The 57,671-nt window shown below is 70.7% G+C and carries 53 protein-coding genes (1 of these 53 running past the window's edge); 38 read left to right on the forward strand and 15 right to left on the reverse strand.

The window, feature by feature from the left end; translation table 11 throughout:
- The first annotated feature begins 228 nt into the window (after positions 1-228).
- From CSR00_RS05600 to CSR00_RS05630, 7 genes are all read left to right on the forward strand, one after another.
- The gene (locus tag CSR00_RS05600) at positions 229-1,383 is read left to right on the forward strand and encodes a virulence factor Mce family protein (protein ID WP_099021409.1); all 1,155 of its coding nucleotides are present in this window, start codon (positions 229-231) and stop codon (positions 1,381-1,383) included.
- Between the two features lie 2 nt (positions 1,384-1,385).
- Positions 1,386-2,942 carry an MlaD family protein gene (locus tag CSR00_RS05605; protein WP_099021410.1) on the forward strand — a complete coding sequence of 519 codons (1,557 nt, stop codon included), beginning with the start codon at positions 1,386-1,388 and terminating at the stop codon, positions 2,940-2,942.
- Complete coding sequence (locus tag CSR00_RS05610; RefSeq protein ID WP_099021411.1) at positions 2,912-3,634, forward strand: hypothetical protein; 723 nt, start codon at positions 2,912-2,914, stop codon at positions 3,632-3,634. Before CSR00_RS05605 ends, CSR00_RS05610 begins: the two co-directional genes overlap by 31 nt.
- Positions 3,631-4,605: an RDD family protein gene (locus CSR00_RS05615; protein ID WP_099021412.1), complete on the forward strand. Its 975-nt coding sequence runs from the start codon at positions 3,631-3,633 to the stop codon at positions 4,603-4,605. Before CSR00_RS05610 ends, CSR00_RS05615 begins: the two co-directional genes overlap by 4 nt.
- On the forward strand, positions 4,602-5,147 hold the full coding sequence (locus tag CSR00_RS05620; protein WP_099021486.1) for an Rv1363c family protein: 546 nt from the start codon (positions 4,602-4,604) through the stop codon (positions 5,145-5,147). Before CSR00_RS05615 ends, CSR00_RS05620 begins: the two co-directional genes overlap by 4 nt.
- On the forward strand, positions 5,114-5,920 hold the full coding sequence (locus CSR00_RS05625) for a mammalian cell entry protein (RefSeq protein ID WP_099021413.1): 807 nt from the start codon (positions 5,114-5,116) through the stop codon (positions 5,918-5,920). Before CSR00_RS05620 ends, CSR00_RS05625 begins: the two co-directional genes overlap by 34 nt.
- A gap of 261 nt (positions 5,921-6,181) precedes the next feature.
- Complete coding sequence (locus CSR00_RS05630) at positions 6,182-6,961, forward strand: fructosamine kinase family protein (RefSeq protein WP_099021414.1); 780 nt, start codon at positions 6,182-6,184, stop codon at positions 6,959-6,961.
- 3 nt (positions 6,962-6,964) lie between these two features.
- On the opposite strand, the gene CSR00_RS05635 is transcribed toward CSR00_RS05630, so the two are convergent.
- The 4 genes from CSR00_RS05635 to CSR00_RS05650 form a co-directional block, all read right to left on the reverse strand.
- Entirely contained in the window at positions 6,965-8,083 is a 1,119-nt protein-coding gene (locus tag CSR00_RS05635) for a phosphodiester glycosidase family protein (RefSeq protein WP_099021415.1), read from the reverse strand.
- A gap of 129 nt (positions 8,084-8,212) precedes the next feature.
- Positions 8,213-9,556: a YhgE/Pip domain-containing protein gene (locus tag CSR00_RS05640; RefSeq protein ID WP_099021416.1), complete on the reverse strand. Its 1,344-nt coding sequence runs from the start codon at positions 9,554-9,556 to the stop codon at positions 8,213-8,215.
- Between the two features lie 160 nt (positions 9,557-9,716).
- Complete coding sequence (locus tag CSR00_RS05645; protein WP_099021417.1) at positions 9,717-11,015, reverse strand: PQQ-dependent sugar dehydrogenase; 1,299 nt, start codon at positions 11,013-11,015, stop codon at positions 9,717-9,719.
- Positions 11,016-11,190: 175 nt separating this feature from the next.
- Positions 11,191-11,961 (reverse strand): pirin family protein, encoded by a 771-nt coding sequence (locus CSR00_RS05650; protein ID WP_245905847.1) that lies wholly within the window; start codon positions 11,959-11,961, stop codon positions 11,191-11,193.
- Between the two features lie 69 nt (positions 11,962-12,030).
- Between CSR00_RS05650 and CSR00_RS05655 the strand changes: the two genes are divergently transcribed.
- The 4 genes from CSR00_RS05655 to CSR00_RS05670 all read left to right on the forward strand — a co-directional run bounded on the left by CSR00_RS05655 (position 12,031) and on the right by CSR00_RS05670 (position 15,386).
- Positions 12,031-12,474 carry a MarR family winged helix-turn-helix transcriptional regulator gene (locus tag CSR00_RS05655; protein WP_099021419.1) on the forward strand — a complete coding sequence of 148 codons (444 nt, stop codon included), beginning with the start codon at positions 12,031-12,033 and terminating at the stop codon, positions 12,472-12,474.
- A gap of 46 nt (positions 12,475-12,520) precedes the next feature.
- The gene (locus tag CSR00_RS05660; RefSeq protein ID WP_099021420.1) at positions 12,521-13,297 is read left to right on the forward strand and encodes an SDR family NAD(P)-dependent oxidoreductase; all 777 of its coding nucleotides are present in this window, start codon (positions 12,521-12,523) and stop codon (positions 13,295-13,297) included.
- 103 nt (positions 13,298-13,400) lie between these two features.
- The gene (locus CSR00_RS05665; RefSeq protein WP_099021421.1) at positions 13,401-14,357 is read left to right on the forward strand and encodes an L-lactate dehydrogenase; all 957 of its coding nucleotides are present in this window, start codon (positions 13,401-13,403) and stop codon (positions 14,355-14,357) included.
- Between the two features lie 126 nt (positions 14,358-14,483).
- The gene (locus tag CSR00_RS05670; RefSeq protein ID WP_099021422.1) at positions 14,484-15,386 is read left to right on the forward strand and encodes a type IV toxin-antitoxin system AbiEi family antitoxin; all 903 of its coding nucleotides are present in this window, start codon (positions 14,484-14,486) and stop codon (positions 15,384-15,386) included.
- A 38-nt stretch (positions 15,387-15,424) separates the two neighbouring features.
- Here the strand turns inward: CSR00_RS05670 and CSR00_RS05675 are convergent, their stop codons facing one another.
- The gene (locus CSR00_RS05675) at positions 15,425-16,414 is read right to left on the reverse strand and encodes a sigma-70 family RNA polymerase sigma factor (protein ID WP_099021423.1); all 990 of its coding nucleotides are present in this window, start codon (positions 16,412-16,414) and stop codon (positions 15,425-15,427) included.
- Positions 16,415-16,488: 74 nt separating this feature from the next.
- On the opposite strand from CSR00_RS05675, the gene CSR00_RS05680 reads away from it, so the two are divergent.
- The 7 genes from CSR00_RS05680 to CSR00_RS05710 all read left to right on the forward strand — a co-directional run bounded on the left by CSR00_RS05680 (position 16,489) and on the right by CSR00_RS05710 (position 21,850).
- Positions 16,489-17,370 (forward strand): alpha/beta hydrolase, encoded by an 882-nt coding sequence (locus CSR00_RS05680; RefSeq protein ID WP_099021424.1) that lies wholly within the window; start codon positions 16,489-16,491, stop codon positions 17,368-17,370.
- A 14-nt stretch (positions 17,371-17,384) separates the two neighbouring features.
- A complete protein-coding gene (locus tag CSR00_RS05685; protein ID WP_245905848.1) occupies positions 17,385-18,413 on the forward strand; it encodes an alpha/beta hydrolase in 1,029 nt (342 codons plus the stop codon).
- A 14-nt stretch (positions 18,414-18,427) separates the two neighbouring features.
- On the forward strand, positions 18,428-19,369 hold the full coding sequence (locus tag CSR00_RS05690; protein WP_099021426.1) for an NADP-dependent oxidoreductase: 942 nt from the start codon (positions 18,428-18,430) through the stop codon (positions 19,367-19,369).
- 77 nt (positions 19,370-19,446) lie between these two features.
- Positions 19,447-20,196: a DUF2786 domain-containing protein gene (locus tag CSR00_RS05695; protein ID WP_099021427.1), complete on the forward strand. Its 750-nt coding sequence runs from the start codon at positions 19,447-19,449 to the stop codon at positions 20,194-20,196.
- On the forward strand, positions 20,193-20,690 hold the full coding sequence (locus CSR00_RS05700; RefSeq protein ID WP_099021428.1) for a TIGR04338 family metallohydrolase: 498 nt from the start codon (positions 20,193-20,195) through the stop codon (positions 20,688-20,690). The genes CSR00_RS05695 and CSR00_RS05700 overlap by 4 nt, the downstream gene beginning before the upstream one ends.
- 5 nt (positions 20,691-20,695) lie before the next feature.
- Positions 20,696-21,349 carry an O-methyltransferase gene (locus CSR00_RS05705; protein WP_099021429.1) on the forward strand — a complete coding sequence of 218 codons (654 nt, stop codon included), beginning with the start codon at positions 20,696-20,698 and terminating at the stop codon, positions 21,347-21,349.
- 60 nt (positions 21,350-21,409) lie between these two features.
- Positions 21,410-21,850: a QcrA and Rieske domain-containing protein gene (locus CSR00_RS05710; RefSeq protein ID WP_099021430.1), complete on the forward strand. Its 441-nt coding sequence runs from the start codon at positions 21,410-21,412 to the stop codon at positions 21,848-21,850.
- Positions 21,851-21,866: 16 nt separating this feature from the next.
- On the opposite strand, the gene ilvD is transcribed toward CSR00_RS05710, so the two are convergent.
- Positions 21,867-23,600 (reverse strand): dihydroxy-acid dehydratase, encoded by a 1,734-nt coding sequence (gene ilvD / locus CSR00_RS05715; RefSeq protein WP_099021431.1) that lies wholly within the window; start codon positions 23,598-23,600, stop codon positions 21,867-21,869.
- Positions 23,601-23,691: 91 nt separating this feature from the next.
- Here ilvD and CSR00_RS05720 point away from each other — a divergent pair, with 91 nt between their 5' ends.
- From CSR00_RS05720 to CSR00_RS05735, 4 genes are all read left to right on the forward strand, one after another.
- Positions 23,692-24,345: a DUF305 domain-containing protein gene (locus CSR00_RS05720; RefSeq protein WP_099021432.1), complete on the forward strand. Its 654-nt coding sequence runs from the start codon at positions 23,692-23,694 to the stop codon at positions 24,343-24,345.
- On the forward strand, positions 24,342-24,674 hold the full coding sequence (gene ricR, locus CSR00_RS05725; RefSeq protein ID WP_176561919.1) for a copper-sensing transcriptional repressor RicR: 333 nt from the start codon (positions 24,342-24,344) through the stop codon (positions 24,672-24,674). Before CSR00_RS05720 ends, ricR begins: the two co-directional genes overlap by 4 nt.
- 130 nt (positions 24,675-24,804) lie before the next feature.
- The gene (locus tag CSR00_RS05730; protein ID WP_099021433.1) at positions 24,805-26,040 is read left to right on the forward strand and encodes an MFS transporter; all 1,236 of its coding nucleotides are present in this window, start codon (positions 24,805-24,807) and stop codon (positions 26,038-26,040) included.
- A 160-nt stretch (positions 26,041-26,200) separates the two neighbouring features.
- The gene (locus CSR00_RS05735; protein ID WP_099021434.1) at positions 26,201-27,223 is read left to right on the forward strand and encodes a L,D-transpeptidase; all 1,023 of its coding nucleotides are present in this window, start codon (positions 26,201-26,203) and stop codon (positions 27,221-27,223) included.
- A gap of 33 nt (positions 27,224-27,256) precedes the next feature.
- On the opposite strand, the gene CSR00_RS05740 is transcribed toward CSR00_RS05735, so the two are convergent.
- Positions 27,257-29,302, reverse strand: coding sequence for a M13 family metallopeptidase (locus CSR00_RS05740; protein WP_245905849.1), 2,046 nt, complete (start codon positions 29,300-29,302; stop codon positions 27,257-27,259).
- Positions 29,303-29,342: 40 nt separating this feature from the next.
- Between CSR00_RS05740 and CSR00_RS05745 the strand changes: the two genes are divergently transcribed.
- A complete protein-coding gene (locus CSR00_RS05745; protein WP_099021436.1) occupies positions 29,343-29,957 on the forward strand; it encodes a hypothetical protein in 615 nt (204 codons plus the stop codon).
- A complete protein-coding gene (locus CSR00_RS05750; RefSeq protein ID WP_099021437.1) occupies positions 29,954-30,655 on the forward strand; it encodes a hypothetical protein in 702 nt (233 codons plus the stop codon). The genes CSR00_RS05745 and CSR00_RS05750 overlap by 4 nt, the downstream gene beginning before the upstream one ends.
- Here the strand turns inward: CSR00_RS05750 and CSR00_RS05755 are convergent.
- Both CSR00_RS05755 and CSR00_RS05760 read right to left on the reverse strand, forming a co-directional pair.
- Positions 30,652-31,098, reverse strand: a complete 447-nt coding sequence (locus CSR00_RS05755) for a transcriptional regulator (protein ID WP_099021438.1) — start codon at positions 31,096-31,098, stop codon at positions 30,652-30,654. The two genes, CSR00_RS05750 and CSR00_RS05755, sit on opposite strands and share 4 nt — an antisense overlap.
- 62 nt (positions 31,099-31,160) lie before the next feature.
- Positions 31,161-34,157 (reverse strand): MMPL family transporter, encoded by a 2,997-nt coding sequence (locus tag CSR00_RS05760; protein ID WP_099021439.1) that lies wholly within the window; start codon positions 34,155-34,157, stop codon positions 31,161-31,163.
- A 266-nt stretch (positions 34,158-34,423) separates the two neighbouring features.
- Here CSR00_RS05760 and CSR00_RS05765 point away from each other — a divergent pair, with 266 nt between their 5' ends.
- The 5 genes from CSR00_RS05765 (at position 34,424) to CSR00_RS05785 (ending at position 38,345) form a co-directional block, all read left to right on the forward strand.
- On the forward strand, positions 34,424-35,035 hold the full coding sequence (locus tag CSR00_RS05765) for a hemophore (RefSeq protein WP_099021440.1): 612 nt from the start codon (positions 34,424-34,426) through the stop codon (positions 35,033-35,035).
- Between the two features lie 240 nt (positions 35,036-35,275).
- On the forward strand, positions 35,276-35,644 hold the full coding sequence (locus tag CSR00_RS05770) for a heme-binding protein (protein ID WP_099021441.1): 369 nt from the start codon (positions 35,276-35,278) through the stop codon (positions 35,642-35,644).
- A 254-nt stretch (positions 35,645-35,898) separates the two neighbouring features.
- On the forward strand, positions 35,899-36,267 hold the full coding sequence (locus CSR00_RS05775; protein WP_099021442.1) for a heme-binding protein: 369 nt from the start codon (positions 35,899-35,901) through the stop codon (positions 36,265-36,267).
- Between the two features lie 54 nt (positions 36,268-36,321).
- Positions 36,322-36,990: a response regulator transcription factor gene (locus CSR00_RS05780; protein WP_176561925.1), complete on the forward strand. Its 669-nt coding sequence runs from the start codon at positions 36,322-36,324 to the stop codon at positions 36,988-36,990.
- The gene (locus CSR00_RS05785) at positions 36,987-38,345 is read left to right on the forward strand and encodes a HAMP domain-containing sensor histidine kinase (RefSeq protein ID WP_245905850.1); all 1,359 of its coding nucleotides are present in this window, start codon (positions 36,987-36,989) and stop codon (positions 38,343-38,345) included. Before CSR00_RS05780 ends, CSR00_RS05785 begins: the two co-directional genes overlap by 4 nt.
- A gap of 89 nt (positions 38,346-38,434) precedes the next feature.
- Here the strand turns inward: CSR00_RS05785 and CSR00_RS05790 are convergent, their stop codons facing one another.
- From CSR00_RS05790 to CSR00_RS05800, 3 genes are all read right to left on the reverse strand, one after another.
- Complete coding sequence (locus CSR00_RS05790) at positions 38,435-38,839, reverse strand: DUF3054 domain-containing protein (RefSeq protein ID WP_099021444.1); 405 nt, start codon at positions 38,837-38,839, stop codon at positions 38,435-38,437.
- The gene (locus tag CSR00_RS05795; protein WP_099021445.1) at positions 38,836-40,074 is read right to left on the reverse strand and encodes a M23 family metallopeptidase; all 1,239 of its coding nucleotides are present in this window, start codon (positions 40,072-40,074) and stop codon (positions 38,836-38,838) included. The genes CSR00_RS05790 and CSR00_RS05795 overlap by 4 nt, the downstream gene beginning before the upstream one ends.
- 73 nt (positions 40,075-40,147) lie before the next feature.
- Positions 40,148-41,467: a lysylphosphatidylglycerol synthase transmembrane domain-containing protein gene (locus CSR00_RS05800; protein ID WP_099021446.1), complete on the reverse strand. Its 1,320-nt coding sequence runs from the start codon at positions 41,465-41,467 to the stop codon at positions 40,148-40,150.
- A gap of 105 nt (positions 41,468-41,572) precedes the next feature.
- On the opposite strand from CSR00_RS05800, the gene CSR00_RS05805 reads away from it, so the two are divergent.
- Entirely contained in the window at positions 41,573-42,745 is a 1,173-nt protein-coding gene (locus tag CSR00_RS05805; protein WP_099021447.1) for an AI-2E family transporter, read from the forward strand.
- Between the two features lie 27 nt (positions 42,746-42,772).
- On the opposite strand, the gene CSR00_RS05810 is transcribed toward CSR00_RS05805, so the two are convergent.
- The 3 genes from CSR00_RS05810 to trmB form a co-directional block, all read right to left on the reverse strand.
- Positions 42,773-45,709 carry a trehalose monomycolate exporter MmpL3 gene (locus tag CSR00_RS05810; RefSeq protein WP_099021448.1) on the reverse strand — a complete coding sequence of 979 codons (2,937 nt, stop codon included), beginning with the start codon at positions 45,707-45,709 and terminating at the stop codon, positions 42,773-42,775.
- 73 nt (positions 45,710-45,782) lie between these two features.
- Positions 45,783-46,502, reverse strand: coding sequence for an NYN domain-containing protein (locus tag CSR00_RS05815; RefSeq protein WP_407662398.1), 720 nt, complete (start codon positions 46,500-46,502; stop codon positions 45,783-45,785).
- Positions 46,499-47,308, reverse strand: coding sequence for a tRNA (guanosine(46)-N7)-methyltransferase TrmB (gene trmB / locus CSR00_RS05820; RefSeq protein WP_407662399.1), 810 nt, complete (start codon positions 47,306-47,308; stop codon positions 46,499-46,501). The genes CSR00_RS05815 and trmB overlap by 4 nt, the downstream gene beginning before the upstream one ends.
- Before the next feature lie 168 nt (positions 47,309-47,476).
- Here trmB and CSR00_RS05825 point away from each other — a divergent pair, with 168 nt between their 5' ends.
- The 8 genes from CSR00_RS05825 to CSR00_RS05860 form a co-directional block, all read left to right on the forward strand.
- Complete coding sequence (locus CSR00_RS05825) at positions 47,477-48,586, forward strand: hypothetical protein (RefSeq protein ID WP_099021451.1); 1,110 nt, start codon at positions 47,477-47,479, stop codon at positions 48,584-48,586.
- Complete coding sequence (locus CSR00_RS05830) at positions 48,583-50,325, forward strand: hypothetical protein (protein WP_176561920.1); 1,743 nt, start codon at positions 48,583-48,585, stop codon at positions 50,323-50,325. Before CSR00_RS05825 ends, CSR00_RS05830 begins: the two co-directional genes overlap by 4 nt.
- A gap of 336 nt (positions 50,326-50,661) precedes the next feature.
- A complete protein-coding gene (locus CSR00_RS05835) occupies positions 50,662-52,488 on the forward strand; it encodes a phosphoenolpyruvate carboxykinase (GTP) (RefSeq protein ID WP_099021452.1) in 1,827 nt (608 codons plus the stop codon).
- 200 nt (positions 52,489-52,688) lie between these two features.
- Entirely contained in the window at positions 52,689-54,218 is a 1,530-nt protein-coding gene (fadD4, locus tag CSR00_RS05840; RefSeq protein ID WP_099021453.1) for a fatty-acid--CoA ligase FadD4, read from the forward strand.
- Positions 54,218-55,261 (forward strand): enoyl-CoA hydratase/isomerase family protein, encoded by a 1,044-nt coding sequence (locus CSR00_RS05845; protein ID WP_407662400.1) that lies wholly within the window; start codon positions 54,218-54,220, stop codon positions 55,259-55,261. The genes fadD4 and CSR00_RS05845 overlap by 1 nt, the downstream gene beginning before the upstream one ends.
- Positions 55,262-55,332: 71 nt before the next feature.
- A complete protein-coding gene (locus tag CSR00_RS05850) occupies positions 55,333-56,241 on the forward strand; it encodes a hotdog family protein (RefSeq protein WP_099021490.1) in 909 nt (302 codons plus the stop codon).
- A gap of 5 nt (positions 56,242-56,246) precedes the next feature.
- Entirely contained in the window at positions 56,247-57,371 is a 1,125-nt protein-coding gene (locus CSR00_RS05855; protein WP_099021454.1) for a CoA transferase, read from the forward strand.
- A protein-coding gene (locus CSR00_RS05860; protein ID WP_099021455.1) for an amidohydrolase family protein crosses the window boundary here: on the forward strand, positions 57,365-57,671 show its beginning. Its footprint extends 1,028 nt past the window's final position; only the first 307 of its 1,335 coding nucleotides appear in the window; its start codon is at positions 57,365-57,367; the stop codon falls past the right edge of the window. The genes CSR00_RS05855 and CSR00_RS05860 overlap by 7 nt, the downstream gene beginning before the upstream one ends.

Below are 57,671 nucleotides of genomic sequence, written 5' to 3' on the forward strand. Positions count from 1 at the left end.
ACAGCCGCCGCCCCCGCCGCCGCCCGGGCCCAACGTGATCCCCGGCCCGCTGCCGGTGTCGCAGCAGACCCCGGGCAGCAACCCCGCACAGCAGGGGCCGGCCCCGGGACCCGCCCCGGCGCCCGCGGGCCCGCCGCTGCCGGCTGAGGTGGGTGGGCGGTGACTCCACAGATGACTCCACAGATGACTCCACGGATCAGTCCAGGGATGACTCGGCGGACGAGTTCGATGACGACCGGATTCCGGGCGACGCGACGAATTCTGGGCCGCGTGCTGGTTCTGCTGCTCGCGGCGACGGTGCTGGCCTCCTGCGGCTGGCGCGGTATCGCCAACGTCCCGGTGCCGGCCGGGGCGGTGTCGGGTGGCAAGAAGATGACGATCTATGTTCAGATGCCGGACACGTTGGCGCTCAACGTCAACAGCCGCGTGCGGGTGGCCGACGTCTTCGTCGGCACGGTGCGCGCCATCGAGCTGAAGAACTGGGTCGCGACCCTGACCCTGGACGTCGACTCCAACGTCGAGCTGCCGGAGAACGCCACGGCACGCATCGGCCAAACCAGCCTGCTGGGCAGCCAGCACGTGGAGCTGGCCGCGCCGCCGGACCCGTCGCCGCAGCGGCTGGGCAACGGTGACACCATCCCGCTGAAGAACTCCTCGGCGTATCCGACGACCGAGCGCACCCTGGCCAGCATCGCCACCGTGCTCAACGGGGGTGGGATCCCGAATCTCGAGGTGATCCAGACCGAGGTCTACAACATCCTCGACGGCAACGCCGGGCAGGTGCGGGCGTTCCTGGACAAGCTGGACACCTTCACCCGTGAACTCGACGACCAGCGTGCCGAGCTCACCCGCGCCATCGACTCCACCAACGAGTTGCTGACGATCGTCGCCGACCGCAACGACACGCTCGACCGGGTGCTGACCGAATTCCCGCCGTTGATCCAGCATTTCGCCGAGCAGCGGGAGTTGTTCGCCGACGCGGTGGCGGCGTTGGGCCGCTTCAGCAAGGTCACCGACGAGACGTTGTCGAGCGCCCGGGGCGACATCGAGCAGAACCTGCGCCTGCTGCAGCGTCCCCTGCGTGAGCTCGGCCGCGCCGCACCGTATCTGGTGGGCTCACTCAAGCTGCTGCTGACCGCACCGTTCAACATCGAGAACGTGCCGAAGGTGGTGCGCGGCGACTACATCAACACCTCGGCGACGTTCGACCTGACACTGTCGACCCTGGACAACGCCTTCCTGACCGGGACCGGCTTCTCCGGGGCGCTGCGGGCGCTGGAACAGTCGTGGGGGCGTGACCCCAACACCATGATTCCCGACATCCGGTTCACCCCGAACCCCAACTCGGTGCCGGGCGGGCCGCTGGTGGAGAGGGCGCCGTAGCCATGTTGACGAAATTCGTTCGCACACAGCTGGTGCTGTTCACGGTGTTGACGGTCGTCGCGCTGGTGGTGCTGGGCTGGTACTACCTACGGCTGCCCAGCGAGGCGGGCATCGGCCAGTACCAGCTCAAGGCCGACCTTCCGGCGTCCGGCGGCCTCTACCCGACCGCCAACGTCACCTACCGCGGCATCACCATCGGCAAGGTGACCGATGTGGAGCCCACCGAACGTGGTGCGCTGGCGATCATGCGGATCAACGACGACTACAGGATCCCGCGCGACGCGTCGGCCAACGTGCACTCGGTGTCGGCCATCGGCGAGCAGTACGTCGACCTGGTCTCCGAGGGGAACAGCACCGAGTACTTCTCACCCGGGGACACGATCACCAACAGCACGGTGCCCCGGGAGATCGGGCCCGCCCTCGACGCCGCCAACGCCGGCCTGGCGGTGCTGCCGAAGGACAAGATCAGCGGGCTGCTCGACGAAACGGCCATGGCCGTCGGCGGATTGGGCCCGGCACTGCAGCGCCTGGTCGACGGCACGCAGTCCGTCGTCGGCGACTTCAAGACCAACATCGGCGACATCAACGACATCGTCGACAACTCCGCGCCCATCATCGACAGCCAGGTCGACTCGGCCGACGCCATCCGGCGCTGGTCGGCGAACTTCAAGAGCCTGGCCGCGCAGGCCGCGCAGCAGGATCAGGCCGTGCGCAGTTCGTTGGACAAGGCCGCGCCGACGGCGGACGCGGTGACGGCGGTGTTCAGCGATGTCCGCGACGCGCTGCCGCAGACGCTGGCCAACCTCGAGATCGTGTTCGACATGCTCAAGCGCTACAACAAGGGTCTCGAACAGACACTGGTGATCCTGCCGCAGGGGGCGGCGGTGGCGCAGACGGTCGCCGCGCCGTTCAAGGACGCGGCGACGCTGAACTTCAGCCTGTCCATCAACCAGCCGCCGCCCTGCCTGACCGGCTTCCTGCCGGCCAGCGAGTGGCGTTCGCCGGCCGACACCAGCCCGCGCCCGCTGCCCAGCGGGACGTACTGCAAGATCCCCCAGGACACCCCGGCCAACGTGGTGCGGGGCGCGCGCAACTATCCGTGTGCCGACGTCCCGGGCAAGCGGGCGGCCACCCCCCGGGAGTGCCGCAGCGACAAGCCCTACGTGCCGCTGGGCACCAACCCCTGGTACGGCGACCCCGAGCAGATGCTCAACTGCCCGGCGCCCGGCGCACGCTGCGATCAGCCGGTCAACCCCGGGCAGGTGATCCCGGCGCCGTCGGTCAACAACGGGCTCAACCCGCTTCCCGCCGACGCCCTGCCGCCGGCCGCCTCGACGCCGGTGACCAGCGATCCGTTGAGTCCGCCGGGCTCGGGTACCGTACAGTGCAGTGGCCAGCAGCCCAATCCGTGTATCTACACTCCGGCGCAGGGCGCCTCGGCGATCTACAACCCGCAAAGCGGTGAAGTGGTCGGTCCCGATGGAGTCAAGTACTCGGTCAACAATTCGACGAGCACAGGAGACGAGGGATGGAAGGAGATGCTGGCGCCGGCCGGCTGACACCGACCCCCGCGACACCGGAGGCCGTGAATTCGGACACCGAGGATCCGGACACCGTGAGTTCGGACACCGTGGATCCGGACACCGTGGATCCGGACACCGTGGATCCGGACACCGTGAGTTCGGACACCGACGGTTCAGCGGCCGGGGATTCTGACACCCCGGCCGACGCCGCTGAACCCCGGTCCGGTTCGCGGTTGCGCAGCCGCGGCTGGCTGGTCGGGGTGAGCATGTCGCTGGTCCTGCTCAGCGCGGCGCTGATCGGCGGCGGGTATGCCCTGGTGCGGGCCAACCACGACAACCGGGCGCTGGTGCAGGCCGAGGCCGAGGCGGTGCGGGCCGCCAAGGACTGCGTGACCGCGACCCAGGCTCCGGACACCGCGGCGATGGCGGCCAGCCAGCAGAAGATCATCGACTGTGCCACCGGCGATTTCGAGGTGCAGGCGACGATCTACAGCGGTGTGCTGGTGGACGCCTACCAGGCGGCGAACGCGAAGGTGACGGTGTCGGACATGCGCGCGGCCGCCGAGCGTCACAATCCCGACGGTTCGATCGACGTCCTCGTCGCACTCCGGGTCACGACCTCGAACTCCGAGCTGCAGGACCAGGAAACCGGCTACCGGTTGCGGGTGCGAATGGCTCCCGACGACGGCACCTACAAGATCGCCAGACTCGACCAGGTGACGAAGTGACGGTGGTTGCCGACGACACCGAGCGAAGCGGCACCCCCGGCCGGGAGGCTGGCGTCGAGGCGTCGGGTCCGCCGGCCTCGTGGCCGTCACGCGCCGCCGCCTTCGGAATCGACGTGCTCGTCGGGACGGGCGTGATCGCGGCTCAGCTGCTGGTGGCATGGTCGGCGGCGCCGCGCACGTGGCTGTGGTGGGTGTGCGTGGCCGGCGCCGGAATCGTGCTCCTCGCGATGGCGGTGAACCGCCTGCTGCTGCCGGCGCTGACGGGGTGGACCCTGGGCCGGGCGCTGCTGGGTATCCGGGTGCAACGGTCCGTCGGCCGGTCCGTCGGCCCGTGGCGGTTGCTGGGCCGCGACGCCACCCACCTGCTGGACACCGCTCCGGTCTTGCTGGGATGGCTGTGGCCGCTGTGGGATTCACGTCGGCGCACCTTCGCGGACATGCTGACGCGTACCGAGGTCGTCCGGGCGCAGTCACCCGAGCGCGCCCGGCGCCTCGTCGGCGTCGCGGTCACGCTGGCCGCGCTGGTGGCGGTCACGGCCGCCGCCCTGGGCTATGCCGTGGTGTACCACCACGAACTGGCCGTCGAGCGGTCGCGGGAACAGATCGCCGTCCAGGGCCCCAAGATCGTCGAAGACATGCTCAGCTACGACCCCGCGAGCCTGCAGCGGGACTTCGACCGGGCACGGTCGCTGGTCACCGATTCATACCGGGACCAACTGGTCACCCAGCAGGACGCGATCCGTGCGGGAGGCGACGTCGTGCCCAACGAGTACTGGGTGACCAACAGCGCGGTGCTGACCGCCGGCCCCCGCGACGCCACCATGCTGTTGCTGCTGCAGGGGCAGCGCGGTACTCCACCGAACCAGCGCGGGATCAGCGCCACGGTCCGGGTCGGCTTCACCGAGAGCGACGACGGCCGTTGGCAGGTGACCGATCTGTCCGTGCTGACCAAGCCGCGGGGTGGGCAGTGAGCCCGCTGCGCAGGACCGGTGACGCGGTCCCGTTCGCCCAGCGTCCGCCCCATCGGCCGCGCCGCCGGGGGCTGGCGGTCCTGCTCACCGCGGCGGTCCTGCTGATCGCCGCGGCCGTCGCCGTCAGCGCCGTGGTGCTGATCACCCATGAGCAGCGCCGCCACGCCGCGGTCCGGGACGTCGCGGCGATCAGCTACGTGCGTTCGTTCATGACGAGCTACACCACCCTGGATCCGTTCAACGCCAATGCGTACACGGACCGGGTGCTGGCGGAGATGACGGGCCGGCTCAGGGACGATTACCAGTCCCGGATCAACGAGATCGCCGTGCAGGTCGCGCGCGCGGAACCCACCACCGGCACGGTGCTCGACGCGGGGGTCGAGCGCTGGAACGACGACGGCAGTGCCAGCGTGGTGGTCGCCACCAAGATCGTCACGAAGATGCCCGACGGCACGCAGGTCGAGAGTGGCAATCGGTGGGTCGCCGACGCGATACAGAAAGGGGACCAGTGGAAGATCAGCAATCTGGTGCAGGTGATCTGACCGACTCGGACTCCCGGCCGGCCGGCGAGGACCCGGTGGCGGACCGGCGCCGACGCCACCGGACGCCGGTGGGCAAGGCGCGTCGGGGCGGACCGGCCGGCGACCACGATCCGGTGCCCGCAGAGCCAAGCGACACCGCCGCAGAGCCCGGCGACACCGCCCCGGACACCCCCGGCAGTCCCGAGGCCGGGCCGGCGTCCGGCGACCCGGGGACGACCGAATCCGGTTCCCGCTCCGTCGTGTTCGCCGAACGCAAGGCCCCCGGACGGCTGGCTCCGCTGGTGGTCGCGGTGGCGGCGGCGCTGTTCGTCGGGGCCGGGGCGTTCGGCGCGGCGGCCCTGCAGCCCTACCTCTCGCACCGGGCCGAGGTCCAGACCAAGACCGACATCGCACGCACGGCGGCGAGCGCGATCACCACACTGTGGACCTACACCCCCGACGACATGGACTCCCTCGGTGACCGCGCCCAACGTTATCTGGGCGGGGATTTCGCGGCGCAATACCGGAAGTACGTCGACGCGATCGCGCCGACGAACAAGCAGGCCCAGGTGACAAACAGCACCGAGGTGGTGGGTGCGGCGGTCGAATCGCTGAACGGTTCGGAGGCCACGGCGATCGTCTACACCAACTCCACGGCTACCAGTCCGCTCACCAAGAACATCCCCTCGCTGCGGTACCTGTCCTACCGGCTGACGATGCACCGCGAGGACGCGAAGTGGCTGGTCACGCGGATGTCGAACATCACGTCCCTGGACCTGACGCCGCAGATCTGAGCTGCCCCGGCGATGCGGCGGCAATTTACTCGGCTCGTCAATAAATCTGGTCACAGTCGTGTACATTCCTAGACGCGTGCTCATACGCCGGCCGGGCCGGCCGTGACGACTTGGACCCCCGGGTCCGCATAGTCGGGGGCGGACATCGGGCAGGCGACACTCGTCGCCTGCCCGGTGTCCGGGCACCGTTGGCCCCGGCGCCCCGCGGGAGCGCCGACTACTCTGGTGACCGACCACGACAACCCCGACTCGTGACGCGCCATGCGAACGTTCACCAAGACACTCGGTAGGGCCCAAGCCGCCGCCCCCGCGGGCTTCTTCGGCTGCGAGGCCGCCGGATTGGCGTGGCTGGCCGCCGCCGGCGGGGCGCGGTGTGTGCGCGTCCTCGACTGCACCGATGTCGCGCTGGAGCTCGAGTACCTCGACGCCGCGCGCCCGTCCGAGCGAGCGGGACGGGAACTGGGCCGCGCCCTGGCGCGCACCCACGATGCCGGCGCGGCGGGGTTCGGGAGCCCGCCCGAGGGCTGGGACGGCCCGGGCTTCTTCGGTCCGCTGGCCCAGCCGCTGCCGATGAGCTACGCCCGCGACGAGCACTGGGGCGCGTTCTACGCCGAGCACCGGTTGGCTCCCATGCTCGAGCGGGCGTCGGACCGGCTGGACACCGGCACTCGTCGCGCTGTGAGTCAGGTGATGGATCGTTGCGGTGCAGGCGATTTCGAAGACGAGGACCGTCCCGCCCGCATTCACGGGGATCTGTGGAGCGGCAACATCGTGTGGTCGGGGGCCGACGCGGTGCTGATCGATCCCGCCGCCCACGGCGGGCACCGCGAGACCGACCTGGCGATGCTGCACCTGTTCGGGTGTCCGTATCTGGAGGCGGTCCTCGACGGCTACCAGGGCGCGCATCCGCTGCGGGCGGGCTGGCGGCAGCGCATCCCGCTACACCAGCTCTATCCGCTGCTGGCCCACGTCGCGCTGTTCGGCGCCGGCTACGCGGGCCCGACCGCCAGGGCCGCCGCCGACGCCTTGAGGATCAGTTGAGAATCAGTTGAACGCAAGCCAACTGGGCAGCGCCCGTTCCCGGGCGTCGCACAGAACCTGCGTGGTGTCGCAGGACCCCCGCGGCACCCCGGCGCCGGCCCACATGCCGCCGGTGTCGCGGCGCAGCACGATCGCCGACGACCCGCCGCCGTCGAGCAGGATCGCGGTGTCGCTGCCGAGGCCACGGAACAGGTCCTGGATCTGGTCGGGGGTGTAGCTGCCGCCCTGGAAGACGTACATCTCGTCGTTGTTCTTGTTGTAGGCGATGGCGGTGCGCGCCGCGGAGGGGCCCGGATCGTTGAGCTGGCCGGTGTCGTCGGGAGCCAGCAGTCCCAGCCCGCTGACCGCGACGAAGCGGGTGCCGCGGTCGAGGAGACCCTGGATCACCGGTGTGGCGGCGTCGAAGTCGTCGCGTGACTTCGGCGGCACCACGAACGGTGCCCCGGCCACCGGCAGGATCATCGTGGTCAGCGCCGACCACGTCTCGTCACCGCCGGACAGTCCCTGCTTGCCGGCATAGGCCACCGTCCCGGTGACGGCGGTGTTGGCCCGGCCCTGGCCCCGGGTGTTGTCGACGTAGGCCCCCAGCGGTGAGCTGCATCCGGTGCTCTTCCAGGATCCGGCCTGCTGCCCGCGGACGTCGAAGAAGTTCGCGTTGATCGCGATGGTGGGCCGGCCCAGCGCCTGCCAGGCCGCGATGGGGGTGTAGATCTCCGAGGCCTGCCACAGCCCCTCGCGGGTGCGCGCGCCGGGTGTGCGCTCGCAGCGGGACTGATAACCCGAGTGGGAGTCCACCAGCAGCCGCGGGGTGAGCCGCTGCGAGGCGGCTTTGATGGTCATCAGGTGTCCGCCGTTGGACATCTCGTAGTAGTTGCCGTCGGCGTTGACCATCGGCGCGGGAAAGCCGTTGCCGAAGTTGTAGACCAGATAGGAACCGCGGGTGCCGGCGATGGCGTTTGCCAACAGCTCGCGCGCGTCGGCCCGGGCGACCGGTGCGCCGGCGGTGGCGCCCAGCGCCGCGCACAGCACCACCGCGGCACAGCAGACGCTGAGACGCCTGACGGCAGCGGCGAGGGACGTCACGATCTCCCTTTCGGCGAGACAGGCCGATACGACAAACAAAACAATAATCACAGCTGCCACACTGTCAACTTTGATAACAAGCCCGTATCGACCGGGATTCGGACGAATCACGCTCTGTCCGAGGGGGTTTGCCCGCCGGGGTCGGCGGTGGGTGGCCGCTGGCCGCCGCTACTCCGCCGCGGTGGGCGGCCCGGGCCGCGCCTCCGCCACGCCGGCGTCCTCCCGCCGCGCCTCCGCCACGCCCGGGAGGCGATGGAACCCCTTGCGGTCATACATCCAGGTGACGACCCCGCCGAGCAGGAGGCCGATGACCATTCCCGCACCCGTCATCGCGAGCGCGTGGGACAGACCGGCGTCCGCACGCCCGTCGAGGTAGAGCAGCGCGCGGGTGCCCAGGAACACCTGATGCATCGGTTCGAACCGCGCGAGCCAGCCGAAGAACGGCGGTGCGGCCTGCAGCGGCACGGTGGCGCCCGCGGAGGGAAGCCCGAGGATCACGAACACCAGCAGGTTCACCAGCAGCCCGAGGGAGCCCAGCACGGCGATCACCGAGGTGGCGGTGACGCCGACGGCCGTGATGGCGAAGACCCCGTAGGCCCACAGTTGCCAGCCCCGCTCCAGCGGCATACCGAGGGCCCGGCCGATTGCCAGGTAGATGCCGGAGGTGATGAGCCCGAGAACCAGCATCATCGCCCATTTCACCGCCAGCGTGCGGAACCGTGAGATGGCGGTCTGCTCGGCGAACCGGTAGACCGGTCCGAGTTCGGCGGGCACGTAGCCCAGCATCGAATCCACCAGCGTGCTGATCACCAGGCTCCCGGTGAACCCGGCCAGGAGCAGCAGCAGCGAGTAGTAGAACGCCGACAGCCCGTTGCCGGTGCCGTTCGGCAGCGGGTTGTGGGCGCCGGTCTGGACGTCCACGGGACTGGCCAGCGCCAGCGCGGCCGCCCCGGACACCGGAGTCCCGGGAGCCCGCGCGGCCAGGTCGTTCGTGAGGCGTTCCCCGATCGTGGTATTGACGGTGCTCATCGCCTGACCGAGCGTCTGGCCGGCGATGCTCGCGCCGAGGGTGCCCGCCCTGGGGTTGGTCGACACGGTGATGACGGGGCGCTGCGCCGGTCCGGGCCGTGTGCCGGCTTCGCCGAACCCCTGCAGCTTCGCCGAGAAGTCGGCCGGGATCACCACCTCGCCGAAGACCTCGGCGGTGTCGAGCTGCCGGGTGGCCTCGGCGGCCGGGAGCACCCGCAGGTCGAACTTGTCGCGGTCCAGGTTGGCGAGCAACCCGTCGACGATCTGCTGGCCGGTGGGGCCCTGGTCCTCGTTGACCACCGCGATCGGGAAGTGCCGGATGTTGCTGGCCGGGTTGAGGATGCCGCCCAGGTACAGCGCCGCCAGTGCCGACAACAGGGCGATGGTGATGGCCAGCGGCCCGACCCAGAACCGGATCGTGTGAGTGGCACGCGGGATGGACAGCTGGGCCGGTGCGGCGTGGCGCGGCTGCGGACGGGTCATGGTGGAGCTCCTGTTCAGACCCTCAAACGATAGTCCGGAATTTGCTGTGCTCGGCCTCACCGATGCTCCACCGTGGTGAGGCCGCGAGCTGGTCAGCGGGCATGATGACCCAGGCCACAACGTGGTTGTGGCTGCTGTGGTTGCTGATCAGGCCCTCCGCTCAGCTCCCCGGCGGGCTCAGGCGATACACGGCGTCGGCGTAGTCGTCGGTGATGTAGATCGCACCGTCGGGACCGGGCACCGCCGCCACCGGCCGCCCCCACCGGCTTCCGTCGGGATTCTGAAATCCGCCGACGAGGGTCTGCTGGTCGAGCAGCCCGCCGTCCCGCCAGGGGAAGAAGGCCACCTCCGGGGGCTGCGGCGGGGTGCGGTTCCAGGAACCGTGGACGCCGACCAGAGCGCCCTGCCCGAAGGGCTCGGGCAGCTCGGCGAAGGTCATGCCCAGCGGGGCCGAATGCGCCGGCAGGCTCTGCTCGATGGGTTCCAGCGCCGCACAGTCCATCGCGTCGCCGTCGGCATTGGTCTGCACGTCACGGATCAACGGCAGGTCTGCGGGGCCGCCGTCGGGATTGCAGTAGGGCCAACCCAATTCACGCCCCGTCGTGAGGCGGGCCACGGACTCCGGCGGGTGCTCGTTGACGTAGCCGGTGGTGACCCGGCCGGTCGCCGGGTCGGCGACGTTGTCGCGGTTGTTGACCGCCGTCCACACCGACCCGTCCGGCGCGAGCGCCAGACCGGTGCCGTTGCGCACGCCGGTCGCGAAGGCGGTGGGCTCGCCACCGCCCGGGGGGACCCGCATGATCGTGGCGCGCGGCGGGTCCGCCTCACGGTCGGCGGCCGAGATGTTGCCCGTGGAGCCGATGGAGAAGTACACGGCGCCGTCGGGCCCGATCGCCACACTCTTGAGGGCGTGGGCGTACGCGCCGCGCAGGTCGGGGCTCTTCGCGTCCGGCAGTCCGGTGGCCACCGGGGTTGGTGGAGACACCTGTCCCTCTTGGTTAGTGGAGTCGTAGGTGTAGGAGTCGACCCGGTTGCTCTGGGCGACGAAGAGCTCGCTACCGTCGAACGCCAGTCCGTGCGGCTCGCGCAGCCCGTCGAGCAGTTCGGTCACCGTGCCGTCGGGCAGCACCCGCAACACGCGGCCGGCCGAGGGCACCGAGATCAGCAGCGTGTCGTCGGGAGCCCATGTCGCCAGCCGCGGTTTCGGTGTCCGCGCCCACACCGACATCGTCCAGCCCTGCGGGATCTGCACCCGCCGGGGCCGATCGAACGGCGCGGCCGCCAGGCCGTCGGGCACCTCGACGGTGACCCACTCGGTGGGTGTCCCCGTCGGGGCGGCCGGCCCCCGCCCGGACGGTGCCGCCGGGCCCGGGATGGTGCCGGGGGACCGGCCGGGGTCCGGCGGCGGTTCGGATCCGCAGCCCGCCACGAGGAAGGCCGCCAGGGCGGCCACCACCATGCCCCGCCGGGTGGCTCGTGGCCGTGCCCCCGGTGACCTGGCCTGCATGACCATCCTCGTCTCCTCCTCGCGCCGCTACGCGCCTGGACCTGTCTCGCCGCTACGCGCCTGGACCTGTCTCGCCGCTACGCGCCTGGACCTGTCTCGCCGCTACGCGCCTGGACCTGTCTCGCCGCTACGCGGCGGTCAGCCCGGCGTGCATCTCCCAGACCAGAATCTCCGCCGGCTCGAGGGCGGTCACCCGCTGCCCGCCCGAGGCGGTGAAGCGGACCGCGTCGCCGGTATGCAGCCGGCCGGCGGCCTCGAGGCTCACCTCGCCCCGCGGCACGAACAGGTGCAGGTAGGGGGCCTCCGGCAGCTCGACGGCCTGCCCGGGCTGCAGGCGCGCGCCCTTGAGGGCGGCGTATCTGTTGCGGATGCCGATCGCGGCCTGGTCCTTGTGTTCGGGCATGCCGGAGGCGATCGTCACCAGCCCACCGGTGAGAAGTTCGTCGTCGATCTCCAGCTGCTGGTAGCCCGGCTCGATGCCGGACTCGTCGGGGACCACCCACATCTGCACGAAATGCACCGGATCGCTGTGGGTTCGGTCGCCGGTGAGGGTCCAGCTGTCGTTCTTCTCGGAGTGCAGGATTCCGCGCCCGGCGGACATCCGCTGCGCCAGTCCCGGGTAGATCACCCCGGAGTGCCCGGTGGAGTCCTGGTGGACCAGGGAACCGCGCAGGACCCAGGTCACGATCTCCATGTCGCGGTGCGGATGGGTGTCGAACCCGGTCGCCGGGGCCACGACGTCGTCGTTGTTGACCAGCAACAGGCCGTGGTGGGTGTTGGCCGGGTCGTAGTGCTGGCCGAAGGAGAACGAGTGTTTGGAGTCCAGCCAGGAGATTCTGGTCTTCAACCGGTCTTCGGCGCGTCGGACGTCGATCACGGGTGCGGACTTGGACGTCACAGGGATCACTCCTTGAGCTTGATGTTCCAGCGTAGCTGCTGTCCCCGGGCTCAACATGGATGACGTATCATGTATTCCGTGTGGCTGAGCGAACCCCAACAGCGGCTCTGGCGCGACTATCTCGAGGTCACCACGCGGTTGAACGCGGCGATGAACCGGCAACTGCAGCAGGCCTGTGGCCTGACCCTGCCCGACTACGACGTGCTGGTGGCGCTGTCCGAACACGGCCGGATGCGCGTCAAGGACCTCGGCGAGACGTTGGGCTGGGAACAGAGCCGCCTGTCGCACCAGCTGCGCAGGATGCGGGAGCGGGGGCTGGTGGCGCGCTTCGACAGCACCGCCGACGGGCGCGGTGCCGAGATCGCGGTCACCGGGGAGGGCCGGGCCCAGCTGCGCGCCGCGGCCCCGGGACATGCCGAACTCGTTCGCGCCACCGTCTTCGAGGGGATGAGCGACCCACAGGCCCGCGCGGTCGGCGCGTGGCTGAACCGCGTGCGCGCGCGGCTCGGCTGAGACGGCGCACCGCGGCGCGCCCAATCGCCCCCATTAGGCTTGCCGCGTGGATATCAACGGAGCTAGCGCAATCGTCACCGGTGGTGCGTCGGGTATCGGTGCCGCCTCGGCCCGCCGGCTGGCCGCCCAGGGTGCCAAGGTGGTGGTCGCCGATCTGCAGGCCGAGCGCGGCGAGGCCCTCGCCAAGGAGATCGACGGCGTCTTCGCCAGCGTCGACGTCACCGACACCGAACAGATCGAGGCGGCCGTCACCAGGGCCGAGGAGCTCGGCCCGCTGCGGGTGCTGGTGAATTCGGCCGGCGTCGGCTGGGCCCAGCGCACCATCGGCAAGGACGGCGAGTTCGCCTCGGCGCACAACCTCGACGCCTACAAGAAGGTGCTGGCGATCAACCTGATCGGCACCTTCGACTGCATCCGCCTGGCGGCCACGGCGATGAGCCGGCACGAGCCGACCGCGACCGGCGAACGGGGCGCGATCGTGTCGATGGCCAGCGTGGCGGCCTTCGACGGCCAGATCGGGCAGGCGGCGTACTCGTCGTCGAAGGGCGGTGTGGTGGGCATGACGCTGCCCGTCGCCCGGGACCTCGCGGCCGTGGGCATCCGGGTCAACACGGTGGCGCCGGGCCTGATCGACACCCCCATCTACGGCGAGGGGGAGTCGTCGGAGGCGTTCAAGGCCAAGCTGGGTGAATCGGTGCTCTTCCCGCGCCGGCTCGGAACTCCCGACGAGCTCGCCTCGATGGTGCTGGAGCTGGTGACCAACTCCTATATGAACGCCGAGGTGGTCCGGGTCGACGGCGGTATCAGGATGCCCCCGAAGTGACACCGGCGCCGCGCACGGGCGAGTCCCGTGCGCGGCACCCGTTCACCCGGGCGTCACCCGTCTTGCGGTTTCGCATCGGCGCGGGCTCGGGAATGATGGGCCGGTGCCCATCGAACGAAACGGCAAGGTGTCCATCGTCGGTGTCGGCAGCGTCGGCACCGCCATCGCGTACGCGTGCCTGATCCGTGGCTCGGCCGCGTCGCTGGCGCTCTACGACATCTTCGCCAAGAAGGTCCGGGCCGAAGTGCTCGACCTCAACCACGGCAGCCAGTTCGTCCCGCACTGTCGCGTCGAGGGCGGCGACGACCTGGCCGTCACGGCCGGCTCCCAGATCGTGGTGGTCACCGCGGGTGCCAAGCAGAAGCCCGGGCAGACCCGGCTGGAGCTGGCGGCCACCAATGTCGCGATGGCCCAGGACCTCACACCCAAACTGCTGGAGCTGTCCCCGGGGGCGATCATCGTGTTCGTCACCAACCCGGTCGACGTGGTCACCTATGCCGCGGCGAAATCGGTCGACCTGCCGCCGGGGCGCATCTTCGGATCCGGAACGGTGCTGGACTCGAGTCGGTTCCGCTACCTGATCGCCGAGCGCGCCGACCTGGCGGTGGCCAATGTGCACGGCTTCATCGTGGGCGAGCATGGGGATTCGGAGATTTCGCTGTGGTCCAGCGTGTCCATCGGCGGTGTGCCGGCCGACCACTTCCGACTCGACGGCGAGCCGGTGTTCGACGAAGCGACCCAGGCGCAGATCTCCCACGACGTGGTGCACGCGGCCTACGAGATCATCGAGGGCAAGGGTGCCACCAACCTGGCCATCGGGTTGTCCACGGCGCGCATCATCGAGGCCATCCGGGGGCACCAGCACCGGGTCCTGCCGGTGTCGACACTGCAGACCGGGACCTACGGCATCTCCGATGTCTGCCTGTCCCTGCCCACGGTCGTCGCCGCAGAGGGCGCGGGCCAGGTGCTGGAGATCCCGCTCTCCGATCGTGAGCGGCAGGGACTGCTGGACTCGGCCACCACGCTGCACCAGGCCTGGGCGTCGGTGACCGGCGGCTGACCCCGGGCCCCACCCACACCCTCTACCTCCGCCGAACGTCCACTTATTACACGCTTTTCGGGTCGATCCCGTGCCTTAAGTGGACGTTCGCGGCCGCTGTCGGTGTCGTGTGCCACCGTCGGAGCCGTGACCGGTCCCTTTCTCGGCAGTGAAGCCCTGGCTTCCGGAGATCTCAGCAGGCGCGGACTGCGCGCGTGCCGCGCCGTGTACCGCGACGTCTATCTCGCCGCGGGTGTGCCGCTGACCGCCCTGGACCGGGCGCGGGCCGCGTGGTTGTGGTCGCAGCGCCGCGCGGTCCTCGCCGGCCTCTCCGCCGCGGCGGTACACCGCACCCGCTGGATCGACGCCGAGGAACCCGCCGAGCTCAACCGGGCCAGCGGGAAGGGAGTGGCGGGCATCGTCGTGCACCGCGACACCCTTTGCGACGACGAGATCAGCACGGTCGGCGGCATGCGTGTCACGACGCCGTCGCGCACCGCCTTCGATCTGGGACGCCGCCGGGGTTTCGTCGACGCGGTCCTGCGGCTCGACGCGCTGTGCAACGCCACCGGGATCACCCCCGGCGACGTCGCGACACTGCTCGAACGGCATCGTGGTGCGCGCGGGATCGTGCAGCTGCGGCGGGTGCTCACGCTGGTCGACGGCGGAGCGGAATCGCCGCAGGAGAGCCGTACCCGCCTGGCGCTGATGGGCGGCGGACTACCGCGCCCGCGCACCCAGATCCCGGTCTACGACGAGGGGGGCTATCCCTTCGCCCGGCTCGACATGGGCTACCAGGACTGCAAGGTCGGAGTCGAATACGACGGTGCCCAGCACTGGACCGACCCGAAACGACGGGCCCACGATCTGCAACGCCAGGTGGAACTCGCTGACCACGGCTGGACGATCGTGCGGGTGGACGCCGCCATGCTGCGGGAGCGTCGCTGGCTGATCGTGCGCCGGACGGTGGAGGCCCTGCGGCGCGCCGGGTGCACCTGGCTGGACGAATGTCCACTTGATGCACCGATTCCGCTGCGACGCGTGTCCTAACCGGACGTTCGGCACCGGACGTTGGGTGAGATGCCGGACTAAAGCCGTTCGGGCAGACCGAATTCGGCGAACACCGAGGTGTCCAGGAAGGCCACCACGTGTGACACCCCGCCGGGGCGGGCGTCGAGCACGTGCAGCTGGAACGGCAGGTGATGCCCGGACTCGCGGTCGATCATGTACATCGCCGCGGCGGGCTGGCCGTTGGCCGTCAGCGGCAGCAACCGCATGTCCCCGGCGCGCTCGGCGGGACAGTTGTGGTGGATCAGCTCGCCGATCGCGCTGCCGCCCCGGTACCAGCCGGTGAACGGCGGCATCTCCCAGATGGCGTCCTCGGTGAACATCGTCACCAGCTCCCCGATGTCATAGGCCTCGAATGCCGCGATGTAGCGGCTCAACAGCCGCCGAGCCTCGGGGGTGTCGGGGGCCAGCAGCGCATCGTCGCGGCTGGGCCCGACGGCATCGAGTTGGGCGCGCGCCCGCTGCAGCAGGCTGTTGACCGCGGCGGTCGAGGTGCCGACGGCCTCGGCGACCTCGGCGGCCTTCCACTGCAGTACGTCGCGCAAGACCAGAACCGCGCGCTGTCGCGGCGAGAGGTGCTGCAGCGCAGCGATGAAGGCCAGCCGCACCGATTCGCGGGCCCCGACGATCACCGACGGGTCACCGGGATCCTCGCTGTCGGGCAGCGGCTCCAGCCACGGGACCTCGGCGCGTTCGACCAGTTCGTCGGTGGGTCCGGAACTGGGCGCGCCCAGGCCGGTGGGCAGCGGGCGGCGTTGCCGGCCCTCCAGCGCCGTCAGGCAGACGTTGGTCGCGATCCGGTGCAACCACGTGCGCACCGACGACTTGCCCTCGAAGCGGTCGTAGGCCTTCCAGGCGCGCAGGTAGGTCTCCTGGACCAGGTCCTCGGCGTCATGCAGCGACCCGGTCATGCGGTAGCAGTGCGCCAGCAGTTCCCGCCGGTAGCGCTGCGCACCGGCCAGGAAGTCGTCGGGTGACGCGCCGTCGAAGTCACGGGTGAGCACGGTCACCGCACCGAGCTTACGCAGGGGACCGACAGGAGAGGCCGGAGGAGATACCGGCGGCCGGCGGCTACGCTGCCCGGGTGAGCACAACCCGCACGGAACGGGCTTTCGACGGTGTCGGCGGCGTCCGCATCGTCTATGACACCTGGACTCCCGAGCCCGGCCCCGAGGGGTCCCCGCGGCTGCGGGGGGTGGTGATCCTGTCCCACGGCTTCGGCGAGCACGCTGGCCGCTACCACCACGTGGCGCGGCGGTTCGGCGAGGCCGGCCTGGTCACCTACGCCCTCGACCACCGCGGCCACGGCCGCTCCGCGGGCAAGCGGGTCTACCTCAAGGACATTACCGAGTACACCGGGGACTTCGCGACCCTGGTCGGCATCGCTGCGCGCGAGCACCCCGGGCTGCCGCGGATCGTGCTCGGTCACAGCATGGGCGGGGCCATCGTCTTCGCCTATGCGGCCGACCATGCGGCCGACCATGCCCCCGACCAGACAGCCGCCTACGATCTGACGGTGCTGTCGGGGCCCGCCATCGCCGCCCAGGACGACGTGAAACCGGCGCTGGCGGTGGCGGGCAAGGTGCTGGGCCGGCTGGCCCCCGGGGTCGGCGTCCAGCAACTCGACGCCAACGCCGTCTCCAGGGATCCCGCCGTCGTGGACGCCTACAACGCCGACCCCATGGTGTGGCACGGCAAGGTGCCCGCCGGGATCGCGCGGGCACTGCTGGAGGTGGGCGAGACGATGCCGCAGCGGGCACAGCGGCTGACCAAGCCGCTGTTGATCGTGCACGGCTCCGAGGACCGTCTCATCCCCGCCCGCGGCAGCCGGCGCCTGGCCGACTGTGTCGGGGGCGAGGAGGTGCACCTCAAGGTTTACCCCGGCCTCTACCACGAGGTGTTCAACGAACCCGAGAAGGACCTTGTGCTCGACGACGTCGTCTCCTGGATCGAGGCCAGAATTTGAGTATCCGTGGGCCGTTGACCGGCGTCCTGTCTGCGCTGCTGCTGGCGGTGCTGGTCGGCTGCTCCTCGTCGCCGCCGGACACCGGCGACAGCTGGACCGACGACGAGGTGACGTTCGAGGCGGACGGCCTGACGATCCACGGCACCTACCGGCACCCGGGTGACCGGAAGGTGCCGGCGGTGCTGCTGATCTCCGAGAGCGGGGCCACCGACCGCAACGGTGACAACACCGTGGCGGGACCGGTGGGCAACATGCGCCAGCTTGCCGAGTACCTGTCCGGCCACGACGTGGCCACGCTGCGCTACGACAAGGTCGGCACCGGTGCCACCGGGCTGGGCCGCTACGCGGAGGACCCGCGGCAGGTCGGCAGCGCGATCTACACCGAGGGCGCGAAGTCGGCGATCCAGTTCCTGGCCGACCAGCCCGGCACGGACCGGTCACGGATCTCGGTCTACGCCCTCGGCGAGGGAACCACCCACGCGATGGCGCTGGCCACCAACACCGTGCCCGAGGCGCCGGCGGTGCATTCGCTGGCCCTGCTGCAGCCGCTGCCCGGGCGCTACCTGGACCTGATCACCGAACGGGTGCGCCGCGACGCGGCCGCGGCGGTGCAGACCGGCGCCAAGACCCAGGAGCAGGCCGACGGTGTCATCGCGGCGTGGAACAAGGCCGTCGAGCAGGCCCGCCACGACGGCACGGTGGCACCCGGTCCGCTGCCCGACGGGCTGAGCGCCATCCTGAACCCGGGCAACGTCAAGGCCGTCGTCGAGGCCGACGCGATCGACCCCGAGGCGTTGGCGGCGACCATCCCCGACGGCACCCCGGTGTTGTTGACCTGTTCGGATTCCGACGGCCAGGCCGACTGCGCGGCCATGCAGCCGTTGGCGAAGGCGCTCGATCACACCCGGTTGACACTGGTGGAGCTCAAGGGCGTCAACCACGTGCTGCGCGACGACCCCACCGACAACGTCGCCAACTACGCCAAACGGGATCCACTCTCCCCGCAACTCACCGCCGCACTCGATAAGTTCGTCACCGAGTAACTAGGCTTGTCACCATGACGAGAGCCGTGGTCGCCACCGCCTACGGAGACCCCGGGGACCCGGGCATTCTGGCGATCCGCGAGTTCGAACTGCCCCCGCGTGGCCCGGGACAGGTGCTGGTCGAGGTGCGCGCCGCGGGGACCAATCCGATCGACTTCAAGCTCTACAGCGGCCTGATGGGAGACGACCCGGCCGCGCTGCCGATGCGGCTGGGCATGGAGGTCGCGGGGGTGGTGCTGGAGGCCACGGCCCGCGCCGAGGGCTACACCGGCCCGCTGAAACCCGGCGACGAGGTCATCGTCACCAACATCACCGGTGGATACGCCGAGAAGGTGATCGCCGACGCCGCCGAGGTGGACCACAAACCGGCCACCCTCACCTTCGAGGAGGCCGCCGGGTTGCTGCTGACCGCCGAGACCGCCTGGCACCTGTTGGCGCACACGCGGGTGGGCAGCGGGGACACCGTGTTGATCAACGGCGCCTCGGGCGGGGTCGGGTTGATGGCGGTGCAACTGGCCACGGCGCGCGGGGCCACGGTGATCGGCACGGCCAGCGCCCCCCGCCACGACCTGCTACGCCACTACGGGGCGGTGCCGGTCGAGTACGGGCCGGGGCTGGCCGACCGGGTCGCCGCGCTGGGCTCCGTCGATGCGGCCCTGGACCTGGTCGGCACCGACGAGGCCCTCGACACCTCGGTGGCGCTGGTACCCGACCGCGAACGCATCGCGACCATCGTCGGGTTCGCGCGCGCCCCCGAGCTCGGCATCGCGGCGCTCACCGGTGACGACGGCGGTCAGGCGATCCGCGACGCCGCACGCCCGGAGCTGATCAACCTCGCCGCGGCCGGGCAGCTGAAGGTGCGGGTGGACAAGACGTTCAAGCTCGCCGACGCCGCCGAGGCCCACCGCTACCTGAAGGCCGGTCACGCCCACGGAAAAGTCGTACTGGTCCCTTAGCCTGTGCCCATGACGGTTCGGCGGCGACGCGGGGCGGGCCCGCGCGGCGTGATCACACCAGCACTGAGGACGAGGCGATGAGTGACGACAAGTTGCTGACCCGCATCGCGGCGCTGCTGCGCCAGGCGGAGGGCACCGACAACCCCCACGAGGCCGAGGCCTTCATGGCCGCGGCCCAACGGCTGGCCACGGCCACCTCCATCGACCTGGCGGTGGCCCGCTCGCACGCCACCAAACGCGAAGCCGCGCAACGCCCGATGCAGCGCACCATCACCATCGGTGAGGCCGGCTCGAAGGGGCTGCGCACCTACGTACAGTTGTTCGCGCTGATCGCGGCGGCCAACGACGTCAAATGCGATGTCGCCTCGAACTCGGCCTACGTCTACGCCTACGGGTTCGGCGAGGACATCGACGCCACCCACGCGCTCTACGCCAGCCTGGTGGTGCAGATGGTCCGGGCCTGCGACTCCTATCTGGCCACCGGTGCGCACCGTCCCACCCCCACGATCACCGCCCGGTTGAATTTCCAGCTGGCCTTCGGGGCGCGGATCGGTCAACGGCTCAGCGAGGCCCGCGAGGAGGCGCGCCGGGAGGCCCGGCGCGACCGTGAGCGCGCTCCCGGGACGGCGATCGCCTTGCGCGACAAGGATATCGAATTGCACGACTTCTACCGCAGTGCCTCCCGGGCGCGCGGCACCTGGCGGGCGGCCCGCGCATCGGCGGGCTACTCCTCGGCGGCGCGGCGGGCCGGTGACCGCGCGGGTCGGCGCGCGCGGCTGGGGGAGTCCACCGAGCTGCCGGGGGCACGGACCCGGCTGGAGCGGTGAGCACCCGGGACACCCAGCGCGCCAAGGTGTACGCCGCCGAGCAGTTCGTCCGGACGCTGTTCGACCGGGCCGCCGAGCACGGCCAGCAGACGGTGGATTTCTTCGGGACGTCGCTGACGTTGCCGCCGGAGGCCCGGTTCGGGTCGGTCGAGGCCGTCCGCCGCTACGTCGACCGGGTCCTGGCCATGCCGGCGGTCCGGCACGGATGGGCCCCCGCGCCGCTGGCGGTCCGCCCCCGGCGCGGGGTGGCCGCCGCGCACTACGAAAACACCGGCAGCACAGCCGTTGTCGCCGTACCCGACGACACCAGCCGGTGGGCATTGCGGGAGCTTGTCGTGCTCCACGAGATCGCGCACCACCTCTCACCGGCACCGCCGGCGCACGGACCGGCGTTCGTCTGCACACACTGCGAGCTGGCCGAGGTCGTGATGGGTCCCGAGGTGGGCCATGTGCTGCGGGTCGTGTACGCCAAGGAGGGGGTGCGGCTACGGTAGGCGCTGTGAGCGAGCCCTCTGCGCAGTCCGTGGACCATCTGCTCGACGAGCTTCTGCTCGGCGAGGACCCGCCGCTGGCCGCCGCACTCGCCGACAGCGCCGCCGCGGGCCTGCCGCCGATCGAGGTGTCGCCTCAGGCCGCGCACCTCCTGGGGCTGTTGGTGCGCATCTCCGGCGCCCGGCGGGTGCTCGAGATCGGCACGCTGGGCGGCTACAGCACCATCTGCCTGGCCCGCGCGGTCGGGCCGGAGGGCAGCGTCGTGACGCTGGAGTCCGAGTCCGCCCACGCCGAGGTGGCCGCGGCCAACCTGGCCCGCGCCGGGGTGGCCGACCGGGTGGAGATCGTCGTCGGGCTGGCCCTGGACAGCCTGGCGCGCCTGAGCGGCGAGTTCGATCTCGTCTTCATCGACGCCGACAAGGAGAACAACTCCGAGTACGTGCGTTGGGCCGTGGAGCTGGGCCACCCGGGCACGGTGATCGTCGTCGACAATGTGGTGCGCGGTGGCCGGGTCCTCGATCCCGCACCCTCGGACGAGCAGGCCCGCGCGGTGCGCGACATGCTGGAGATGATGGGTCGGCACCCCCGGCTGGACACCGCGGCGATCCAGACGGTCGGCGCCAAGGGCTGGGACGGTCTCGCGGTGGCGCTGCTGGACTGAGGTCCCCATGACGGCGCCAACGGGGTGTTGCCCGGGGATCGGGTCTGTCAGGATCGGAAGATGAGCCGACCCCCAATTCCACCGGTCACCCGGCGTGGTGTCCTGCTCGGCGCCGGCGCGCTGGGAGCCGCCGGTGCCGCCGGCGCGTTCGTGTCCGCCTGCTCCGGTGCCGACACCGCAGACTCCGGCGGCGATACCTCGTCGGCTGCCGCGGCCCCCGTCGAGGTGAGCACCGCCGACGTTCCGGTGGGCGGCGGGGTGGTCCTGCGAGACGCCAAGGTGGTGGTGACCCAGCCGCAGCCGGGCCAGTATCACGGCTTCAGCGCGGTGTGCACCCATCGGGGCTGCCTGGTCGCCGACGTCGCCGACGGTCTGATCCACTGCCCGTGCCACGGCAGCGAGTTCAGCGACGTCGACGGCGCCGTCGAGCACGGACCGGCCACCGAGCCGCTCCCGGCCAGGACGGTCACGGTCAACGGCGCGACCCTGACGGTCGACTGACCCGGGTGCCGGCCGCTCAGGTGCAGACGGCGCCGACCGCCGCCGAGCCGACCAGCTTGGTGTACTTGGCCAGCACGCCGGAGTTGTAGCGCGGCGGCAACGGCTCGAAACCGACCTTGCGGGATTCGAATTCGTCCTTGTCGACCAGCACGTCGAGGGTGCCGTTGGCCACGTCGAGGCGAATGCGGTCACCGTCGCGCAGGAACGCGATCGGCCCGCCGTCGACCGCCTCGGGCGCGATGTGGCCCACGCACAGGCCGGTGGTGCCGCCGGAGAAGCGGCCGTCGGTCATCAGCAGAACGTCCTTGCCGAGGCCGGCGCCCTTGATCGCACCGGTGATGGCCAGCATCTCGCGCATGCCCGGGCCGCCCTTGGGGCCCTCGTAACGGATGACGACGACGTCACCGTGGGTGATGGTGCCGTCCTCCAGTGCGTCCAGGGCCGCGCGTTCCCGCTCGAAAACGCGCGCGGTGCCCTCGAACACGTCGGAGTCGAAGCCGGCCGACTTGACCACCGCGCCCTCCGGTGCCAGCGAGCCGTGCAGGATCGTGATGCCGCCCGTGGGGTGGATCGGGTTGCCCAGCGCGCGAAGCACTTTCCCGTCGGGATCGGGCGGTGCGATGTGGGCCAGGTTCTGCGCCATGGTCTCGCCGGTCACGGTCATGACGTCGCCGTGCATCAGGCCCGCGTCCAGCAGGGCCTTCATCACCACGGGAACCCCGCCGATGTGGTCGACGTCGAACATGACGTGCTGGCCGAACGGTTTGACGTCGGCCAGGTGCGGCACCTTGGCCCCGATCCGCGTGAAGTCGTCGAGGGACAGTTTCACGTTCGCCTCGTAGGCGATGGCCAGCAGGTGCAGCACGGCGTTGGTCGAACCGCCGAACGCCATCACCACCGCGATGGCGTTCTCGAACGCCTCCTTGACCAGGATGTCGCGGGCGGTGATGCCGCGGCGCAGCAGTTCGACGACGGCCATCCCGCTGCGGCGGGCGAACCCGTCGCGGCGACGGTCGGTGGCCGGGGGAGCGGCACTGCCCGGCAACGACATCCCCAGGGCCTCGGCCGCCGAGGCCATCGTGTTCGCGGTGTACATCCCGCCGCAGGCGCCCTCGCCGGGGCAGATGGCGCGCTCGATGGCGTCGACGTCCTCGCGGGGCATCAGCCCCCGCGCGCAGGCGCCGACGGCCTCGAACGCGTCGATGATCGTGACGTCCTTCTCACTGCCGTCGGAGAGCTTGGCCCGCCCCGGCAGGATCGATCCGGCATAGAGGAAGACGCTGGCCAGATCGAGACGGGCCGCGGCCATCAGCATGCCCGGCAGTGACTTGTCGCAACCGGCGAGCAGCACGGAGCCGTCCAGTCGCTCGGCCTGCATCACGGTCTCGACGCTGTCGGCGATCACCTCGCGCGAGACCAGCGAGAAGTGCATGCCCTCGTGGCCCATCGAGATCCCGTCGGACACCGAGATGGTGCCGAACTCCATCGGGTAGCCGCCGGCCTCGAACACGCCCTCCTTGACGGCCTTGGCCAACCGGTCCAGGGACAGGTTGCACGGCGTGATCTCGTTCCACGAGGAGGCCACACCGATCTGCGGCTTGGCGAAGTCGTCGTCGCCCATGCCCACCGCGCGCAGCATCCCGCGGGCCGCGGCCTTCTCCAGACCGTCGGTGACGTCGCGACTGCGCGGCTTGATGTCGGGCGTGCTGTCGGGAGCGGTTTTTGGGTCGGCACCGTGCGCGGAAGGCATGACCAGAAGTATGCCCCTCCGTGGTAGGGCGCCAAAATCCGTTTCGCCGCCGTTCCAATACCCTACTGGGGTACTCGGTACGCTGACCGCCATGAAGCGCTTCACAGCCCGCGCCGCCGCGGCCGGCGGAGTCGCCGGAGCATCGGTGGCCTCGGTCGCCCTGGCCGCCGCGGTGCTGCTGGCCGGCTGCTCGGGTGACGCCGGCGGCGACGAGCAGGCCGGGCGCACCGATCAGGACCTCACCGAGCAGACCCCGGTGATCACCGGTCAGCCGGCGTCGTTCAACGACGACGACATCGCCTTCGCCTCGCACATGGTCGCCCACCACCAGCAGGCCGTCGAATTGGCCGGGCTGGTGCCCGGGCGCAGCTCCGACGCCGAGGTGCTCGCCCTGGCCCGGCAGATCCAGGCCGAACAGCAGCCCGAGATCGACACGCTCAAAGCCCTGCTGGTGCAGTGGAACGACGGGTCGGGCGCGCAGTCGGCGCCCGGGGACCACGGCGGCACCGGCATGCCGGGGATGGCCGACGATGCCACGATGGCCAAGCTGGCGTCACTGTCGGGCACGCAGTTCGACGCGCTGTGGCTGCAGACGATGATCGATCACCACCGCGGCGCCGTCGACATGGCCGGCACCGAGATCGCCGACGGGGTGAACACCGACGCAAAGCGGTTGGCCCAGGGAATCGTCACCGCGCAGCAGGCCGAGATCGACCGGATGACCTCGATGCTGAGCGCCGGATGACCACACAGGAGGAACCCGTGAACCAGCCCCACGCCGAGCCGCAGGGCGATCGCGGCTATTCGCCCCACAAGGAGAACTACGCCAAACGGTTGCGCCGCATCGAGGGTCAGGTGCGTGGCATCGCCAAGATGATCGACGAGGACAAGTACTGCATCGACGTCCTGACCCAGATCAGCGCCGTCAACAGCGCGCTGCAGTCGGTGGCCCTGGGGCTGCTCGACGAACACCTGGCGCACTGCGTCAGCCACGCCGTCGCCGAAGGGGGCGAGGAGGCGGACAAGAAGCTCGCCGAGGCGTCGGCGGCCATCGCGCGCCTGGTCCGCTCCTGAGCGCTGCGGGGTTCCCTGCCGAGCGCTGACCGCGGGGCGTGCCCGGGCACCGGCGGGTGGTGCCGCGCGTGGTGACGCGGCCACGGCGTCGGCAACCGCTACCGTGAGCCTCGATACCGAGGAGCAACTCATGACTGCGCGGCCCCGGACAGTGCCCCTCCGCCCGTGGTCCCCCCGCGCCGCGGCCCAGCTCGGCGTGTTGTCGGCCGCCGCGTTCGTCTACGTCACCGCCGAATTGCTGCCCGTCGGAGCGCTGCCCGACATCGCCGCGGACCTGAACGTCAGCGAGGCCCTGGTCGGGACGCTGCTGGCCGGTTATGCGCTGGTCGCGGCAGCGATGACGGTTCCGCTGGTGCGGGCGACAGCGCACTGGTCGCGGCGCCGGACGCTGTTGGTGACGCTGGTCTGTCTGACCCTGTCACAGGTGGTCTGTGCGCTGGCGCCGGACTTCACCGTGCTGGCCGCGGGCCGGATGACCACGGCGCTGACCCACGGGCTGATGTGGTCGGTGCTGGCACCGATCGGGGTGCGGCTGGTTCCGGCCGGCTACGCGGGACGCGCCACCACCGCGGTCTATCTGGGCACCGGCCTGGCGCTGGTCGTCGGAAGCCCGCTGACCGCGGCGCTGAGTCAGCTCGCCGGATGGCGGTCGGCGACGGCGGTGATCGCGCTGGCGGCGGCCGCGGTGACCGCGGCGGCGCGCTGGATGCTGCCGGAACTGCCCGCCGTCTCCGCGGGTCCCGGGCGCCGGCGGCAGCGATACCGCCGCAGCCTGGTCCTGCTGTGCGGCCTGACGCTGTTGGGCGTGGCCGGCCATTTCATGTCCTACACCTTCATCGTGGTGCTGTTGCGCGACGTGGTGGGGATCGGTGGCGCCGGCGCGGCCTGGGTGCTGGCAGCTTACGGGGTCGCGGGGCTGGTGGCGATGACGCTGCTGGCCCGGCCGTTGGACCGCGCCCCGAAAGCCACCCTGACGAGTGCCCTGGTGGGTATGACGGCCGCGTTCGCGGTTCTGGCGGTGCTCGCCACCGGTGTCGCGTCGGCCGTGACGGTCCCGGCGGTGACGACCGTGGCCGGAGTGGCGGTCGTGGTGTTGTGGGGCGCACTGGCGACCGCCGTGCCGCCGATGCTGCAGACCTCGGCGATCCGCACCTCCCCGGAGGACCCCGACGGCGCCTCCGGCCTGTACGTCGCGGCCTTCCAGGTCGGGATCATGGCGGGTTCGCTGCTGGGCGGGCTGGTCTACGAGACCGCGGGAATCGCGGTGATGGTCGCCGGATCGGGGTTGCTGGTGGCCACGGCGCTGGCCGGTGTGGTGGCCAGTCGTGGGCTCTTCGGTGCCCCGCCGGAGCGCGGCTCGGCGTAACGAACGCCGTGGTGGCGGCGATGAAACTCCCAGAAACCCCCAGGAAGTGTGTCCCGGCGTCGGCGGCTGCCCGCGGCGCCCCGGTGTGGCGCAACCCGGGATAGCTGGTCCGCCGGCTGTGCCACACTGGAAACGAAGAGATCGAAGTGGAGGTCGGGTTATGCGCAACCCATCACGTAGGTGGAGCACGGGTGCCCCCCTGGGTGCACTGGTGGGCGCCCTAGGCGTGGCCGCGTCGCTGGTGCTGGGAGCCGCACCGGCCGGGGCGGACCCCGAGGTGAACCCCGCCGATCCCGCCGCCCCGTCGGTGGCCGACCCGCTGGCCCCGCTGGACGCCACCCCCGAATCGGCCGCCGGGTCGACCGCCGGGTCGGCGGAATCCGGGTCGGTGCCGGTGGAGAACTACGGGGCTCCGGCGGTGATCCCCGAGGGCACCCCGGCCGGGCAGAACCCGCTGCCGTTCACCGGCAGCCCGCCGTTCCGGCCGCCGTCGTTCAACCCGGTCAACGGCGCGATGGTGGGCGTGGCCAAGCCGATCATCATCAACTTCGCCGTGCCGATCGCCAACCGCCAGATGGCCCAGGACGCCATCCACATCTCCTCCAACCCGCCCGTGCCGGGCCGGTTCTACTGGACGAGCGACTCCCAGGTGCGGTGGCGCCCGCAGGACTTCTGGCCGTCGAACACCGTGGTCACCATCGACGCCGCCGGCACCAAGTCGAGCTTCCGGACCGGCGACTACCTGGTGGCCACCGTCGACGACAGCACCCACGAGATGGAGATCATGCGCAACGGGAAGCTGGAGAAGACCTTCCCGGTGTCGATGGGCAAGCCCGACGGCAAGCACGAGACCAAGAACGGCACCTACTACGTGCTGGAGAAGTTCCCGGACATCATCATGGACTCCTCCACCTACGGGGTGCCGGTGGACTCCGCCGAGGGCTACAAGCTGAAGGTGCAGGACGCGGTGCGCATCGACAACAGCGGCATCTTCGTGCACAGCGCGCCGTGGTCGGTCGGCGACCAGGGCGAGCGCAACGTCAGCCACGGGTGCATCAACCTCAGCCCCGCGAACGCCCAGTGGTTCTTCGACAACTTCGGCAGCGGCGACCCGGTGGTCGTGAAGAACTCGGTCGGCCTGTACAACCAGAACGACGGCGCCCAGGACTGGCAGCTGTTCTGAGCGCGGCCGGCCGCCCCCCGCTCACCCGACGGTTCAGTTCCAGATGTGCACCCGCCGGGACGGCTCCAGATACAGCTCGTCGTCCTCCTCGACTCCGAACGCCCGGTAGAAGTCGTCGATGTTGCGGACCACACCGTTGCAGCGGAACTCCGGCGGCGAATGCGGATCGGTGGCCAGCCGGCGGATCGCCTCGGCATCGCGGGACTTGGTGCGCCACACCTGCGCCCAGCCGAAGAACACCCGCTGCACACCGGTGAGGCCGTCGATCACCGGTGCCTCGCGGCCGCCGAGTGACAGCTTGTAGGCCAGCAGCGCGATCGACAGGCCGCCGAGGTCGCCGATGTTCTCCCCGACGGTGAACGCGCCGTGGACGTGCGGCGGGCCCTGGGGATTGTCGTGGCCGCGCAGCTGGCGGGGCACGAAGTCGTCGTACTGGTCGATCAGCGCGGTGGTGCGGGTCCCGAATTCGGCCCGGTCGGTGTCGGTCCACCAGTCCACCAGGTTGCCGTCCCCGTCGTACTTGGCGCCCTGATCGTCGAAGCCGTGGCCGATCTCGTGGCCGATGACCGCACCGATACCGCCGTAGTTGGCGGCGTCGTCGGCGTCGGCGTCGAAGAACGGCGGCTGCAGGATCCCGGCCGGGAAGACGATCTCGTTCATCCCCGGGTTGTAGTAGGCGTTGACGGTCTGCGGCGTCATGAACCATTCGTCGCGGTCGACCGGGCCGCCCAGCTTCGCCAGCTCGCGCGCGAAACCCACCTCGTAGCCGCGGCGGGCGTTGCCGTACAGGTCGTCCCGGTCGATCACCAGCGTCGAGTAGTCGCGCCAGCGGTTCGGGTAGCCGATCTTGGCGGTGAACTTGTCCAGCTTGGCCAGCGCGCGCCGGCGGGTCTCCGGGGTCATCCAGTCCAGCTCGTCGATGCTGACCCGGTAGGCCTCGCGCAGGTTATCCACCAGCACGTCCATCCGCGCCTTGTGTTCGGGCGGGAAGTAGCGCTGCACGTACAGCCGGCCCAGGGCGTCGCCCATCAGGCTCTCGACCAGTGACACGCCCCGCTTCCAGCGTTCGCGGATCTGCTCGGTGCCGCTGAGCGTGCGGCCGTAGAACGAGAAGTCCTCGGCGACCAGCCCGTCGGTCAGCAGCCCGGCCCGGGCGTGGATCAGCCGCCAGCGCGCCCAGTCCTTCCACCGCTCCAGCTCGGTGTCCGACCACGCCGCGGCGAACCCCGTCAGGTAGTCGGGCTGGCGCACCACCAGCTCGCCGGCCGTCTCGGGCGAGCCGCCCAGGCCCCGCAGCCAGCCCGCCCAGTCGAACCCGGGCGCCTCGGCCACCAGGTCGGAGAAGCGGCGCAGGTTGTAGGTCAGGTCGGCGTCGCGGCGTTTCACCACGTCCCAGTGCGCATCGGCCAGGGTGGCCTCCAGCGCCACGATCCGCTCGGCGCGCTCCGCCTGGGCCGCGGCGTCGCCACCGTAGACCAGGGCGAACATCGCCGCGATGTGCGCCGGGTAGGCGGCCAGGATCTCGGCGTGCTGCGGGTCGCGGAAGTAGGACTCGTCGGGCAGCCCGATCCCGGACTGGGTGACGTGCAGCAGGTAGCGCGTCGAATCCTTGGAGTCGGTGTCGATGTAGACGCCGGCACCGCCGCCGACGCCGGTGCGCTGCATGGCGCCGAGGAGTTCGGCCAGAGCCCGCGCGTCCGGGGCGGCGTCGATCAGCGCCAACTCGTCGAGCAACGGCTGCACGCCCCGGCGCTGCACGGCCTGCTCGTCGAGGAAGCTGGCGTACAGATCGCCGATCCGCTGCGCGTCGGTGTCGGGCTTGACGGCTCCGCCGTCGGTGGCCGATGTAACGGCTCCGCCGTTGGTGGCCCCGGCGGCCACCTCGGTGATCAGATCCCGGACCTGCTCCTCGGCACGGTCGTACAGCGACCGGAAGGCGCCGTCGGTGGCGCGGTCCGGGGGGATCGAGTACTCCGCCAGCCAGCGGCCGTTGACATGGCCGAAGAGATCGTCCTGGGGTCGGGTCTGGTCGTCGACATGGCTCAGGTCGATTCCCGAGCGGATGGCTTCTACCGTCACCCCGCCATCCTTCCAGAACCCGCCGGGTACCCTCACGCCCATGCCCGAGGCCGAGCACGACGACGGTGCCGACGAAACCGCCGAGCAGTCCCCGTCGGGCGGCGTGCTTTCGGGCTACGGCGCCGCATCGGCGGTGTTGGGTGCGCTGTCGCTGGTGGCCGTCGTGCTGCTCGCGGTGATTTGGTCGCAGCATCGCGACCACGTCGACGAGCTGGCCTACCGCACCGATGTCATGCAGGCGGCCGCCGACTGGACCGGCGTGCTGATCAATATGAACGCCGACAACGTCGACGCCAGTCTGCAGAAGCTGCGCGACGGCAGCGTCGGGCAGCTCAACGCCGACTTCGACGCCACCATGGAGCCCTACCGCGACATCGTGCGGACCCTGCAGTCGCGGACCACCGGTCAGATCAGGTCGGTCGCGATCGAGACCGTGCACCACGATCTCGACGCCAAACCGGGTGCCGGCCCGGCCCCGTCCCCGGACGCGCTGCCCCCGGAAATGGCCAGCCGCACCGACTCCGTCATCGTCGTGGCCACGTCGGTCAGCCAGAACGCCACGGCCAAACCCCAGACCGTGCGCTGGAACCTGCGCCTGGGGGTCTCCGACGTCGACGGCGCGCTGTTGATCTCGCGGCTGGAGTCGCTGCGGTGAGGAACGCGTGGCGGGTGCTGGCCTTCGACGTCCTGGCGCCACTGGGAGCCATCGCCGGCGTCGTGATGATCGGCGTGTTCCTGGGCTGGCCGCTGTGGTGGGTGTCGGCGGCCTCGATCCTGTGCCTGCTGATCGTGCAGGCCGTCGTCGTCAACGTGGTGTTGTGGCGGCGCGACCGGGTCACCGTGGGCACCGACGACGAGGGACCACTGCTGCGGCTGGTCTCGGCGGGCCTGGTGACCACCGCACTGGTGGCCGCGGTCGCGGTGGGCTACACCCACTGGACGCAACCGGACCGTGCGATGAACCGCGACGCCGACGAGGTGGTCCGGCTGGCCACCGCGGTGTCCGAGGCCACGGCCACCTTCTCCCCGCAGGACCCGATGTCCTCGATCGACCGGGCCGCGGCGCTGATGGCTCCCGAGCAGGCGCAGGCCTTCAGGGCCAACTTCGGCGCGTCCACCAAGGATCTCGCGCGCAAGAACATCTCGGCGCACGCCCAGACCATCTCGGCGGGCGTGGAGGCGCTGGGGCCGGCCGCGGCCAGCGTCGCCGTCGTGCTGCGTGCCACCCAGAACGCGCCAGGCCAGCAGCCCAGTCGCGCGGTGCTGGCGCTGCGGGTGTCGCTGATCAACACCGACGGCCGGTGGCAGGTGGTCGACGTCGCGCCGATCGACGCGCCGCCGGCGGGCGGCTAGCGCCGGTCGCCGGGGCGCTGGGAGCGCATCTTGTAGAACCGGTCGGACAGCCGGCGCATCCTGATCATCAGGGAGGCCGGCGGGCTGACCCGGCCCTCCAGGTAGACGGCCAGGTCGGCGCTGGGCAGGCCGATGCGTGAGGCGAACTCCTGCTCGCTCAGGCCGGAGCGCTCGAGCAGGACCGCGATCTGGCGGGCCACCTCGGCGCGCTCGACGGCCTCCAGGTGGTGGCGACTGCGCACCAGGACCTCGGAGAGCGCCTTGGAGATGCCGAGCGGCTCGGAATGCTCCAGAACCTCCTCGACCTGGCGGGCGGTCCGGCCGTAGGGGTCCCGCTTGATCGCCACGACGATGCGTTGCCACACCGTGATGTCACCGGTCTCCAGGGCCGACCGGATCGCCGAGGTGGGCCAGAACTCGACCGGACGGTTGTGACCGGACATGCGCTCGGGCGGCTGGGGAGCACCGCCAGGGCGCGCGTTGCCGACGTCACCGGCAGCCAACGTCACCTCGCCTCCTCCAGCATCGCCACGGCTACGCCCAGGCAACGCTGCCTGGTCTGGGCCCAGTCCGAGTCACGATCCAAGTCCCGATCCAAGTCCCGATCCGAGGCCCGGTCCAAGTCCCGACCCAGGTCCCGGTACGAGCCGCCACCCGCGACGCTGTGGGAACCGGAAGGCGTCCCCGCGTACGCCTCCTCATCGAAGGGCTGCGGGTCCGACAGCCGACGGACCAGCTGGGTGGCCACCCACTGTGTTCTCGACGGTTGCCCACAGTAGTACGTGTCCATCCCGGCAAGCACCATACCCGCGGTCTCCTGTTGCATCGCGTCGGCGAGATCGGCCAGTTCGCGGTAGTCCTCGGCGGTGTTGCGGCACAGCACCAGGAAGCCCTTCAGCCGCAGGGTCTCCGCGCAGGTGGGGATCTGCAGGCGGTCGCCGGTGGGCAGCTGCACGGTGGTGGTCTCCAGCGGGCGCAGCCGTTGCAGCGCCGGGTGCTCGAGACCGAGCGCGTCGATCGCGACTGCCAGCCGGCCCCGCCACAGCGTCACCGGATGCACGGGGCGTGCCGACTTGGTCCCCGACCGTGCACTGCGGGTCAGCGTTGTCCCCGGTGCCCGGGGGTCCTCGCTGCCCCGCACCCCGCCGCGGAACCCCTTGAGCCCGCCCAGCCCCGCGCAGCCGGTGAAGGCCAGCGGGTCGGAGACGGTGACCGTGTCCGGGGCCAGGTCCTTGAACTTGGCCGCGGACTTGACCACCATCTTCAGATCGGAGCCCGGCGCCACCAGCGCCGAGATGTCGTCGGGAATGATGACCAGATCACCCAGATCGATCTTGGGCAGCGGCTTCTCGAAGTCCACCGAGGGCAGGATCCGGCTCAGCCAGCCCGGCAGCCACCAGTTCCACTGGTCGAACATGGCCATCAACGCCGGCACCAGTACCAGGCGGACCACCGTCGCGTCGACCGCGATGGCCACCGCGCAGGCCACCCCCAGCTCGGCGACCAGCGGCATGCCCGCGAAGGCGAACCCGATGAAGACCGCGATCATGATGAGCGCGGCGCTGGTGATGGTGCGCGCGCTGCTGCTGACCCCGTAGGCCACCGCGTCGCGGGTGTCCCCGGACTGCAGGAACCTCTCCCGGATGCGGGTCAGCAGGAAGATCTCGTAGTCCATCGACAACCCGAAGGTCAGCGCCAGCACCAGCGGCGGGATCGTGCTGTCGATCGAGTTGAGCGGCCTGAAGCCCAGCCCCTCCAGCCAGCCCCACTGGAAGATCACCACCAGGGAGCCGTAGGCGGCCGCCACCGACAGCACCGTCATCAGGACGCCCTTGAAGGCCAGGAACACCGAGCGGATCGACACCAGCAGCATCACGAAGGCGATCAGGGCCACCGCCACGAACACCAGCGGTTCGGTCTCGGCGACCCGGTCGTCGAAGTCCTTGATCAGTGCGGTGGGCCCGCCGACGTCGATCTGGACCCCCTCGGCGCCGGGCACCGTGGGCAGCCTGGCGCGCAGCCAGTCCACGGTGTTGCGGGCGGCCATGTCCTCGGGATCGACGGCCAGCACCGCGCTCAGCAGGGCGCTTCTGTTGTCCTCGCCGAACACCGGTGGGGCCACCGAGACCACGTTGACCGCGTGGCTGATCTGGTCGCTGATGGCCTGCAGGGTCGCGGCGTGGTCGGCGGAGTTGGCGTCGCCGTCGGGGAAGGTGACCAGCACCCGCACCGGCCCCAGGGCGCCGGGGCCCAGCGCCTCGGCGGCGGCCCCCACACCGCCGCGCATCTCGTGGGAGGCGGGGAACTGCCGCAGCATGCTGTTGCCCAGCACCATCGAGAACGCCGGGGCCGCCAGTACCAACAGGACCACCGTCGCCGCCAGCGCCGACACCCACGGCCGGCGCATCACCGCGCCCACCCAGCGGGTCCAGAACCGGGACTGGGTGGTTTCGCCCCGGCGTGACCAGTGCAGCAGCCGCGACCGTTTGGCCGCCGAACGCCCGATGGTGGCCAGCACCGCCGGTGTCAGCGTCGTCGAGGTCAGGACGGCGACGGCCACCGCCAGGATCGCGCCGGTGGCCATCGAGGTGAGCACCGGGGTGTCGATGAGATAGATGGCGGTCACCGAGGCGATGACCGTCAGGCCCGACAGCACCACCGCCAGCCCGGAGGTCGCCATGGCCCCGTCGATCGCCTGCTGCGGGTCGCGACCGCCGCGCAGTTCCTCGCGGAAACGCATCAGGATGAACAGCGAGTAGTCCACGGCCACCGCGATGCCGAACATCGACACCGTCGACGTGGCGAACACCGACATCGTCGTCACCATCGACAGCAGGTAGACCAGGCCCATCGTCACCGCGACCGTGCAGATGCCCAGCAGCAGGGGGACCGCCGCGGCCGCCAGCGAGCCGAACACCGCCAGCAGCACGATCAGCACCACCGGCAGGTTCCACTTCTCGGCCTCGGCGATGTCACGCTTGGTGGCTTCCGAGGCCGCCGCGCCCAGCGCGCCCTGACCGATCACGTACAGCCGCACCTTGCCGTCGGCAATCTCGCCGGGCTCGTCGCCGTGCACGCCCACCTTCGCGCGCAGCTGTTTGGCGACGTCGACCGCGCCGGTGTTGTCGAAGTCCAGCTGCAGCGAGACCACGTAGGGGCGGTCGGGCTGGGGCGGCGGCTGGGTCGGGTTGGGCACCGCGCGGACGCTGGGAACCTCGCCGGCGATATGCTCCAGGCGCGCCACCGCCGCGTTCATGTCGTCGTAGCTGGCGTCGGGCCGCGGCGCGGCGACCAGTGCCAGCGGGGAGGCCCCCTCGGTGGGGAAGTGGTCCTCGAGGCGGTACTGCACGTCGAGGGACTGGGAGCCCTCGACCTCGAACCCGCCGCCGGTGAGGTGGTCGGACTGGGTGATCGCGAGCCACACCGCGGGGATGAGGACCAGCAACCAGGCGGTGAAGACCAGCCAGCGGAACCTACGTAGGCCGCTGCTCAGGCGCATCATGAACTGCTGGATGTCGGTCTCCCCGCATTCTCCCCGGGTGGCGTGTCGTGAGCGTACCGCAGCGAGCTGTGTGGGGACGGTCGCGTGGCCGCGTGAACTGCGACGACTCCGACCGCACGTAACATCTACGCCAGCCGCACCGATGTACTGCCGATATCCGTACGCCAGGATGCGGAAGCACGCCCGACCGTGACACCGACAGTCACCAGGTATTCGTGCCCGCGACGCCGGCAGATTGTGTGCAAACGGTTAGGAGTCGACACCGAATGGTTTCTGCGATCCCCAGCACCGGACCTTCCCGGCCCTCCGGCCCCGCACGGCGGGCCCTTGCCGGCCTGTTGGCGGTCACCGCCTCCGGCGGCGCGGCGGCGCTGACTCTGCTGCCGGGGATGCCGGCGGCCTCCGCCGCGCCGAACCCGTGCGCGGCCAGCGAGATCGCCAAGACGATCGGATCGGTGGCCGACGACACCGGCGCTTACCTGGAAGCGCATCCGCGCACCAACCAGGCCCTGACGATCGTCGCGGGACGGCCCGCCGGGCCGCAGTCCATGGCGGCGCTGGCGACCTACTTCGACGCCAACCCGGAGGCGGCCGCCGACATGCAGGAGATCCAGGCCCCCCTGGCCACGCTGGCGAACCGGTGCAATCTGCCGATCAGCCTGTCGCAGGTGCTCGGGCTGGTGCAGGCCGCCCAGAAGAACGGGCTTCCGGATGCGGCGGCGGGTGCGGCGCCGGGGCTGACCGGGGCCGCGCAGGCCGTCTCGGGCACGGCCGGGACCGGCTCCGGGACCGGCACCGGGAGCGGCGCGGCACCGACGACCTCGGCGCCGGCGGGGCAGGGGCGGCTGCCCGGCCCGGCCGGCACCGCCTCGCGGTGACGGTCGGCAACCTCTGGCCAGACCTCCGGCCGGGCCCGCACCGGTTCGAGTGTGACAACCGCCACAGGCGGTAATGACCTGCATTTCTTCGAGTTCGGGCAATTGGTCGCGTCACGGCAGGAAACTCGGGTCGGAATCTGATTAGCTTTCTGTGGTCTGCACGCCGGTCAGAACATCGAGTCGGTGGTCCACGGGGTCCACGGAGGCTGGCCGCCCAATGTCCAACGAAGGAGCTTGACCATGATGCTCACAGCTCGTCGCGCGATTGTCGGTGCCCTGGGAGCGGGCGCGGTTGCCGGGGCGATGTTCGTCGCCGCACCCTCGGCGCTGGCCGCCCCGCCGCCCAACTGCAGTGCCGCCGATCTCGCCGGGGTGCTCTCCGGGGTGTCGGCTTCGACCTCGGCCTATCTGTTCACCCATCCGGACGTCAACGCGTTCTACAGCGGTCTCGAGGGGGCCGACCACCAGACGCGCCAGACCGAGATCACCAAGTACCTCGATGCCAACCCCCAGGTGAAGGCCGAGCTCACGGCCATCCGCCAGCCGCTGATCGACATCAAGAACAACTGCGGCGGCATCGATGTCGGCGCCGGGGATCTGACGAGCTAGGTTCGGCGACGGGGCCGGATCGCGGGGATCCGGCCCAGGCCCGTCCGACCAGGACTGGGCCGGTGTGGCATGCGCCACAAACCCCGTGACCTGCGGTTTCCCAACTCGCCGTGATTGCTTTGCGACAAGGCGGGAAACTCCGGTCGGAATCTGATTAGCTTTCTCTGGTTAGCACCCGGTCAGAAGACATGCGCCGGTGGTCCATCGGGGTCCACCCGAGCTGGCCGACCAACGTTCAACGAAGGAGCTTGACCATGATGCTCACAGCCCGTCGCGCGGTTGTCGGTGCCCTCGGGGCCGGCGCGGTTGCCGGGGCGATGCTGTTCGCCGCACCTTCGGCGCTGGCCGTCCCGCCGCCGAACTGCACCGCCGCCGACCTTGCAGGCGTGGCGTCGGGAGTGTCGGCATCGACGTCGGCCTACCTGTTCACCCATCCGGACGTCAACGTGTTCTTCACCAGCCTCAACGGCCTGGATCCGGAGACGACCAAGGCCAAGGTCGAGGACTACTTCAACGCCAACCCGCAGGTCAAGAACGAGATGACCGCCATCCGGCAGCCGTTGCTCGACACCAAGAACCGCTGCGCCGATCTCAACGGGGACGGCATCCCGGACATCCAGTAGGTGCCCGACGCGCAGGACCGGCCCGCGCCCGACAGCGCGGGCCATCTGGTCCTGATGGTCGATGACGACCCGGATGTGCGGACCTCGGTGGCCCGGGGACTCCGCCATTCGGGCTTCGACGTCCGGGTGGCGGCCAACGGGAAAGAGGCGCTGCGCCTGCTGGCCGGTGAGAGTCACGACGCTCTTGTGCTCGACGTGCAGATGCCCGAGCTGGACGGGGTCGCGGTGGTGACCGCGTTGCGCGCGCTGGGCAACGACATTCCGATCTGTGTGCTCTCGGCCCGTGACACGGTCAATGACCGCATCGCCGGGCTGGAGGCCGGCGCCGACGACTACCTGACCAAACCGTTCGACCTCGGTGAGCTGGTCGCCCGGCTGCATGCCCTGTTGCGGCGCTCCTCCCATCACGACGAGCGCTCCGACGCGATCGTCGTCGGCCCCCTGACCATCGACACCGCCCGGCGTGTGGTGCTGGCCGGCGGTGAGCGTGTGGACCTGACCAAGCGGGAGTTCGATCTGCTCGCCGCCCTGGCGGAGAACACCGGGGTGGTGCTGAGCCGCCAGCGTCTGCTGGAACTGGTGTGGGGCTACGACTTCGACGTGGAGACCAACGTCGCCGACGTCTTCATCAGCTACCTGCGCAAGAAGCTGGAGCGCGACGACGTGCCGCGGGTGATCCACACCGTCCGCGGGATCGGATACGTGCTCCGAGCGGATCAGTGACCCCGCCGTCCGACGTCCCGAAGCGGGCCAAGTGGCGGACCTCCCTGCGTTCGCGGGTGGCCATCGCCGCGGCCACCGCGGCCGCGGCCGTGGTCGCCGCGTTGGTGGTGCTGACCTCGATCGCACTGGCCAACAACGACGAGGCTCAGCTGGACCGTCGACTCGATGCGATCGTCGACGCCAGCGTGTACCCCAACCGGTCGGCCGACCCGAGCCGTGACGTGCTGACCACCGGGCGCTCGGCCGCGACGGGGGAGGTGGTCTTCCAGCGTGGACTGCAGCTGCCGCGGCTGCCCGAGGGGTCGACGACGGTGGCGGTCAACGGCGTCGAGTACCGGGTCCGCACCGTGGCGCTGGAGCAGAGTGGCGGCATCCTCGTCTCGATCGGCATCCGCGCCGACAGCATCCTGCTGAACTCCCGGCGCATCCCGCTCTACGTCACCATCGCGGTGCTGGCGCTGCTGATCGCCGCCGGGCTGGGCTGGCTGCTGGGCGGGGCGGCCAGCCGCCCGCTGCGCAGGCTCACCGAGCAGACCCGCCGGCTCGGTCAGGGTGGCCCCGAACAGATCGACCCGGTGCGCGGCGTCAAGGAGGCCGAGGATCTTTCCGACGCGATGATCGGAATGCTGTTGCGGCTGGCGGCCGCGCAGGCGTCGACCACCCGGTCACTGCAGGCGGCCCAGGATTTCGCGGCCAACGCCGCCCACGAGCTGCGGACCCCGCTGACCGCCATGCGCGCCGACCTGGACACCCTGCGTATCCACGACCTGCCGCCGGAGGAGCGCGACGAGGTGGTCGCCGACCTGGCCCGCGCCCAGCGCCGGATCGAGGCGACGATCACCGCCCTGGGCCAGCTCGCGTCCGGCCAGCTCGCGCAGGCCGAGGACCGCGAACCGATCGACGTCGAGGAGATGCTCTACCGCGTCGCGCGGGAGAACATGCGGCCCGGCGGGAACGTCGAGATCGTCGTCGACGCCGAGGGCTGCGGCATGGTGCTGGGCTGGCCGGGGGGACTGCGCCTGGCGGTGGACAACCTGGTGCGCAACGCCATCACCCACGGCCGTGCCCACCTGGTGCGGCTGACCGCGCGGCGCCACGACGACATGGTGCAGATCGTCGTCGACGACGACGGCACCGGTCTGCCCGCCGAGGAACACGACCTGGTGATGGGCCGGTTCGCGCGGGGCAGCACCGCCGTGCCGGGCGGCTCGGGACTGGGTCTGGCGCTGGTCGCACAGCAGGCCGAGCTGCACCGCGGACGTTTCGAGCTCTCCGACGGTCCGCTGGGTGGACTGCGGGCCACCCTGACGGTCGCGGTCACCGGGGACCGGGAGGGGCAGGGGATCCTCGGCTGACGCCGATCCCGGCGCCGCGGGGCGGATCCCCGTAGCTTCGCGGGACCGGGTGGTGGGGCTGGCCGCCCTATTGCCGGGAGTGCCCGCTCTCAGGCCCGGTTGCCGCGGCCGAAACGTCGCGCGGCGGCCCGCCAGCCGAGCAGCAGAAGCCCCGTCACCGTCGACGCCACCACGATGAAGCTCACCGCCACACCCTGGCCGGCCACCTTGCGTAGCAGCATCCCGACGGCCACGGTGCACACCCAGACCACCAGCCCGGTCGGCGTGAGTGCGGTGGGCCGGCGCCAGGCCCGGGTGAGCAGCCAACCGATCGCGGTGCCGGTGAGAAACGGCCAGGCGGTCTCGGCGACCCCGGCGATCGTGACTCCCTCGGCGTGGCTGCGGCGCCCCACCGCACAGAACACCAGCACACAGACGAGATCGATCAGTGCGGCCACGGCGGCGGGCCGCCATGACCGCCGCGACGGGGCCGACGGGGCGGGATGTGTAGTCACTGCCCGACAGCGTATGCCATCACGTCGAGGTCCAACGGCATGACCTCGGTGAGCTCCCGCGCGGCGAAGCCGGGCTGCAGCGGTGCGGGCTGTCCGGTCAGCAGGGTGTCGATCCCCTCACCGGAGGCCACCCGCTGATCGAGGCGGAAGGATGTGATGACGAACGGTAGGCCGTTGGCCGCCAACGGATTCGGCCCGTCCATCACATGGAAGTGCAGGTGCGGCGCATCGCTGTTGCCGGAGTTGCCCAGCGCGGCGATGCTCTGCCCCGCCGTGAGGTCGTCGCCCGGCTTGACCGAGATGCTTCCCGGCTTGAGGTGCGCGTAGAACGCATAGTTGCCGTCCCCGATGTCCTGGACGACGTAGTTGCCGCCGTACTGGTCCAGCGGCAGGCCGACCGGCGACGTGCCGGGCACCTGGTCGGGCAGGTTGTCGGTCACCGAGACCACCTTGCCGTCGGTCACGGCGTGCACGGGCGTCCCGTAGTAGGGGTAGCTCTGCAGCTTCGACGTGTCGCCGGTGAACAACCGGAAGTCGTCGGTGAGCTGCATGTAGTCGATCGCGAACCGCTGCGCGGACCACAACTTGCCGTCGATGGGACTCACGGCGCGGCGGTGGTCGCTCATCACGCAGCAACCGTTCGCGTCCAGCCAGTTCAACCCGTCCAGCGGCGGTGCGATCGACACCGGCTTGTGGTCGGAGACCTCCGTGCGTGCGATGTCCTGGGTCACCCTGGCCGGGATCAGCCCCGCCAACGGCTTGGCCACCGACACGTTGACGGAGTGGGTGATCTCGGTGGGCACCTCCTCGGTGCTGTCGACGACGATGTCGAGCCACACCAGCGCGGTTCCGCCCGCCGGCAGCACGTTGGTCGGGGTGCCGGCATTGCCGAGACCACGCACCCAGTACTTGAGGTTGTTGCCCGCCAGCATCAGCAGGTTGCGGTCGCCGGACCTGGCGGTCAGCGAGTTCAGGGTGACGTCCCCGCTCATCGCGTTGGTGATGACCAGCTCGTAGGCCAGGTGCACGCGGCCGTCGCTGGCCGGCACCGGGACGGGCGGCGCCAGCGGCGAGCCGATCAGCGGTGTGGCCATCGGCGGTGGGGTGGTGGTCGTCGTGGTGGTCGGCTGCTCCGGTTCGGAGGTGGTCGCCGACGAGCAGGAGACCGCGGCGAGGACCAGCGACAGTGCGCCGAGAACGGCCAGCACATGTCGGACGAACGGGCGCGGCGACATGCGCCGATCCAACCATGCCCCGGTCACCGTCGGGGCCGGACTCATCGCGGACATGCCGGGCGCCCACCCTCGTCTAGGACTCGTCGGCCCGGTCTTTCCACGCGGTGTCGGTGTCGGGGTCGGGGTCTGTGTCGGTGTGGCTGGCGCTGTCGGCCCGTCCCGCCGGTTCCGGTGGCAGGGGGCCCTGCAGCGCGCCGTCGGCGGGGTCGCGCCGAACAGGCGGCCCGGGCGGCCGGGCCCCGTTCTCCCCGGGGGTGCCCGGATCGCCGAGAGGGTCGCCGGGGTCGGCGGGGTCGGCGGGGTCGCCCCGCGCGGGGCCGCGCGCGCCGGCCCCGCCGTTCTGCTCGTCGGGATCGACGCGACTCTCGGTGCGGAACATGAAGAAGAACACCACCCACCCGATCGCGGCGATGAAGATCCAGCTGACCAGCCGGTAGATCAGCATCGCCGAGATCGCGGCGGGCAGGCTCATCCCGCTGGACACCAGGCCGGGCACCAGCACCGCCTCGACGACCAGCAGGCCGCCGGGCATCAGCGGTATCGAGCCGACGGCGCGGGCGGCCGCGTAGGCCACCGTGAGTCCCGCCAGCGACGGTGCGCCGCCGGCGGCATAGGCCGCGAACGCCAGGCAGGCCACGTCGGTGATCCAGTTGAACAACGACCACCCGAACGCGATCCCGAGCTGGCGCCGGGTCAGGCTGACCGATTCCAGCTGGGCCAGGATCTCGCGCCACTTGTCCAGCCAGGTGTCGGTGGGCTTGCCGCGCACCTGGTTGATCCAGGACAGCACCCGCACCCCGATGCCGTCGAGAAGGTCGGGCCGTGAGGCCACCGCCTGCGCGAGCAGCAGCAACAGCACGAACCCGCCCAAGGTGAACAGCAGCGAGAACGGGTTGTTCTTGGCGCCCAGCAGGAACGCGCCCCCCAGGCCGATCAGCGCCAGGCCGACCACCTGCAGGGCACCGGACATGACCAGCTGCCAGGACGCGACCACCGGCGAGGCACCCCAGATCCGCTGCTGGCGGTAGATGAACGTCGCCGAGAGGACCGGGCCGCCCGGCAACGTGGTGCTCAGCGCATTCCCGGCGTAGAAGGCGGCCTCGGATCGCCACTGCCTGACCCGGACACCGGCGGCCTTGAGCAGCTCACGCTGAATCTGGGCGAAGCTGTGCATCGACAACATGGCGGCCGCCACCGCGGCCAGCACCCACCACCAGTTCGCCGAGAGCAGGCTGCGCCACGCCTTGGCCAGCTGATCCCACACCAGGGTGGCCTCGACGGACAGCACCACCAGCACCACGCCGAGCACCACCCAGCGCAGCCACCAGTACTTGCCGCGCGAGGGTCCCGCTGGTGGGCTCATGGCGTCGCTGGCCGGCGCATCCTGGGACATCGTGCTTCAGGGTAACGGTGCAGCCCCGGGGAACCGACCCCCTCGGCTGCGGCGCGGCGCGGTTGGTCGGCGCGGAGCGGCGCGGTGGGTCGTACGCTGACCGCTATGTCGGCCCGCGAGTCCGTCGAGGACGCTTCGGTCACCCTGTTGGTCCGCAAGATGACGGCGTGGGCGTGGCGGTTGCTGGTGCTCGGGGCGGCGGTGGCCGGCCTGCTCTGGGTTTTCCGGCACCTGGAGGTGATCGTCGTTCCGCTGGCGATCGCCACCATGTTCACGGCGCTGCTGCTGCCCGCCGTCGACTGGCTGGACCGCCGGGGCGCTCCGCGCGCCGGGGCGGTGGCACTGGTGCTGCTGTCCGGGTTCGCCATCTTCAGCGGGGTGATGGCGTTCGTCGTCAGCCAGTTCGTCGTCGGGCTGCCCGGCCTGACCGAGCAGGTCACCCGCAGCATCGACAGCGTGCGCCACTGGCTCGTCGAGGGCCCGCTGCACATGAGCCGCGAGCAGATCGACAGCATCGGCAACCGGGCCATCGGCGCGTTGCGGGACAATCAGGAGTATCTGACCAGCGGCGCGATCTCCACCGCGGCCACCCTCACCGAGATCGTCACCGGCGCGCTGCTGGTGCTGTTCACCCTGATCTTCTTTCTGCACGGCGGCCGCAACATCTGGAGCTTCGTCACCAAGGCGTTCCCGCAGGGGGTTCGCGACCGGGTGACCGACGCGGGTCAGGCCGGTTTCCGCTCCCTGGTCGGCTACGTCCGCGCCACCTTCCTGGTCGCCCTCGTCGACGCCGTGGGCATCGGGACCGGCCTGGCCATCATGGGCATCCCGCTCGCGCTGCCGCTGGCCTCACTGGTGTTCCTGGGTGCCTTCATCCCGCTGGTCGGTGCGGTGATCGCCGGGTTCCTGGCGGTGGTGGTCGCGCTGCTGGCCAAGGGCTTCCTCTACGCCCTGATCACCCTGGGACTGATCATCGCGGTCCAGCAGCTGGAGGGGCACGTGCTGCAGCCGCTGGTCATGGGCCGCGCCGTCTCGATCCACCCGCTGGCGGTGGTTCTGGGCATCGCCACCGGCGGCGTGATGGCCGGGATCGTCGGGGCGCTGCTGGCGGTGCCCCTGATCGCGTTCCTGAACAGCTCGGTGCGCGTGCTGCTGGCCGAGGATCCGGCGGCCGAGGAGGCCCGCCAGGAAGCCCTGCTCGAACACGGGGAGTCGGTGTTCAGCGCCGACGCCGACGAGGTCCCCGAACCGGACTCCGGCACGGGGGACACCCCGTGAGTCGGGCCCCGTGAGCCGGACCCCGGTTTAGAGGCGGCCCTCGCGACGCAGGAGGTCCGCGGCGCTCACGCCGCCGCCGCGCCGGGGCGGTTTCTTCTGGCCCTCACCCTCGGCGCGCGAATTGAGCTTCTCGGTGGCGGCGTCGGAATCGCTGGCCCGCGGCTTGGCGATCGGGATGGCGCGGGTGGCGGCCTCCGACTCCGGGTCGTCGGGCTGTTGCGCGGGGATGGCGGTCGTGGCGTCGGCCGGCCCGGCCTCGGGCGCCTTCATGCCCCGCGTCGGGTCGGACGAGGGCTGCGACCGTTGGGGCCCGGGCTCGGGCTGGCCCGTCGGTGTCTGCGGCCTGCCGCGGAGCTCGCCGAGCCAGGACTCGATCTCGCGTTCCCCGGAGGGCGGCGACTGCCGGCCCGGCCGTTGCGCGGCCCCGGACACCGCGTTGCGGACGACGTTGCGCGCGGCGGCGAAACGGGTCGTCGGCGCCTCCGAACTCGGGTCGGCGGACCGTTCCTGCGGGGCCGCGATCCGGTTGGTGCCCGCGGCCGACGGAACGTCCGCAGCCGGCACCACCCGCCCGGCGGAGCGGGGGCGCGAGGCGCCCTCGGCGGCCGGGTGGGTCGGATCGTGCGGGGGCCGGCGCACCGGTGCCCCCGCCCCGACGAGCTCCTCCTCGTCGGCGCGTTCCTGCACGGCGGGCCGCTTGCGCTCGTCGGGCAGGTGGGTCTCACCGAGGCCGATCTTGTTCTGCAGACGTTTCATCCAGCGCGGCGCCCACCAGCAGTCGTCGCCGAGCAGCTTCATGATCGCGGGCACCAGGAACATCCGCACGATCGTGGCGTCCAGCAGCAGCGCGATGAGCAGGCCGAACGCCAGGTACTTCATCATCACCAGGTCGGAGAAGACGAACGCGCCCGCGACCACCGCCAGCACCAGCGCCGCCGCGGTGATCAGCCGGCCGGTGGTGGCGGTTCCGATCCGGATGGCCTCGGTGGTGGACATGCCGCGCTCGCGGGCCTCGACCATCCGGGAGACCAGGAACACCTCGTAGTCGGTGGACAGGCCGTAGATCACCGCGATGATCAGGCCGATCATCGGCGCCATCAGGGGCTGCGGCGTGTAGTTCATCAGGCCCGACCCGTGGCCCTCGACGAACATCCACGTCAGCACGCCCATCGTCGAGCCCAGCGTCAGCGCGCTCATCAAGGCGGCCTTGATCGGCAGCACCAGCGAACCGAACGCCAGGAACATCAGGATCGTCGTGGTGGTGATCAGCAGCAGCACCATCAACGGCAGCTTGGCGAACAGGCTGTGGATACTGTCCTGCTCGAGTGCCGGCGTGCCGCCCACCGAGATCGTGACACCCCGCGGGGCGGGTATGGACCGCAGCTCATCGATCTTCTTGGCCGCGTCGTTGCGGTTGACCAGGCCGTTCTGGATCACCCGGACCGCCGGATCCTTGGAGGCGCCGTCCAGGTAGGGCCGCTCCTTCCACATGTTGTCCGGGTTGTTGTCGGGGTCGGTGAACCCGGACAGCGCCATCGCGCGGTTGCGGACGTCGGCGATCTGCTGATCGGTGACCGGCTCGCCGTTGTCGCTTTCCATCACGATGGTCAGCGGTTCGGTGCGGAAGCCCGGGAAGATCTTGTCGAACTCCTCCTGGGCCTGCCGGACGGAGTTGTCCGGCGGCAGATATTTCTCGCTGATCCCGCCCAGTGACAGCTGTCCCAACGGAATGATCAGGACGACCATGAACACCAGGATCGGCGCGGCGAACGCGATCGGGCGCTTCATCACCCGGTTCACCAGCTTGCCCCAGAAGCCGTTCTCCACCTCGGCGCGGGTCTTGGTCTTCTGCGTCTTGCTGGCCAGCCAGTTCAGCCACCAGTTCATCGGCTTCCAGTTGCGGAAGAACGGCACCCGCAGCAGGGTGCGCACCCCGAGCGCGTCGACGTGCGGCCCCAGGATGGCCAGGATCGCGGCCAGCACCGTGATCGACAGCACCGCCGAGAGCATCACCGAGGCGATGATCGCGTAGGTGATCGACTTCAGGAAGCCCTGCGGGAACAACAGCAGCGGCAGCGAGGAGGCGACGATGATCACCGCGGAGAACATCACGGTGCGTCCCGAGGTCATCACCGTCCGGCGTACCGCGGTCTCGGTGTCGTACCCCTCCGCGAGTTCCTCGCGGAACCGGCTGACGATGAACAGCCCGTAGTCGATCGCGATGCCGAGGCCGATCAGCGTCACGACTGGTTGGGCGAAGAAGTGCACGGGTGCGAACTCGGCGACCAGACGCATGATGCCCAGTGCGCCGGCGATGGACAGGCCACCGATGATGGCCGGCAGGCTGGCGGCGATCACCCCGCCGAACACGAAGAACAGCAGCACGGCCACCAGGGGGATGGCCGCGACCTCGGCGCGCTTCTGATCCTCGCCGATGGTGCCGGTCAGTTCGCTGGCCAGTGGCTGCAGGCCGGCGAGTTTGACGTTGACGCCGGGGATCGCGAAGTCGTTCTTGACCTCGTTGTAGTTGTTCAGGATGGTGTCGTCGTTGTCGCCCTTGAGCTGGATCGACATGAACGCGTGCTTCTTGTCCGCGTCGGCCATGTTGTCGAGCACTTCGGGGCTCTTGAAGTAGCCGATCGACCGCAGGATCTGGTCGGGGTGTTCTTCCTCGACCGTGGCGAGGTTGTCCAGGATCTTCTTCTGGAAGGCGGGGTCGTCGACGGTCTTGCCCTCGGGGGCGGTGTAGATCGCGATGATGTGGCCGGAGGTGTCACGGCCGTAGGCGTCATCGGCGACCAGCGAGGCGTGCACCGACTGGCTGCCCTCGTCGTAGAAGCCGCTCTGGGTGACGTGCTTACCCAGACTGATGCCGTAGATGCCGCCGCCGAGGCACAACGCGACCATGACAGCGATCACGATGTACCGCCATCGGTACACCATTCGACCCCACCAGGCGAACACGTAAGCTCCTAACGATCTTCACGTCGCAAGTCGCGACCCACTGCGCGTGGCTGTGCAATTGTCATGTACACGGTCACGCCCGTGACGTGAGCAGCGAGGACAGCGGCCGGAACGGCTGCAGCCACGCTCCCTGTTCTGGAAGCGAATCTAGGCCGATCCGCGGGAGGGGCTCCCGGAAAACGCCAGGTATGTCCTCCAAGTCGACAAACTCCAAGGTATCCGACGCTAGCGCCCAGCTGGCATGTTCGCGAAATCCGAGAACCTGCACCGGGGTGCCGTCGTCGCGGGCGATCTCCTCCAGCGGCGCCCGGAACGCCTGACCGTCGGCGGAGGCCACGATCAGCGCGGCCAGCCCCTCGCTGCGGCGCAGCGCGATGTGTTCGAGCATGTCGCTGTCGACGTCGCTGTCGTCGTCGATCTTGGGTTTGGCGAAGACCGCGAAACCCACGTTACGCAAGGCCTCCACCCAGGGACGCACAACATCGGCGCTACCAGGGGCGATGTTGGTGAAAACGGTGGCTTCGGGCTCCAGGGTGATGCCCGGAGGGGCATCCGGGTCGGCCTGAGAGACATCGGCGGTCCGGCTCAGCAGCCACCGGCCCAGCGCGTCGAACCGGGGGCGGTGCGCCGCGGTGGGCCGCCCGCCCAGGATCGCCCCGAGGCCCATGTCGAGGTTGGGGGCGTCCCACACCAGCAGCACCCGTCGGACGCCGCCGGTGGTCTCGGGCGCATCGGGGGCGTCGGTGTCGTGTTGGCCGGATTCGGGGGCCGCGGAGAGTTCGGTCACGCTCACGTCCGCTCCCAGACCAGTTCGGTGACCGCGCTTCCGGCCTCCCGGGCCTTGCCTTCGTACTTGGTGACCGGGCGGGACACCGAAATCGGCAGCGCGTCCTCCGGGGAGACCCTGCGCAGGCGGGGCTCGGCGTCACCGACCTCGGCGATCTGCTCGGCGTAGCCCGCGTGGTCGGTGGCGGCGTGCAGGATGCCGCCGGGCCGCAGCCGGTCGGCGATCAGCGCGACGGTGGCGGGCTGCAGCAGCCGGCGTTTGTGATGCCGGGCCTTGGGCCACGGGTCGGGGAAGAACACCCGCACGCCGGTCAGCGACCCGGGCCGGAACAGGTGTTCCAGCACGTCGACGCCGTCGCCGCGCACCAGGCGAATGTTGGTGACGCCGTGCCGGTCGATCGCGCTGAGCAACTGGGCCAGCCCCCGCCGGTAGACCTCCACGGCGACGACGTCGACAGCGGGCTCGGCCTGGGCCATCGCCAGCGTCGAGGTGCCGGTGCCGCAGCCGATCTCGCAGACCACCGGCGCGTGCCGGCCGAACCACGCGTCGGTGTCGAGCGGCTCCGCGACGGTGCCGGATTGGGCGCCGGATTGGGTGCCGGCTTCGGTGCCCACTTCGATGCCGGGTTCGTCCTCACCGCCCGACCAGCGGACCTGGGTGCCCAGCTGCGGCCACAGCCGCTCCCAGGTGGCCCGCTGGGAATCGGACAGCGTCGAGCGCCGGGACCGGAAGCTGGTGACCCGCGGGTAGCGGTGCGCGGGGGGCGACTCGGCGGCCAGCTCGGCCGGCTCGGCTCCACGATGCGCACACACCCGTACATCGTCGCCTATGTCCGCTGCCAGGCCCGCATCGTGGGGCATATTGATACCCAACAGTTGCCTTGGCCTGCGCCGGGGCGGACCGCCCGCGCGGGGGCTGTGGACGCGGGATCACGCCCGGCAGGGCCGGATGCCACGATGGCTGTCCATGGGTGGCCGCCAATGAGGGGACGGGGGGACCGGATCTTCGCCGACGCCGTGCTGGCCGGCGCGCGCGCGGCCGCAGAACCCGCGCGGTCGCGCCTGATCGCCCACGCGCGGGCGGTGTCCGCCCCGTTGTCCCTGGTCATCCGCGGTCGCCCGGGAGTGGGCCGGCACACCGTGGCCGCGGCGTTGCGAGCCGCCGGACTCGCCGCCGAGGTGAGCTGTGCTGGTCTCCACACCGGTCTCCACGCCGGTCCCCGTGCCGGGGCCGGTGACCTCGACGTGCTGGTACTCGCCGAGGTACCCAAACCGGAGGACCTCGCGGGCCCGCGGCCCACCCTGGCGGTTCTGGCCAAGGCGGATCTGGCCGGTCTGCGTCCCGACGGGCCGATGGCCGCGGCGCGGCGGCGGGCCGCGCAGGCATCGGCGCTTCTCGGTGTCCCGGTGATTCCGCTGGCCGCCCCGGCGGCGGTGGCCGGCTGCGACGACTCCGTCCTGGACGCCGACCTTCTGGACGCGTTGCGGGTATTCGTCGACGAGCCCGCCGACCTGGGCTCACCGGACGCCTTCGTGTCCGGCCCGCACCGGGTGCCGGTCGCGCTGCGCCGCCTGCTGCTGGCGACCCTGGATGTGTTCGGCATCGCCGAGTCGGTCGTGGCGTTGCGGACGGAGCCGGGGGCCGGCGCCGAGGCGGTGCGCCGGAGGTTGCGTGCGGTCAGCGGTATCGACGCCGTGGTCGGCCGCATCGAGGCGGCCGGGGCCGAGGCGCGCTACCGCCGTGTGCTGCAGGCCGTGGCCGGGATCGAGGAACTCGCCGCCGCGGCCACCGGAGTCACCGGGGCGGCGTCGGCGCGCGCGGCCGCGGAACTGCTCTGCGACCGGGATCTGGTGCTCGGCCGAATGGCCAGCGCCACCGAGGTCGTGCGGGCCGCCGGTTTCGTCATGAATCCTGTCATGGAACCCGTCACGGATCCCGCCGGTGGCGATCCGGGAGCGCACGTGCGGCGGGCCGTGCGCTGGCGGCGGTACGCCGCAGGCCCGGTGTCCGTGCTGCACCAGGCCTGCGGCAGCGATATCGCGCGGGGTTGCCTGCACCTGGCCGCCACGGTGGAAGGGGAGCGCCGATGAGCCGCGGCGAGATGCCCGAGGAGGTGCTGGAGAGGGCCGAACCGCTGGTGCGCACCCCGGCCGTGCGTCGCAGGGCGGCGGTTCTGGTCACCGGACCGTGGCTGGCGGGCAGTTCGAGTGTGGCCGCGGCGCTGCGCGAGCGGACCGGCGCCGAGGTGATCGAGGCGGACGAGCTGCGCCCCGGAGAATCGGCCGACATCGTCGTCTTCGTGGTGTCGGCCACCGCGCCGCTGACCGAATCCGACTGTGCAGTACTGGATTCGGCTGCGGCGCACACCGATGCCGTGGTGGCGGTGGTGTCCAAGATCGATCTGCACAAGGACTGGCGGGAGGTGTTGCGCGACAACCGATCCCGGCTGGCCGAGCACGCGCCACGCTACGCCGCGGTGCCCTGGGTGGGGGTGGCCGCGGCGCCGGACCTGGGTGTCGCACGCGTCGACGACCTGGCGCGGCAGGTCTCCGCACTGCGCGCCGACGCTGGCCTTGATCGACGTAATCACCTGCAATCGTGGATGTTTCGTCTTGATCAGGCGCTGAGTCGATACGACGCCGAGGCGGTGGGCGCCGGTCGCGAAGCGCATGCGACCACGCTGCGACGGGCCCGTGCCGAGGAGGCGCGACGGTCACGTGTGGACCGGTCCGAGCGCACGATCGCGCTGCGCAGTCAACTTCAGCAGGCGCGGGTGCAGTTGTCCTATTTCGCGCGCAGCCGGTGCGCCTCGGTACGCACCGAACTGCAGGAGGATGCCGCGGCCATGACCCGGGCCGCCCTGCCCGGGTTCGCGCCGTATGTGCGCGCGCGGGCCGGCGATGTGGTGGGCGAGGTCGACGACGGGGTCACCGAACATTTCGCCGACGTCGCCGCCCAGCTGGGGTTGCCGGTCGACTCCGCGGCCGGTCCGGGTGCTCCGCGGGCGCCGGAGGTCGGCGACCCGCCGCTGAGATCACACCGGGTCGAGAACCGGCTGATGCTGCTGTTGGGCGCCGGCTTCGGGCTGGGGGTGGCCTTGACGCTCAGCCGCCTGTTCACCGAGGTGGCGCCGGGCCTGGCGGTGGCCGGTGCGGTGCTGTGTGTGGTGCTGGGGGTGGCCGTCACGGTCTGGGTGGTGCGGATGCGGGGCCTGTTGCGTGACCGTGCGGTGCTGGACCGGTGGGTCGGCGAGGTCACGGTGGCCCTGCGGGCCTGCGTGGACCAGATCGTGGCCACCCGGGTCCTGGCCGCGGAGACGTCGCTGACGGCCGCGCTGGCCGCCGAGGCCGAGGAGTCGACACGGCGGGCCGAGGCCCGGGTCGCCGACATCGACGCGCAGCTGCGGGCCCATGCGATGGCCACGGCGCAGGCCGCGGCCGCGCGGGACCGGGCCGCCCCGGTGCTGCGGCGGGCGCTTGCGGTGGTCGGTGCCGCACTCACCGCCGGGACCCGGCCCGCGCGGGCGCGTGTCGATCCCGAGGACTGGGTCGATGCGGATGTCACGGCGGCCACGCCCACCGCCGCGGATCTACTGGCGTCGCGGGTGCCGGCCAGCGGCGGCCCGAACGATCCCGCGGCCGTTGTCCCGGTCGGTGTCGGCGCCGACGAGCCCGGCGCCCCTCCGGTGGTGGACGAGCCGGACCCGGATCCGGACCGGGCACTGGGCCAGGGCCTGGACCCGGAGCTGGACCCGGAGCTGGACCCGGAGCTGGACGGGGAGGCCGCCGACCTTCCACACGCTCCGAACGCTTCGCGCACGGTGAGCTGAGTCGCGGCCGGTCAATGCCAGTTCGAGGCCCATTCGAGGCCAATTCAAGCCGACTTATGCAAGTATTCACTTGCGTGTCACCGCCCCGCCGGCCTTTTGTCCATACATTCTGAATCGATGAACTCCGCAGATGGCGCGTTCTGAATCGTTCCTGTGAGTCAACGGACATACTGTTGAATTACCGCGGGTATCTCACCCGCGATAACCTCGTTGACAGGGACGTCACGATCTGTATCGCAGCGCCGGAATCTGTCAATGCGGATGGCGGCAGGCGGCGAGGGCAGGTGGGGCTGGCGTCCTGGGGGATGAACCCGAGCGATTGGCAGGAGAATTTCAATGACCTCAGCGACCATTCCGGGTCTGGATAGTGCACCGACCGACCATCAGGGCCTGCTCGCCTGGGTGCAAGAAGTGGCCGAGCTGACGCAGCCGGACCGCGTGGTGTTCGCTGACGGCTCGGACGAGGAGTATCAGCGGGTGTCCGACAAGCTGGTCGAGGCCGGCACGTTCGTGCGCCTGAACTCCGAGAAGCAGCCGGGTTCGTTCCTGGCCCAGTCCGATCCCTCCGACGTGGCCCGGGTGGAATCGCGGACCTTCATCTGCTCCGAGCGCGAGATCGACGCCGGGCCGACGAACAACTGGATGGCCCCCGCCGAGATGCGGACCATCATGACCGACCTCTACAAGGGGTCCATGCGCGGCCGCACCATGTACGTGATCCCGTTCTGCATGGGTCCGCTGGAAGCCGAGGACCCCAAGCTCGGTGTGGAGATCACCGACTCCGAGTACGTCGTGGTCTCCATGCGCATCATGACCCGGATGGGCAGTGCCGCCCTGGCGAAGATCGGCACCGACGGCTTCTTCGTCAAGGCGCTGCACTCGATCGGGGCGCCGCTGGAGCCCGGGCAGGCCGACGTGCCCTGGCCCTGCAACGACACCAAGTACATCACCCACTTCCCCGAGACCCGCGAGATCTGGAGCTACGGCTCCGGATACGGCGGTAACGCGCTGCTGGGCAAGAAGTGCTACTCGCTGCGCATCGCCTCGGCGATGGCCCGCGACGAGGGCTGGCTCGCCGAGCACATGCTGATCCTCAAGCTGATCTCTCCGGAGAACAACGCCTACTACGTCGCCGCGGCCTTCCCGTCGGCGTGCGGCAAGACCAACCTGGCGATGCTGCAGCCCACCCTGCCGGGCTGGCGCGCCGAGACCGTCGGCGACGACATCGCCTGGATGCGGTTCGGCAAGGACGGCCGGCTGTACGCCACCAACCCGGAGTTCGGGTTCTTCGGCGTGGCTCCGGGCACCAACTGGAGCTCCAACCCGAACGCCATGAAGACCATCGCCAAGGGCAACACCATCTTCACCAACGTCGCCAAGACCGACGACGACGACGTCTGGTGGGAGGGCCTCGAGGGTGACCCCGAGCACCTGATCGACTGGAAGGGCCACGACTGGACCCCCGAGTCCGGTGAGAAGGCCGCGCATCCGAACTCGCGCTACTGCACGCCCATCGCCCAGTGTCCGACGCTGGCCCCCGAGTGGGACGACCCGCAGGGCGTGCCGATCTCGGCGATCCTGTTCGGCGGCCGCCGCAAGACGACGGTTCCGCTGGTGACCCAGGCCCGTGACTGGCAGCACGGCGTGTTCATCGGGGCCACCCTGGGCAGCGAGCAGACCGCCGCCGCCGAGGGCAAGGTCGGCACGGTGCGCCGCGACCCGATGGCGATGCTGCCGTTCATCGGCTACAACGTCGGCGACTACATGCAGCACTGGATCGACACCGGCAAGAGCGCCGACGAGTCGAAGCTGCCGAAGGTGTTCTTCGTCAACTGGTTCCGCCGCGGCGAGGACGGCCGGTTCCTGTGGCCCGGCTTCGGTGAGAACAGCCGCGTGATGAAGTGGGTCATCGAGCGGGTCGAGCAGAAGGCCGGCGGCAAGACCACGCCGATCGGCATCGTCCCCACCGCCGACGACCTCGACCTGTCCGGACTGGACGTCGACGCGGCCGATGTCAACGCCGCGCTGGCGGTCGACCCGGCGGAGTGGCGCGACGAGCTGCCGCTGATCGAGGAGTGGTTCGAGTTCGTCGGCGAGAAGCTGCCGACCGGCATCAAGGACGAGTTCGACGCGCTCAAGCACCGGCTGGCCGAAACGGACTGACCGGACACCAGCGGCCTGCGGCCGCGCGAGACACACGAGACCCTCGGGCTCCCCAGCGGGCCCGGGGGTCTTTCTCGTCGCACGCATCGATCCCGCGGCCCCCGGGCGTCCGTGACACCTTGCGGGGATTGTGTAATGTTCAGGTCGTTCCGCACCCATCGTGTTGACACCTGTCAAACCGCGTCGCGTAAGGTCTTCACATGCAGATTCGCGAGCACGCCGGATCGGGTAAGCCGGCCGTCATCCTCCATCCGTCCGGCACCGTGGTGACCTTCGAGCAGATGGAAGCCCGTGCCAACCAACTGGCCCACTTCTTCCGCGGGCACGGCCTGGTCGAGGGTGACGCCGTGGCGATCCTGATGGAGAACAACGAGCACATCCACACCGTCATGTGGGCCGCGCGGCGCGCGGGTCTGTACTACGTGCCCATCAACACCCACCTTGCCCCCGCGGAGGCCGCCTACATCGTCGAGAACGCCGGCGCGAAGGCGATCATCGGCTCGGCGGAGCTGCGCAAGACGCTGGCCGACCTCGGCGAGCACCTGCCCTCCGGGCTGCCCGGCGTGCTGCTGTTCGCCGCCGGGGCCGACGAGCCCGACCTGCCCGGATGGCAGCGCTATCCCGAGTGCGTGGCCGACGAGCCGGTCACCCCGATCGCCGACGAGGTCGAGGGCGACCTGCTGCAGTACTCCTCGGGCACCACCGGCCGGCCCAAGGGCATCAAACGCCAGCTGCCGCACGTGCATCCCTGCGAGGCGCCCGGGATGATGTCGGCCCTGGTGGGGTTCTGGATGCACCCCGACGCGATCTACCTCAGCCCCGCGCCGCTGTACCACACCGCCCCGTCGGTGTGGTCGATGACGGTGCAGGCCGCGGGTATCCCGGTGGTGGTGCTGGAGAAGTTCGACCCGCAGGGCTGCCTGGAGGCCATCGAACGCCACCACGTCACCCACGGCCAGTTCGTGCCGGTGATGTTCACCCGGATGCTCAAACTGCCGCAGGCGGTGCGGGATTCATACGACCTGTCCAGCCTGCAGCGGGTAATGCACGCCGCGGCGCCGTGCCCGGTGGAGATCAAGAAGCAGATGATCGACTGGTGGGGGCCGATCGTCGACGAGTACTACGCGTCCTCCGAGGCCATCGGTTCGACCCTGATCACCGCCGAGGAGTGGCTGGAGCACCCCGGCTCGGTGGGCAAGCCGATGATGAGCACGCTCCACATTCTCGACGAGCAGGGCCGGGAACTGCCGCCCGGACAGGCCGGCGAGATCTACTTCGAGGGCGGCTTCGACTTCGAATACCTCAACGACCCGGAGAAGACCGCCTCGTCACGGGATGCTCGCGGCTGGAAAACGGTGGGGGACATCGGCTATCTCGACGACGAGGGGTACCTCTACCTCACCGACCGACGTCACCACATGATCATCTCCGGCGGGGTCAACATCTACCCGCAGGAGGCCGAGAACATGTTGGTGACCCATCCGAAGGTGATGGACGCCGCCGTGTTCGGAGTGCCCGACGAGGAGATGGGCCAGAGCGTCAAGGCCGTGGTGCAGACGGTCGACGAGGCCGACGCCACCGACGAGTTCGCCGACGAGCTGATGAGCTGGATGCGCGAGCGGCTCACGCACTACAAGTGCCCCCGCAGCATCTCCTTCGAGGCCCAACTGCCGCGCACCGACACCGGCAAGCTGTACAAGCAGAGCCTGGTCCAGAAGTACTCGAAGTAGTGACACAGCCCGGTTCCGTGCCGTTGCGGGTCGTCGATCTGGCCGATCCGCCGGATCTGGCCGCGACGGGTGCGCCCGACGCGGTCGTCGTCGCCACCGGCGACCCCACGGACCCGGCGGCCAGGCACTGGCTGCGGCACGCGACCTTCACCCTCACCGAGACCCCGTGCGCCGATCGCCGGGTCGTGGTCGTCCCGTCGGTCGCCGACGCGCTGGCCGCGTTGGGCGAGCGGGTCGGGACGTCTCCGATGGCCGCCCTGGTCTGCGACGACGTCCTGCGTGCGGTCGACACCGACGCCCCCTCGTTCACCGGCATCGTCACCGAGTCGCTGGCGTACTCGACGCTGCAGTCCGGCCCGGAGTTCGGCCGTTGGCTCGCCGCCCGGGGCCCCGCCGCCGTACCGCACAATCCCGCGCCGGTGGTGTCCCGCCGCGACGGCGACGTGCTGCACGTCCGGTTCAACAGCCCCCGCCGCCACAACGCCTTCTCCACCCCCGCGCGCGCGGAACTGCTTGCCGCGCTGTCGGTTGCCCAGCTGGACGGCTCGGTGTCCGGGGTGGTGCTCGGCGGCAACGGCCCGTCCTTCTGCAGCGGCGGTGATCTCGACGAGTTCGGGTCCTTCTCCGACCCGGCGGCGGCACATCTGGCGCGCACCCGGCACAGTCCCGCCCTGGTGCTCGACGCCCTGTCGGTGCGGCTCGGGCGCGGGCTGCGCGCCCAGGTGCACGGGCAGGTGCTGGGTAGCGGGCTGGAGATGGCCTCGTTCTGCGGCCATGTCCGTGCGGCCCCCGGTACCACCTTCGGGCTGCCCGAGCTGGCCCTGGGACTGATCCCCGGCGCCGGGGGCACCGTGAGCGTCACCCGCCGGATCGGGCGTTGGCGCACCGCGTATCTGGTGCTGTCCGGGCGCACCCTTGGTCCCGAGACGGCACTGGAGTGGGGGTTGGTGGACGAGATCGGCAGCCCGGATCCCAATTTTGAATCCAGTTTCGAATCCGGCGTTGACACCGCCGTCCCCCGCTGTGACGATACGTCCCTGTGACCGTGCAGACCGCTTCCGGGCCCTACTTCGACGACCTGTGCCAGGGCCAGGTGTTCGACTGGGCCCCATCGATGACGCTGACCTCCGGCGCCGCCGCCGTGCACCAGTCGATCCTGGGGGACCGGATGCGGTTGCCCCTGGATGCCACGCTCTCGCATGCGGTGACCGGCTCGGCCGACGCGCTGGCGCACCCGGGGCTGGTGTGTGATGTGGCGATCGGCCAGACCACCCTGGCGACCCAGCGGGTGCGGGCCAACCTGTTCTACCGGGGTCTGACCTTTCACCGGTTCCCGGTCCTGGGCGACACCCTGTACACCCGCACCGAGGTGGTGGGGCTCAAGCAGAACGCGGTCAAGCCGGAGCGGCCGCCGACCGGGCTGGCCGCCCTGCGGATGATCACCATCGACCAGGCCGACCGGCTCGTGCTCGACTTCTATCGGTGCGCCATGCTGCCGGTGCGCCCGGAGGCCGGGCCGACCGGCCACGCCGACGACCTGTCGGCCATCGGTACCGGGCTGGCCGATCCCGCCGATCCGACCGCCGAGTGGGACGCCGCGGCGTACCGGCGGCGGGTGCCCGGCCCGCACTTCGAACCGGGGCTGGCCGGTGTCACTCTGCAGAGCACCGGGGACGTGGTCAGCAGCGCACCCGAACTGGCCCGCCTGAGCCTCAACATCGCCGCCACCCACCACGATCGGCGCGTCGGTGGGCAGCGGCTGGTCTACGGCGGACACACCATCGGGCTGGCCGCCGCGCAGGCCAGCAGGCTGTTGCCCAACCTGGTGACGATCCTGGGCTGGGAATCCTGCGACCACACCGGGCCGGTGCACGAGGGCGACACCCTCTACAGCCGCCTGCACGTGGAGTCCGCCGAACCGACGGCACAGGGCGGTCGGCTCAGGCTGCGCTCGGAGGTGTTCGCCGTCGGGGACCCGGACAGGCAGGTGCTCGACTGGCGGTTCACCGCCGTGATGTTCTGATCGAGATGCCCGGGCTGGCGCTGACCGTCGAGATCCTGGAGCGCGCCGACGCGCTGGCTCGCTCCCTCGCGCCGGCGCCGGGCACCGGTGCCCCCGATGCGCTGGGTGCCCTCACCGGACGCGCGGCGCTGCTGGGTCTGTACTCGCGGGGCCCGGTCTCCGCCGGCGGAGGCACCCACCTGATGCGCACCGCCGACGGCTGGTCGGCGCTGACGCTGTCGCGTCCCGACGACGTCGAGGCGGTCCCGGCGCTGCTGGAGTGCGACCGCGTCGGGACCGACCCGTGGCCGGCCCTGCACCGCTGGGCGGCCACGCGGCCGGCGGCGGCGGTCACCGGACGCGCGGCGCTGCTGGGTCTGCCGGCGGCCACCCTGGGCGAGGCGGCACCCGATGAGCCCCTGATCACCGGCTGCGGACCCCGGGGGCAACCGCGGACGGTGGCCGGGCTGCTGGTGGTCGATCTGACCTCCATGTGGGCCGGACCGTGGTGCGCGCAGCTGCTGCATCGCGCCGGCGCCACCGTGGTGAAGGTCGAGAGCCCGTCGCGGCCCGACGGCACCCGGGCCGGCGAACCGTCCTTCTTCGACTGGATGAACAGTGGAAAGCTCTGTTACGGCGTCGATTTCGACCGAGATCGAGACGACCTTGCGGCGCTTCTCTCGGTCGCCGACGTGGTGCTGGAGGGGTCGCGACCGGCGGCGCTGCACCGGCGTGGGCTGGGCCCGTGCGACGTGGCCGCGCGGCCCGGCCGGGTGTGGACGCGGATCACCGGGCACGGCACCGTCGGCGACAACGCCGGGCGGGTCGCCTTCGGCGACGATGCCGCGGTGGCGGGCGGTCTCGTCGGGCACGACGACACCGGCTGCGTGTTTCTCGGCGACGCCATCGCCGATCCCCTGACCGGAATGGCCGCCGCGGAAGCCGTGGTCGATTCGCTGGGACGGGGCGGGGGCGAGCTGATCGAGATGTCGATGGCCGCCGTCGCCGCGGGATACGCCGCCGGCCCCGCGACGCCGATCGAGGTGGACCCGGTGCCGCCCGACACCGGTGCGGTGCCCGCCGGAGCACTGGGCTCGGCGAACCCGGTCGTGCACCGGCTGGTGGCCGAACGGCGCGGTGCCCCATGCTGATCCGCTCGGGTGTCCGCCTCGACGGCCGGACGGTCGACATCCGGGTGGAGGCGACCGTCGTGGAGGTCGGCGCCCGCCTGTCGGTGCGCCCGGGGGAGGAGGTGATCGACGCCCGCGGCAATCTCGTGTTGCCCGGACTGCACGATCATCATCTGCACCTGCGCTCCACCGCGGCCGCCCTGGCCTCGGTGCCGGTGGGGCCGCCGCGCGTGCGTGATCGCGGCGAGTTCGTCGCCGCGCTGCGCCGGGCGCGCCCCGATCCGGACGGCTGGATTCGTGCCGTCGGCTACCACGACAGTG

The sequence above is a fragment of the Mycolicibacterium palauense genome, from assembly GCF_002592005.1.
GTDB classification, from domain to species: domain Bacteria; phylum Actinomycetota; class Actinomycetes; order Mycobacteriales; family Mycobacteriaceae; genus Mycobacterium; species Mycobacterium palauense.

Bases quoted from the DNA above. Each gene is read 5' to 3' on its own strand.
- CSR00_RS05600 (WP_099021409.1), top strand. From the start codon at position 229: ATGACGACCGGATTCCGGGCGACGCGACGAATTCTGGGCCGCGTGCTG.
- CSR00_RS05605 (WP_099021410.1), top strand. From the start codon at position 1,386: ATGTTGACGAAATTCGTTCGCACACAGCTGGTGCTGTTCACGGTGTTG.
- CSR00_RS05610 (WP_099021411.1), top strand. From the start codon at position 2,912: ATGGAAGGAGATGCTGGCGCCGGCCGGCTGACACCGACCCCCGCGACA.
- CSR00_RS05630 (WP_099021414.1), top strand. From the start codon at position 6,182: ATGCGAACGTTCACCAAGACACTCGGTAGGGCCCAAGCCGCCGCCCCC.
- CSR00_RS05640 (WP_099021416.1), bottom strand. From the start codon at position 9,556: ATGACCCGTCCGCAGCCGCGCCACGCCGCACCGGCCCAGCTGTCCATC.
- CSR00_RS05645 (WP_099021417.1), bottom strand. From the start codon at position 11,015: ATGGTGGTGGCCGCCCTGGCGGCCTTCCTCGTGGCGGGCTGCGGATCC.
- CSR00_RS05655 (WP_099021419.1), top strand. From the start codon at position 12,031: ATGTATTCCGTGTGGCTGAGCGAACCCCAACAGCGGCTCTGGCGCGAC.
- CSR00_RS05690 (WP_099021426.1), top strand. From the start codon at position 18,428: ATGACGAGAGCCGTGGTCGCCACCGCCTACGGAGACCCCGGGGACCCG.
- CSR00_RS05695 (WP_099021427.1), top strand. From the start codon at position 19,447: ATGAGTGACGACAAGTTGCTGACCCGCATCGCGGCGCTGCTGCGCCAG.
- CSR00_RS05710 (WP_099021430.1), top strand. From the start codon at position 21,410: ATGAGCCGACCCCCAATTCCACCGGTCACCCGGCGTGGTGTCCTGCTC.
- ilvD (WP_099021431.1), bottom strand. From the start codon at position 23,600: ATGCCTTCCGCGCACGGTGCCGACCCAAAAACCGCTCCCGACAGCACG.
- CSR00_RS05720 (WP_099021432.1), top strand. From the start codon at position 23,692: ATGAAGCGCTTCACAGCCCGCGCCGCCGCGGCCGGCGGAGTCGCCGGA.
- ricR (WP_176561919.1), top strand. From the start codon at position 24,342: ATGACCACACAGGAGGAACCCGTGAACCAGCCCCACGCCGAGCCGCAG.
- CSR00_RS05730 (WP_099021433.1), top strand. From the start codon at position 24,805: ATGACTGCGCGGCCCCGGACAGTGCCCCTCCGCCCGTGGTCCCCCCGC.
- CSR00_RS05735 (WP_099021434.1), top strand. From the start codon at position 26,201: ATGCGCAACCCATCACGTAGGTGGAGCACGGGTGCCCCCCTGGGTGCA.
- CSR00_RS05745 (WP_099021436.1), top strand. From the start codon at position 29,343: ATGCCCGAGGCCGAGCACGACGACGGTGCCGACGAAACCGCCGAGCAG.
- CSR00_RS05755 (WP_099021438.1), bottom strand. From the start codon at position 31,098: ATGTCCGGTCACAACCGTCCGGTCGAGTTCTGGCCCACCTCGGCGATC.
- CSR00_RS05760 (WP_099021439.1), bottom strand. From the start codon at position 34,157: ATGATGCGCCTGAGCAGCGGCCTACGTAGGTTCCGCTGGCTGGTCTTC.
- CSR00_RS05765 (WP_099021440.1), top strand. From the start codon at position 34,424: ATGGTTTCTGCGATCCCCAGCACCGGACCTTCCCGGCCCTCCGGCCCC.
- CSR00_RS05770 (WP_099021441.1), top strand. From the start codon at position 35,276: ATGATGCTCACAGCTCGTCGCGCGATTGTCGGTGCCCTGGGAGCGGGC.
- CSR00_RS05775 (WP_099021442.1), top strand. From the start codon at position 35,899: ATGATGCTCACAGCCCGTCGCGCGGTTGTCGGTGCCCTCGGGGCCGGC.
- CSR00_RS05780 (WP_176561925.1), top strand. From the start codon at position 36,322: ATGGTCGATGACGACCCGGATGTGCGGACCTCGGTGGCCCGGGGACTC.
- CSR00_RS05795 (WP_099021445.1), bottom strand. From the start codon at position 40,074: ATGTCGCCGCGCCCGTTCGTCCGACATGTGCTGGCCGTTCTCGGCGCA.
- CSR00_RS05800 (WP_099021446.1), bottom strand. From the start codon at position 41,467: ATGTCCCAGGATGCGCCGGCCAGCGACGCCATGAGCCCACCAGCGGGA.
- CSR00_RS05805 (WP_099021447.1), top strand. From the start codon at position 41,573: ATGTCGGCCCGCGAGTCCGTCGAGGACGCTTCGGTCACCCTGTTGGTC.
- CSR00_RS05825 (WP_099021451.1), top strand. From the start codon at position 47,477: ATGAGGGGACGGGGGGACCGGATCTTCGCCGACGCCGTGCTGGCCGGC.
- CSR00_RS05830 (WP_176561920.1), top strand. From the start codon at position 48,583: ATGAGCCGCGGCGAGATGCCCGAGGAGGTGCTGGAGAGGGCCGAACCG.
- CSR00_RS05835 (WP_099021452.1), top strand. From the start codon at position 50,662: ATGACCTCAGCGACCATTCCGGGTCTGGATAGTGCACCGACCGACCAT.
- fadD4 (WP_099021453.1), top strand. From the start codon at position 52,689: ATGCAGATTCGCGAGCACGCCGGATCGGGTAAGCCGGCCGTCATCCTC.
- CSR00_RS05850 (WP_099021490.1), top strand. From the start codon at position 55,333: ATGACGCTGACCTCCGGCGCCGCCGCCGTGCACCAGTCGATCCTGGGG.
- CSR00_RS05855 (WP_099021454.1), top strand. From the start codon at position 56,247: ATGCCCGGGCTGGCGCTGACCGTCGAGATCCTGGAGCGCGCCGACGCG.